Origin of the sequence: Rhodococcus sp. OK302 (assembly GCF_002245895.1) — a bacterium.
Taxonomy (GTDB): Bacteria; Actinomycetota; Actinomycetes; order Mycobacteriales; family Mycobacteriaceae; genus Rhodococcus_F.
Genome location: NZ_NPJZ01000001.1, coordinates 855,001 through 912,003, shown reverse-complemented (window position 1 = coordinate 912,003; position 57,003 = coordinate 855,001). Strand labels below are relative to the sequence as shown.

General features: G+C 61.6%; 50 protein-coding genes and 2 pseudogenes (2 of these 52 cut by a window edge). 33 read left to right on the top strand and 19 right to left on the bottom strand.

The features are described 5' to 3' along the window. Window positions 1-748, bottom strand: partial view of a DUF2786 domain-containing protein gene (locus BDB13_RS04170; protein WP_094270532.1) — the 5' portion only. Its footprint begins 26 nt before the window's first position; the window shows 748 of its 774 coding nt (coding positions 1-748); its start codon is at window positions 746-748; its stop codon lies beyond the left edge, outside the window. A gap of 112 nt (window positions 749-860) precedes the next feature. Here BDB13_RS04170 and BDB13_RS04165 point away from each other — a divergent pair, with 112 nt between their 5' ends. From BDB13_RS04165 to BDB13_RS04140, 6 genes and pseudogenes are all read left to right on the top strand, one after another. Beyond that, window positions 861-1,934: an ABC transporter ATP-binding protein gene (locus tag BDB13_RS04165; RefSeq protein WP_094270531.1), complete on the top strand. Its 1,074-nt coding sequence runs from the start codon at window positions 861-863 to the stop codon at window positions 1,932-1,934. A 191-nt stretch (window positions 1,935-2,125) separates the two neighbouring features. Then, window positions 2,126-3,415 carry an ABC transporter substrate-binding protein gene (locus BDB13_RS04160; protein WP_094274663.1) on the top strand — a complete coding sequence of 430 codons (1,290 nt, stop codon included), beginning with the start codon at window positions 2,126-2,128 and terminating at the stop codon, window positions 3,413-3,415. Window positions 3,416-3,435: 20 nt separating this feature from the next. Then, window positions 3,436-4,635, top strand: a complete 1,200-nt coding sequence (locus tag BDB13_RS04155; RefSeq protein WP_176459525.1) for a carbohydrate ABC transporter permease — start codon at window positions 3,436-3,438, stop codon at window positions 4,633-4,635. After that, the gene (locus BDB13_RS04150; protein WP_094270530.1) at window positions 4,632-5,468 is read left to right on the top strand and encodes a carbohydrate ABC transporter permease; all 837 of its coding nucleotides are present in this window, start codon (window positions 4,632-4,634) and stop codon (window positions 5,466-5,468) included. The genes BDB13_RS04155 and BDB13_RS04150 overlap by 4 nt, the downstream gene beginning before the upstream one ends. Before the next feature lie 25 nt (window positions 5,469-5,493). Continuing rightward, window positions 5,494-5,715: a hypothetical protein gene (locus tag BDB13_RS04145; RefSeq protein WP_094270529.1), complete on the top strand. Its 222-nt coding sequence runs from the start codon at window positions 5,494-5,496 to the stop codon at window positions 5,713-5,715. A gap of 100 nt (window positions 5,716-5,815) precedes the next feature. After that, a pseudogene (locus tag BDB13_RS04140) lies at window positions 5,816-7,986 on the top strand (transglycosylase domain-containing protein). An 8-nt stretch (window positions 7,987-7,994) separates the two neighbouring features. Here the strand turns inward: BDB13_RS04140 and BDB13_RS04135 are convergent. The 3 genes from BDB13_RS04135 to BDB13_RS04125 form a co-directional block, all read right to left on the bottom strand. Then, the gene (locus tag BDB13_RS04135; protein WP_094270528.1) at window positions 7,995-9,278 is read right to left on the bottom strand and encodes a T3SS (YopN, CesT) and YbjN peptide-binding chaperone 1; all 1,284 of its coding nucleotides are present in this window, start codon (window positions 9,276-9,278) and stop codon (window positions 7,995-7,997) included. Window positions 9,279-9,378: 100 nt separating this feature from the next. Beyond that, the gene (locus tag BDB13_RS04130; protein ID WP_094270527.1) at window positions 9,379-10,107 is read right to left on the bottom strand and encodes an MBL fold metallo-hydrolase; all 729 of its coding nucleotides are present in this window, start codon (window positions 10,105-10,107) and stop codon (window positions 9,379-9,381) included. Window positions 10,108-10,109: 2 nt separating this feature from the next. After that, on the bottom strand, window positions 10,110-10,949 hold the full coding sequence (locus tag BDB13_RS04125; RefSeq protein WP_094270526.1) for a YncE family protein: 840 nt from the start codon (window positions 10,947-10,949) through the stop codon (window positions 10,110-10,112). Between the two features lie 268 nt (window positions 10,950-11,217). Here BDB13_RS04125 and BDB13_RS04120 point away from each other — a divergent pair, with 268 nt between their 5' ends. Together BDB13_RS04120 and BDB13_RS04115 are read left to right on the top strand one after the other, a co-directional pair. After that, the gene (locus tag BDB13_RS04120) at window positions 11,218-11,691 is read left to right on the top strand and encodes an NfeD family protein (protein ID WP_094270525.1); all 474 of its coding nucleotides are present in this window, start codon (window positions 11,218-11,220) and stop codon (window positions 11,689-11,691) included. After that, entirely contained in the window at window positions 11,688-12,542 is an 855-nt protein-coding gene (locus tag BDB13_RS04115) for a slipin family protein (RefSeq protein ID WP_254922704.1), read from the top strand. The genes BDB13_RS04120 and BDB13_RS04115 overlap by 4 nt, the downstream gene beginning before the upstream one ends. Here the strand turns inward: BDB13_RS04115 and BDB13_RS04110 are convergent. Further along, window positions 12,535-13,215 (bottom strand): pyridoxamine 5'-phosphate oxidase family protein, encoded by a 681-nt coding sequence (locus tag BDB13_RS04110; RefSeq protein WP_094274661.1) that lies wholly within the window; start codon window positions 13,213-13,215, stop codon window positions 12,535-12,537. The genes BDB13_RS04115 and BDB13_RS04110 overlap by 8 nt on opposite strands. Window positions 13,216-13,298: 83 nt before the next feature. Between BDB13_RS04110 and pdxR the strand changes: the two genes are divergently transcribed. Both pdxR and BDB13_RS04100 read left to right on the top strand, forming a co-directional pair. Continuing rightward, the gene (gene pdxR, locus BDB13_RS04105) at window positions 13,299-14,684 is read left to right on the top strand and encodes a MocR-like pyridoxine biosynthesis transcription factor PdxR (protein ID WP_094270524.1); all 1,386 of its coding nucleotides are present in this window, start codon (window positions 13,299-13,301) and stop codon (window positions 14,682-14,684) included. A gap of 58 nt (window positions 14,685-14,742) precedes the next feature. Continuing rightward, window positions 14,743-16,857, top strand: coding sequence for an oxidoreductase (locus tag BDB13_RS04100; RefSeq protein ID WP_094270523.1), 2,115 nt, complete (start codon window positions 14,743-14,745; stop codon window positions 16,855-16,857). 57 nt (window positions 16,858-16,914) lie between these two features. On the opposite strand, the gene BDB13_RS04095 is transcribed toward BDB13_RS04100, so the two are convergent. Continuing rightward, the gene (locus tag BDB13_RS04095) at window positions 16,915-18,399 is read right to left on the bottom strand and encodes a glycoside hydrolase family 5 protein (RefSeq protein ID WP_094274660.1); all 1,485 of its coding nucleotides are present in this window, start codon (window positions 18,397-18,399) and stop codon (window positions 16,915-16,917) included. Window positions 18,400-18,511: 112 nt separating this feature from the next. Then, complete coding sequence (locus BDB13_RS04090; protein ID WP_169635075.1) at window positions 18,512-19,210, bottom strand: TIGR00266 family protein; 699 nt, start codon at window positions 19,208-19,210, stop codon at window positions 18,512-18,514. A 205-nt stretch (window positions 19,211-19,415) separates the two neighbouring features. Between BDB13_RS04090 and BDB13_RS04085 the strand changes: the two genes are divergently transcribed. The 3 genes from BDB13_RS04085 (at window position 19,416) to BDB13_RS04075 (ending at window position 22,573) form a co-directional block, all read left to right on the top strand. Further along, window positions 19,416-20,924 carry a protein adenylyltransferase SelO gene (locus BDB13_RS04085; RefSeq protein WP_094270521.1) on the top strand — a complete coding sequence of 503 codons (1,509 nt, stop codon included), beginning with the start codon at window positions 19,416-19,418 and terminating at the stop codon, window positions 20,922-20,924. Window positions 20,925-21,054: 130 nt separating this feature from the next. Next, entirely contained in the window at window positions 21,055-21,330 is a 276-nt protein-coding gene (locus BDB13_RS04080; protein ID WP_094270520.1) for a hypothetical protein, read from the top strand. Window positions 21,331-21,454: 124 nt separating this feature from the next. After that, a complete protein-coding gene (locus BDB13_RS04075) occupies window positions 21,455-22,573 on the top strand; it encodes a phosphatidylinositol-specific phospholipase C (RefSeq protein ID WP_094270519.1) in 1,119 nt (372 codons plus the stop codon). Between the two features lie 10 nt (window positions 22,574-22,583). Here BDB13_RS04075 and BDB13_RS04070 read toward each other — a convergent pair whose 3' ends face one another. After that, window positions 22,584-23,597, bottom strand: coding sequence for an isopenicillin N synthase family dioxygenase (locus BDB13_RS04070; RefSeq protein ID WP_094270518.1), 1,014 nt, complete (start codon window positions 23,595-23,597; stop codon window positions 22,584-22,586). 103 nt (window positions 23,598-23,700) lie between these two features. Between BDB13_RS04070 and BDB13_RS04065 the strand changes: the two genes are divergently transcribed. The 3 genes from BDB13_RS04065 (at window position 23,701) to BDB13_RS04055 (ending at window position 27,002) form a co-directional block, all read left to right on the top strand. Then, entirely contained in the window at window positions 23,701-24,327 is a 627-nt protein-coding gene (locus BDB13_RS04065) for a TetR/AcrR family transcriptional regulator (protein ID WP_094270517.1), read from the top strand. Between the two features lie 168 nt (window positions 24,328-24,495). After that, entirely contained in the window at window positions 24,496-25,338 is an 843-nt protein-coding gene (locus BDB13_RS04060) for a TauD/TfdA dioxygenase family protein (RefSeq protein ID WP_141210609.1), read from the top strand. A 44-nt stretch (window positions 25,339-25,382) separates the two neighbouring features. Further along, window positions 25,383-27,002, top strand: a complete 1,620-nt coding sequence (locus tag BDB13_RS04055) for an ABC transporter substrate-binding protein (protein ID WP_094274659.1) — start codon at window positions 25,383-25,385, stop codon at window positions 27,000-27,002. Window positions 27,003-27,091: 89 nt separating this feature from the next. On the opposite strand, the gene BDB13_RS04050 is transcribed toward BDB13_RS04055, so the two are convergent. Both BDB13_RS04050 and BDB13_RS04045 read right to left on the bottom strand, forming a co-directional pair. After that, window positions 27,092-28,195: an inositol-3-phosphate synthase gene (locus BDB13_RS04050; RefSeq protein WP_094270515.1), complete on the bottom strand. Its 1,104-nt coding sequence runs from the start codon at window positions 28,193-28,195 to the stop codon at window positions 27,092-27,094. Then, window positions 28,188-28,751: a PadR family transcriptional regulator gene (locus tag BDB13_RS04045; protein WP_094270514.1), complete on the bottom strand. Its 564-nt coding sequence runs from the start codon at window positions 28,749-28,751 to the stop codon at window positions 28,188-28,190. The genes BDB13_RS04050 and BDB13_RS04045 overlap by 8 nt, the downstream gene beginning before the upstream one ends. A gap of 293 nt (window positions 28,752-29,044) precedes the next feature. On the opposite strand from BDB13_RS04045, the gene BDB13_RS04040 reads away from it, so the two are divergent. The 3 genes from BDB13_RS04040 (at window position 29,045) to BDB13_RS04030 (ending at window position 33,875) form a co-directional block, all read left to right on the top strand. Next, window positions 29,045-29,485: a DUF5318 family protein gene (locus BDB13_RS04040; RefSeq protein ID WP_094270513.1), complete on the top strand. Its 441-nt coding sequence runs from the start codon at window positions 29,045-29,047 to the stop codon at window positions 29,483-29,485. A gap of 610 nt (window positions 29,486-30,095) precedes the next feature. Next, window positions 30,096-32,243: a transglycosylase domain-containing protein gene (locus BDB13_RS04035; RefSeq protein ID WP_094274658.1), complete on the top strand. Its 2,148-nt coding sequence runs from the start codon at window positions 30,096-30,098 to the stop codon at window positions 32,241-32,243. Window positions 32,244-32,264: 21 nt separating this feature from the next. Continuing rightward, window positions 32,265-33,875 carry a glycosyltransferase family 87 protein gene (locus tag BDB13_RS04030; protein ID WP_094270512.1) on the top strand — a complete coding sequence of 537 codons (1,611 nt, stop codon included), beginning with the start codon at window positions 32,265-32,267 and terminating at the stop codon, window positions 33,873-33,875. Between the two features lies 1 nt (window position 33,876). Here BDB13_RS04030 and BDB13_RS04025 read toward each other — a convergent pair whose 3' ends face one another. Continuing rightward, window positions 33,877-34,176, bottom strand: a complete 300-nt coding sequence (locus BDB13_RS04025; RefSeq protein ID WP_254922703.1) for a LuxR C-terminal-related transcriptional regulator — start codon at window positions 34,174-34,176, stop codon at window positions 33,877-33,879. A 198-nt stretch (window positions 34,177-34,374) separates the two neighbouring features. On the opposite strand from BDB13_RS04025, the gene BDB13_RS04020 reads away from it, so the two are divergent. Next, window positions 34,375-38,217 carry an nSTAND1 domain-containing NTPase gene (locus BDB13_RS04020; protein WP_094270511.1) on the top strand — a complete coding sequence of 1,281 codons (3,843 nt, stop codon included), beginning with the start codon at window positions 34,375-34,377 and terminating at the stop codon, window positions 38,215-38,217. A gap of 6 nt (window positions 38,218-38,223) precedes the next feature. Here the strand turns inward: BDB13_RS04020 and BDB13_RS04015 are convergent, their stop codons facing one another. Genes BDB13_RS04015 through BDB13_RS04005 form a run of 3 tightly spaced genes read right to left on the bottom strand, consistent with a single transcriptional unit; the run spans window position 38,224 to window position 40,940 of the window. Beyond that, window positions 38,224-38,973, bottom strand: coding sequence for a DUF4190 domain-containing protein (locus BDB13_RS04015; RefSeq protein WP_094270510.1), 750 nt, complete (start codon window positions 38,971-38,973; stop codon window positions 38,224-38,226). A 48-nt stretch (window positions 38,974-39,021) separates the two neighbouring features. Continuing rightward, complete coding sequence (locus BDB13_RS04010) at window positions 39,022-39,606, bottom strand: GNAT family N-acetyltransferase (RefSeq protein ID WP_094270509.1); 585 nt, start codon at window positions 39,604-39,606, stop codon at window positions 39,022-39,024. Continuing rightward, window positions 39,603-40,940, bottom strand: coding sequence for a glycosyltransferase family 87 protein (locus tag BDB13_RS04005; RefSeq protein WP_094270508.1), 1,338 nt, complete (start codon window positions 40,938-40,940; stop codon window positions 39,603-39,605). The genes BDB13_RS04010 and BDB13_RS04005 overlap by 4 nt, the downstream gene beginning before the upstream one ends. A gap of 137 nt (window positions 40,941-41,077) precedes the next feature. Between BDB13_RS04005 and rpsF the strand changes: the two genes are divergently transcribed. From rpsF to BDB13_RS33490, 8 genes and pseudogenes are all read left to right on the top strand, one after another. Then, entirely contained in the window at window positions 41,078-41,365 is a 288-nt protein-coding gene (gene rpsF / locus BDB13_RS04000) for a 30S ribosomal protein S6 (protein WP_003941237.1), read from the top strand. A 65-nt stretch (window positions 41,366-41,430) separates the two neighbouring features. Beyond that, entirely contained in the window at window positions 41,431-41,964 is a 534-nt protein-coding gene (locus BDB13_RS03995; RefSeq protein ID WP_094270507.1) for a single-stranded DNA-binding protein, read from the top strand. Between the two features lie 39 nt (window positions 41,965-42,003). After that, window positions 42,004-42,246: a 30S ribosomal protein S18 gene (gene rpsR / locus BDB13_RS03990; RefSeq protein WP_003941245.1), complete on the top strand. Its 243-nt coding sequence runs from the start codon at window positions 42,004-42,006 to the stop codon at window positions 42,244-42,246. Between the two features lie 18 nt (window positions 42,247-42,264). Further along, window positions 42,265-42,717: a 50S ribosomal protein L9 gene (gene rplI / locus BDB13_RS03985; protein ID WP_094270506.1), complete on the top strand. Its 453-nt coding sequence runs from the start codon at window positions 42,265-42,267 to the stop codon at window positions 42,715-42,717. Window positions 42,718-43,250: 533 nt separating this feature from the next. After that, window positions 43,251-44,642: a replicative DNA helicase gene (gene dnaB, locus BDB13_RS03980; RefSeq protein WP_094270505.1), complete on the top strand. Its 1,392-nt coding sequence runs from the start codon at window positions 43,251-43,253 to the stop codon at window positions 44,640-44,642. Between the two features lie 455 nt (window positions 44,643-45,097). After that, the gene (locus BDB13_RS03975; protein WP_094270504.1) at window positions 45,098-46,144 is read left to right on the top strand and encodes a hypothetical protein; all 1,047 of its coding nucleotides are present in this window, start codon (window positions 45,098-45,100) and stop codon (window positions 46,142-46,144) included. Window positions 46,145-46,170: 26 nt separating this feature from the next. Next, a complete protein-coding gene (locus BDB13_RS03970) occupies window positions 46,171-47,619 on the top strand; it encodes a hypothetical protein (protein WP_254922702.1) in 1,449 nt (482 codons plus the stop codon). Between the two features lie 202 nt (window positions 47,620-47,821). After that, a pseudogene (locus tag BDB13_RS33490) lies at window positions 47,822-48,100 on the top strand (winged helix-turn-helix transcriptional regulator); the annotation flags it as partial. Here the strand turns inward: BDB13_RS33490 and BDB13_RS32795 are convergent. Next, window positions 48,050-48,172, bottom strand: coding sequence for a hypothetical protein (locus BDB13_RS32795; RefSeq protein ID WP_254922701.1), 123 nt, complete (start codon window positions 48,170-48,172; stop codon window positions 48,050-48,052). The pseudogene BDB13_RS33490 and the gene BDB13_RS32795 sit on opposite strands and share 51 nt — an antisense overlap. Here BDB13_RS32795 and BDB13_RS03960 point away from each other — a divergent pair, their 5' ends adjacent. Then, on the top strand, window positions 48,173-48,724 hold the full coding sequence (locus BDB13_RS03960) for a TetR/AcrR family transcriptional regulator (protein ID WP_094270503.1): 552 nt from the start codon (window positions 48,173-48,175) through the stop codon (window positions 48,722-48,724). A 103-nt stretch (window positions 48,725-48,827) separates the two neighbouring features. Here the strand turns inward: BDB13_RS03960 and BDB13_RS03955 are convergent, their stop codons facing one another. Then, the gene (locus BDB13_RS03955; RefSeq protein WP_094270502.1) at window positions 48,828-50,732 is read right to left on the bottom strand and encodes a CocE/NonD family hydrolase; all 1,905 of its coding nucleotides are present in this window, start codon (window positions 50,730-50,732) and stop codon (window positions 48,828-48,830) included. Window positions 50,733-51,065: 333 nt separating this feature from the next. On the opposite strand from BDB13_RS03955, the gene BDB13_RS03950 reads away from it, so the two are divergent. After that, on the top strand, window positions 51,066-51,536 hold the full coding sequence (locus BDB13_RS03950) for a hypothetical protein (RefSeq protein ID WP_094270501.1): 471 nt from the start codon (window positions 51,066-51,068) through the stop codon (window positions 51,534-51,536). A gap of 25 nt (window positions 51,537-51,561) precedes the next feature. On the opposite strand, the gene BDB13_RS03945 is transcribed toward BDB13_RS03950, so the two are convergent. Continuing rightward, the gene (locus tag BDB13_RS03945) at window positions 51,562-52,560 is read right to left on the bottom strand and encodes a hypothetical protein (RefSeq protein WP_094270500.1); all 999 of its coding nucleotides are present in this window, start codon (window positions 52,558-52,560) and stop codon (window positions 51,562-51,564) included. 239 nt (window positions 52,561-52,799) lie between these two features. Between BDB13_RS03945 and BDB13_RS03940 the strand changes: the two genes are divergently transcribed. Continuing rightward, window positions 52,800-53,471, top strand: coding sequence for a DNA alkylation repair protein (locus tag BDB13_RS03940; RefSeq protein WP_094270499.1), 672 nt, complete (start codon window positions 52,800-52,802; stop codon window positions 53,469-53,471). A gap of 37 nt (window positions 53,472-53,508) precedes the next feature. On the opposite strand, the gene BDB13_RS03935 is transcribed toward BDB13_RS03940, so the two are convergent. Further along, window positions 53,509-54,261 carry an IclR family transcriptional regulator gene (locus tag BDB13_RS03935; RefSeq protein WP_176459522.1) on the bottom strand — a complete coding sequence of 251 codons (753 nt, stop codon included), beginning with the start codon at window positions 54,259-54,261 and terminating at the stop codon, window positions 53,509-53,511. A 197-nt stretch (window positions 54,262-54,458) separates the two neighbouring features. Between BDB13_RS03935 and BDB13_RS03930 the strand changes: the two genes are divergently transcribed. Together BDB13_RS03930 and BDB13_RS03925 are read left to right on the top strand one after the other, a co-directional pair. Next, window positions 54,459-55,226 (top strand): CoA transferase subunit A, encoded by a 768-nt coding sequence (locus BDB13_RS03930; protein ID WP_176459521.1) that lies wholly within the window; start codon window positions 54,459-54,461, stop codon window positions 55,224-55,226. Beyond that, a complete protein-coding gene (locus BDB13_RS03925; protein WP_094270497.1) occupies window positions 55,223-55,888 on the top strand; it encodes a 3-oxoacid CoA-transferase subunit B in 666 nt (221 codons plus the stop codon). The genes BDB13_RS03930 and BDB13_RS03925 overlap by 4 nt, the downstream gene beginning before the upstream one ends. 56 nt (window positions 55,889-55,944) lie before the next feature. On the opposite strand, the gene BDB13_RS03920 is transcribed toward BDB13_RS03925, so the two are convergent. Then, a protein-coding gene (locus BDB13_RS03920) for a winged helix DNA-binding domain-containing protein (protein WP_094270496.1) crosses the window boundary here: on the bottom strand, window positions 55,945-57,003 show its 3' portion. It continues 84 nt past the right edge of the window; 1,059 of the gene's 1,143 nt are visible here — the last part of the coding sequence; its start codon lies beyond the right edge, outside the window — the gene reads right to left on this strand; it ends in the stop codon at window positions 55,945-55,947.

Genomic DNA, 57,003 nt, shown 5'->3' with positions numbered 1-57,003 from the left:
CGCCGATTTCCGGCAGATTTCCCAGTCGAGCGGACCGGGCGGCGCGATCTCCGGCTTTGCGCGCATGCGACGAATGCCCGGCGTCGGCGCGTCCGCCGCCCTTCCAGGTTCCGCGTGCTTTGGAGTTGGAGGAGTAGTAGTCCTTGAGTTCAATTTCCTTGTTACGTAACACCAAAGCAGTTTCCGAAGACGACTCGGCGACTACTTTTTTCTCCGTCTCCTGTTTGGTTTCCGTCAACCGTGCACCGATCCGCGACGCATACGCCATCTGGAAGTTGAGGCGAGCGGTTACTCCGGCGACAGGCTTACGCGTCCGCGTCGACGTCTCGCCTCGATATGCGCCCGAGCGAATGTAGGCGTCGGAATCACGCACCATTTGGAACAGCAGGCTCGAGTACAGGGCCTCACACACGTCGATGTCGCCGGCAAATCCGTACGCGAAGATCACCGCACCGGTCTGCGCGATATCGCACTGCACGTCATTGGCGGCGGCGATGGAGATGAACAACTGCGCGTAGGTGCGCAGTCCGCGTTTGCCGGGTTCGCCGATGGTGATGAGCCGTTGAGTGGGCGTCGCACGTTTCTCCGACGACGCGGTGTGCGCCCGAGCAACCGCTAAGTCGATGGCGGAACTGGTGGCCAACCGTTGCGCGGCTGCCATGAAGGCTTCACCCTCGTGGGGATTGTCGGTGGATTCTGCTTGGCGAAGCAGTGCACCGATGCGGGTCAACATCTTCTCCGAACTCACCGCCGCAGAGTACGCCCGCAGACCGACACGGCAGCTTATGCTGCTGGGGCACACGCTCACCCTCAACTCGGATCGTCCGGCACGTTCCTGCCGGTAGAAGGGATTACCAGTCATGGCTTCAGTGACATTCGAGGGCACAACCTGCCTGTTCCCGGGCTCCAATACGCCCGCGGTGGACAACTTGGACCTCGAAATCGAGAACGGCGAATTCCTCGTTCTCGTCGGCCCGTCGGGCTGTGGAAAGTCGACGACGCTGCGCATGCTCGCCGGTCTCGAGGACGTCCACAGCGGGCGCATCCTCATCGGTGACCGCGATGTGACGGGCCAGGAACCCAAAGAACGTGACATCGCGATGGTGTTCCAGAACTACGCGCTCTACCCGCACATGTCGGTGGCCGAGAACATGGGATTTGCACTCAAGTTGGCGGGCACGAACAAGACGGAGATCCGCGCTCGCGTCGAAGAAGTCGCGAAGATGCTCGATCTCGAGCCGTACTTGGATCGTAAGCCGAAGGCACTTTCCGGTGGTCAGCGTCAGCGAGTTGCCATGGGCCGCGCGATTGTTCGTCAGCCGCAGGTCTTCCTGATGGACGAGCCGCTATCCAACCTCGACGCCAAACTGCGCGTCCAGACGCGTACGCAGATCGCTCAGCTGCAGCGACGCCTCGAGACCACGATGGTCTACGTGACTCACGACCAGGTCGAGGCCATGACCATGGGTGACCGCGTCGCTGTCCTCGAAAAGGGAATCCTGCAGCAGTGTGCGTCGCCGCGCGAGCTGTACAACAGGCCGAAGAACGTGTTTGTCGCCGGCTTCATGGGTTCGCCCGCAATGAACCTGTTCACCCTCCCGCTCGTCGACGGTGGTGTGGCGTTCGGTGACGTGATTGTCCCGGTTTCCCGTGAAACATTGAACGGAACACCGGAGACCGAGGTCGTACTCGGAATTCGTCCGGAGCACCTCGATGTCGCTGCCGAGGGCCTGCCGATGGAGGTCGACGTCGTCGAAGAGCTCGGTTCCGACGCCTACGTGTACGGCCGCACCACCATCGGGGGCGTGTCGCAGCAGATCGTTTCGCGGGGCGACTGGCGTAATCCGCCCGAGAAGGGTGATCGAGTCAATCTGCGTGTCGATCCCGAAAAGGTTCATATTTTCGCAGCCAGCGACGGTCGACGCCTGGGTTAGACAATCCGGACAACCCGGGTCGAGGAACCTCGCATACGACACATGAACGATTCAGCTTCGTCGTAATACCCACAAGTAGGGGTGTCTCGTGCCACAGTAGGGGCCGACGCCGGGAGCCGGTACTCATGGCGCATGCCGTGAGCCGCCTCTCGGTGACCGTCTATTTGTCGTATACAACGGGGAGCGAATCCATGGTTCTGAACTCGAAGGCGATACGCCGAGCTGCAATTGCAGCGTCGGCAGTGTCGATGCTGGTACTGGCAGGCTGCTCGTCCGACAACGGAAGCAGTGACACCAGCACCACCACAGCTGCCGCAGGAGGGTCGACCTCGAGCGAAGGCCGCGGCCCGATCACGATCGTCGAAGGTCAGGATGCCCTGAACGAGGCGCTCGAAAACATCATCACCGACTGGAATGCCGCGCATCCGGATGAGAAGGTCACCCTGAAGCCGCTGGCCAAGGAAGCCAACGCGCAGGTCGACGACATCACGCAGCGTATGCAGGCCAAGAGCGCCGAGTACGACCTCATCGGCGTCGACGTCGTCAACACCGCGCAGTTCGCTGCAAACGGTTGGCTGAAGCCGCTCGAAGGTGACCTGAAGATCGACGAGTCCGGCCTCCTGCCGTCGACCGTCGCCTCGGGTACCTACAACGGCAAGCTCTACGCCGCGCCCAAGAACACCAACGCCGCGTTCCTGTACTACCGCAAGGACCTCGTCGAGAAGGCTCCGACCACACTGGCCGAGCTCAAGGAAAACTGCCCGAAGGCCGTCGAAGCTGGTATCGACTGCTACATCGGCCAGTTCAAGAACTACGAAGGCCTGACGGTCAACACCACCGAGATCACCAACGCATTCGGTGGACCGTGGGTCGGACCGGACGGAATCACCCCGGCCATCGACGACAAGACGAAGGAAGGCGTGCAGTTCATCGTCGATTCGTTTGCCGACAAGACCATCCCGCAGTCGGCCCTGACCTACTCCGAGGGTGAGTCGCAGAGCTCCTTCGGCGACGGCAAGGCGCTCTTCATGCGTAGCTGGTCAGGCTTCTCGATGGACGGTGAAAAGACCTCCGTCGCCGGCAAGTACGGCTACACCGTCCTGCCCGGCGTCGACGGACCGGGTGCTTCGACGCTCGGCGGCTACAACGTCGGCATCAGCGCGTTCTCGGATGCACCACTGACGGCTCGTGACTTCCTCGAGTTCATGCAGACCAAGAAGTCGCAGACGTACTTCACCGCGGTCGGCGGCGCACCCGTCCTCGCGGCTGTTTACGACGACCCGGCAGTGCTCGCACAGTTCCCGTACTTCGCGACGCTGAAGGAAGCACTGGCCACGGCTCAGCCGCGTCCCGTCACGCCGTACTACACACAGGTGTCCAAGTCGATTTCCGACAACACCTACGCTGCTATCCGCGGCGAGAAGACCGTCGAGCAGGCTTTGGCGGACACCAAGGCCGGCATCGAAACCGCCGGTAACTGATCTACCAGGAGCAATAGGCAATGGCAGAACCGCAGGATCCTTCCGCGGCTGTGCCTGCCAACCCCGCGGTCGGGGCCGGGTCAACCGGCTCCGACCGTTCGGGCGTTGGTGGGAGGCATCGCGCACCGGATTTTTCTCTGGATAAAACTCCGACTCTGGAAAAAACCCTGGAGCCACAGGCGCCGGGGTCGGCCCTGACCGAGGTTCTGCCTGACCTTGTCGACACGCCGCCGCCGGGTCCACCCGCGGTCCCAGGACAGTTGACAGACAAGCCTAAGAAGCGTCGCAAGATTCCCGTGTGGGCGTTTGTCGCTCCGTCGTTGATCGTGCTCGCGATCATCATCGTGTACCCGCTCGGGCGCGCGATCTGGATGTCGATGCACAGTGACGCCAAGAAGCTCGATCCCGCGACGGGGATGTTCGTCAGCGGTTCGTTCACGTGGTTCGACAATTACAAGAACTGGATCACCGAGTCCTGCAACACGGCCGCGGGTTCCATTCCGTGCCCGCCCGGCACACTCGGCTCGCAGTTCTGGCAGTCGATCGGCAATACCTTCGGATTCACCGTCGTCACTGTCCTTCTCGAGACAGTTATCGGTCTTTCGATGGCGTTGATCATGGCCAAGACGTTCCGTGGCCGCGGTCTGCTGCGCGCATCCGTCCTGATTCCGTGGGCCATCCCCACCGCAGTCACCGCGAAATTGTGGTTCTTCATCTTCGCCAACGACGGCATCGCCAACAAGATTCTCGGCACCAACATTCTGTGGACGGCCGATCCCTGGCCGGCGCGATTCGCGATCGTCGTTGCCGACGTCTGGAAGACAGCGCCGTTCATGGCCCTGCTCATCCTCGCGGGCTTGCAGATGATTCCCGCCGACGTCTACGAAGCCGCCAAGGTCGACGGTGCCACGGCGTGGCAGCGCTTCCGCATGATCACCCTTCCGCTGGTCAAACCCGCACTGATGGTGGCCGTGCTCTTCCGCGTCATGGACGCACTGCGTATGTACGATCTGCCCGCCATCATGATGGGCTCCAATCCCGCAACGTCCACCATCTCGGTTCTGGTGGTCGATCAGATGCGCGTCGGCGCCAATTCCGCGTCGGCACTCTCGACCATCACATTCCTCATCATCTTCGCTGTGGCCTTCATACTGGTCCGATTCCTCGGAGCCAACGCGGTCAGCACGCAGGAAAAGCAGCGAAAGGGGGAGCCGGTATGAACAAGTCACTGCGCGGCAAGATCGGCACCTACATCGGCGTCGTACTGATCATCGTGTGGGGACTCGCGCCCTGCTACTGGATGGTCGTGACAGCTTTTCGTGACCCGTCGGAAACCTTTTCGACGTCACTCTGGCCCAACAATTTCACGTGGTCCAACTTCACCGCAGCGCTTGATCCCGACGCCAAAGTGAACTTCACGCGGGCACTGATGAACAGCCTCGTCATCGCCGGCGCGACCACCCTGATCGCCTTGGTCATCGGTGTCTTCACGGCGTACGCGCTCTCACGGTTCCAGTTCCGTGGCAAATACTTCGTCACCGGAATCATCCTCGGTGCATCGATGTTTCCCGTCGTCGCACTCGTGACGCCGCTGTTCCAGTTGTTTACCGACATCGGCTGGATCGGCACCTACAAAGCGCTGATCATCCCGAATATTTCGTTCGTTCTACCGCTGACGGTCTACACGTTGACGTCGTTCTTCTCTGAGCTTCCCTGGGAACTCGAAGAAGCCGCACGCATCGACGGCGCTACCCGTGGCCAGGCTTTCCGGCTGATCATGCTTCCGCTCGCGGCGCCGGCCCTGTTCACGACCGCGATCCTTGCGTTCATCGCGACGGTCAATGAGTATCTGCTCTCGCTCCAACTCTCGAGTGACAAAACTGCTCCCGTCACCGTGGCAATGGCCAAGTTCTCCGGAACCGACCCCTTTGTCACGCCGTACACCTCGATCATGGCTGGTGGCACGCTCGTGATGGTCCCGTTGGTGATCATGGTGCTGATCTTCCAGCGGCGCATCATCGCCGGTCTGACCGCCGGCGGCGTCAAGTCGTGATGCGGGCTTCGCGCGCCCAGCGCCGATGAGGCGGGCTTCGCGCGCCCAGCGTATGGAGCTGATCGCCGGCTTCATTTCCGTCTTCACGCTCATGGCTTTGATCGGCGCGGTAGTCGCCATCGCCAAGGGCGATTCCGGAGTCATGCAGTCGCTGGTGCTGCTGGGTTGCGTGATTGCGCTCGGATTCGCGTTCCGTGGATATCGGAAAGCAGTCCGAGCAGAGCGTCCGAAGGAGACCGACCGGTAGTGTGACGTTTCGGTATCGCAGTTGCCGGGAGTTATCTGATCGAGACAACGCCCTGGTGAAATGGTGCCGGTAGGTCAGGTCCACGACCGGGAGTGTGTGAGTGAGTCCATCGAACAGATCGAACGCGGCAGGTGGCGGCGCGGCGTCTTCGCGTCGCCCCCGCAATGCGGCCACTCCGGCCAAGAAGAAGCGTTCCAAGTGGCGGTTCGTCCGGCGGACGATTTACGTACTCGTACTGCTGATGGTCATTGTGCCGGCGTCGGTTTTTGCTGTTGCCTACTCCCGCACCGAGGTTCCGCGGCCGTCTGACATGCAGACCAACCAGGTGTCCACCATTTACATGGCCGACGGCACCACGGTGCTCGGCAAGGTGGTGCCCCCGAGGGCAACCGCACCGAGGTTGCGTTGTCAGCCATTCCGATTCACGTTCGTGACGCAGTTCTTTCTGCCGAGGACCGCAATTTCTACACCAACCCGGGCTTCTCGGTTTCAGGGTTTGCGCGCGCGGCCCGAGACAACATCATGGGCAAGGAGAGCGCCGGCGGCGGATCCACCATCACCCAGCAGTACGTGAAGAACGTGTTGGTCGGTGATGCACGAAGCATCGACCGAAAGCTGCGTGAGCTGGTTATCTCAGCCAAGATGGCGCGCGAGTGGTCAAAGGACGACATCCTCGCGGCGTACCTGAACACCATCTACTTCGGTCGCGGCGCCTACGGCATCGCGGCCGCGTCGACGGCGTACTTCGACAAACCCGTCAGCGACCTGACCGTCAGCGAAGGCGCAGTTCTGGCATCCGTGATCCAGAGTCCGTCATTCCTCGACCCCGAATCCAATCTCCCGGCGCTCGAAGCGCGATGGAACTACGTGCTGGGCGGCATGGTCGAACTGGGGACGCTCACCAAAGCGGATCGTGAGGCGATGCCGTTTCCCGTCGTCGCGTCAGCTCACCGTCCGACAGATCTGAACCAGGCCCCCGGCCCCGAGGGACACGTCAAGACGCAGGTCCTCAAGGAACTCTCCGAGGCCGGCATCAGCGATGAGACGCTGAACACGGCGGGTCTGCAGATCACCACCACCATCGACCCCCAGGCTCAGCAGGCCGCGCTCAATGCCGTGAGTAAGAACATGAACGGCGAGCCGGAGGAACTTCGTACCGCAGCCGTGTCCATCGATCCACGAACGGGTGGAGTATCCGCCTACTACGGCGGCGAGGACGGCGCTGGTTTCGATTACGCGCAGGCGCCACTCCAGACGGGTTCGGCGTTCAAGGTCTTCGGGCTGGTTGCGGCCTTGAAGGAGGGCATCCCGCTGTCTGCCCGCTTCGACAGCTCACCCTTGACCATCAACGGTGTCACCATCGGCAACGTCGGCGGAGAATCGTGCGGTACGTGCACCATCGCTGAAGCCTTGAAGCGTTCCTTGAACACCAGCTTCTACCGGCTGATGCTCTCGATGGAGGACGGTCCGCAGAAGATCGCCGACGCTGCCCATCTGTCCGGAATCCCGGAGCGCATCCCCGGCCTCGACTACCCGACGCTCACGCAGGCCGGTGACCCGCCGGAAAACGGAATCGTGCTCGGTCAGTATCAGTCCCGTGTCATCGACATGGCGTCCGCGTACGCGACTCTCGCCAACTCGGGGATCTACCAGCAGCCGCACTTCATCCAGAAGGTGGTGACAGCCGACGGTGAGGTTCTCCTCGACCGCCCGGAATCCCCCGGTGAGCGTCGCCTGGACGCAGCTGTCGCAGAAAATGTCACGCAGGCGATGCTGCCGATCGCGTCGTACTCCAACGGTCACGCACTGGCCGGTAGCCGTCCCGTCGCAGCCAAGACGGGAACCGCTCAGCTCGGTGACACCGGCGAGAACAAGGACGCCTGGATGGTCGGCTACACGCCCTCGCTGTCCACTGCGGTGTGGATGGGTACCTCCGACGCGCAGTCCATCACCAATTCCTATGGTGGTCTGATCTATGGATCCGGGCTGCCGGCCGATATCTGGAAGAGCACGATGGACGGCGCCTTGAAGGGCTCGGACGTCGAGTCCTTCCCGTGGCCGGACCCGATCGGTGGACAGGCCGGTGTCCCGTCCAACTCGGGCGCCACCTCACCCAACAGCGGGGGTGGCGGGACCAATAATGCGGATCCCTCCAACACGATCACGATTCCCGGACTACCGCCGGTACAGATCCCGCAGATCCCGCAGGCTCCGCAGCGGCCCCGTTCGATCGAGATTCTTCCGGGCATCGTCATTCCGCTGCCCGGCTGACAGCCGCTCTAGATCGGTTCGTCGAAAAGGCCCAGTTGCTTTGCGCTGCCGTCGTTTTCCGGAAGCACAACAGTGCGGAGTGCGCGACGTAGGTGTTGGATCGTCTGGGTCCAGGCAAGTTTTTCGCCGGTGCACAGTTCGACGTCGTCGCCTCCGCGGCCGATTGCATCGGTCAGGGCCTGGTGCCACGACGCTTCCTGCTCCTGGCTGATGCGCAGGTATTCGAGGATGGTGTCGCGGTCGCGTCCGCAGATTTCTGCGACTTCGTCGGGGGTGAGAGAGCCGGTGACGTCAGCACTGAGTTCGAGGATGGACATGAGTGCCGGTGGAAACTCATGGCACTCGTGTGAGTCGAAGTCGCTGAACGGGTCTTCTGAACCGGGCAAGCTCGGGTCGGTGTTGTCCTCGACACGAATCGGTTGCCCGCCCAATTCTTCGGCGAGCTGGTCCGATACTTCGCACAGATCCGTGAGGGAGCGCAGTGCCCGCAGAAGATGCTCGGATACGAACGGTGCGCCGTCGACCCGAACAACACCGAGAACGCTCTGCTCCACCAGGATCAGCTTGAGCGTGGGCCATTGGCGGTTCAGTTGCGCCAGAACAAGAGCCGCCTGATCGAGGTCGGCAATGGAATGAACCACGCGGGAGAAGACCTCGACGTAGCCGTCGTCGCCGAGAACTCGGACGTAGGTGACCTGCTCGCCTCCTACCAGCGGGATATCGCCGTCGTCGTCACGCTCGGGTGCATGCCCCAGGAGTTGTTCGAGGGCCGCGTCGACCAGAATGTTCAACGAATTTCCTGCGTCGATCTGCTGCGGGCCAACGGTGAATGCGGGGATATCCTCTCGGCCGCTGCTGCGCGCGAGGAGAAAACTCGGGTGAGCGATGTTCCAGACTTCGTCGAGAATTCGAAGCGCTTTGGACACCAGGACCTCGGGCTTGCTGCGATCGGAGTCAATGTAGAACGACATCGAACCGTTGCCGGAATCGTCATGCTCGCCCGGATCGGGACGATGAAAACCCAGCGCGACCAACTTGTCGTGATCCTTGGGATCAAGCGTTCGTAGTGGGTGCAGGAATTGATTGGTCGGCACCTCGCAACGAACTCGCGTCTTGTTCCCCGCGACGAACTGGATGCATGCGGGCGCGTCGGCCACGTTTTCCCGGGAGTCGTACTGCGATTCGATTACCAGAGAGTCGTTGTCGACCATCGTCGTAATGTAGGCGGACAAGCGCTTGCCGAACGCAGTCCACGCAGTAGCGATTTCGAGATCGAATGTGTTTTCGGGCATCGAGCCTCCAACCTTTCGAGGGCCGAGACGACGCTGCTCAACCTCTCGAGGTCAACCTTAGTGGTGAGGTGGGACAGGTTGCCGAACTGCCGCTGTCGGCTCAACTGCGATAACTTTCGGTTTGGGCCACAAATCGGGAGTCATAGGCACTCGCCAGTTCGTGCAATGTCTGGACGCAATTCCCGGAAAATGCCGGCCCGTGCATCGGGGCGAGGATCTTCGGTTCGAGTTCGGCGAGTGCGCGGATAGTGGGACCGAGCGCGGGCGTCAGGCACGTGGCGTGCGCCAAATCCTCGGCGTCGAGTGCGGGAGCGATGATCTCCTCCTCCGTCGACGCGGGATGATGGCCGAATGCCGTGAACAGGTCGCCGCAGAACAACGTCGACGTCGTTTCCTCGAACATCAGACCTGCATCCCACCCGTGGGGAACGTGCGGTGTGTCGATATGTCGGACCTGTCGACCTCCGGTTTCGAGGACATCGCCGTCCTGCAACGGAACCGGAAGTCGGTCGGCAAGGTCGTTGACCTGGACGAAGCATCCCATCGCGCCATGAGCAACCTGTGCGTTCGGTGCGGCAGCCAGCCAGGAATTCATCGATCCGCACTCGTCAGCTTCGACGTGTCCGAATGTGATCCATTTCAGCTTGTCGAGGCTGATCAGGCGCGAGATCGCATCGGAGACGGATGGGAACAATGCCCGCTGTCCCGCGTGGAAGAGGAGTGGTTCCTCGCCGTCGACGAGAAACTGGTTCATCACCAGATTTGCTTCCTCGACGAAGGTCGACAGTCGGTAGATGTCCGGTGCGATCTCGCTGATCGTGGTGCTCATCTCTACGCTCCGATCGAAGGTTGCACTCCCCGTCGTTCCAGCGTGCTCGTCTGCAGCGGCTCCGACAAGTGGGCCACGGTGTGGGTCTCCGTGTCGAGCGCCACGGTAGCGGTATCGGTGACTGCGTAAACATGATTTTCGTCGGACGCAAGGAAGACGGACTTCACCCCGTCGACGAGCGGGATGGCATCGATGATCATGTGAATTGCAGTGTCGATCACGGTAACTGAACCGGAGGGGGCTTTCGAAGCGGTATCGGTACCGACGTAGGCGAGTCCGCTGCTGCGAGCGATGGTGATGCTCTGCGGCGCCTGCTCGAGCGTGATAGTGGCTGCAATTGCATGGTTTCCGGTTCTGATCACCAGAATTTCGTTGAACACGTTGTCGAGGGCGTAGAGGTATCGACCATCCGGTGTGACAGCGACGTCTTTGCCGGGATAGTTCGCCGATGCTATGACGGTTGTGAGGGCATACGTCGCGGTGTTCATCGCGTAGATGTGGCCGTGGCTTTCGCCGATGTACAGGTACTTTCCGTCGGGTGTCACCGACACGCCTGTCGTGATTCCGCCGACGCGAACTGATGTCATTACGGAGTTGGTGGCCGTGTCGATCACTTCGACGGTTCCGCTGAAGAGAGTTGTCACATAAACACGCTTGCCGTCCGGAGAAACGGCGACTCCGTACGGTTCCCGGTTATCGCTCAGTTCAATACTGCTGATGGAGTCCGCGTAGAAGGCTGTGTGATTGCGGTCTACGTCGTCGACGTTCGATGTAGCAGCGGGGTCGACGGTCCTCTCATAGGGAAAGGCCTTGGTCGGCGCAACTGCGTAGGTGGAGAGCATCGAGCGAAATCCTTTTGCCGAATTCGAGTGCCGAGAGTTAGCTGTGAAGGTAGCAGTATTTGTGCCAAATTTAACTAATATGCATTTTTCCCATCAGGTAGACGGCAGTGACCGATCGGCTATCAGCCCATCACGGGCCTTCGGAGAACTTCCGTTGGTTGGTGGCAGTTCCCACCGAACGTGATTACCGTTGATGTCGAGGGCCCGATCGCGAGATGGCTACGCGAAGCGACCGTGCCCTCGCGAGCGTGATCGTGGGAGACGAGTGATGACGACGTTGGGCGTGGTGGCCCTGTTGTTGGGTGTCTTGTTGATCGTGGTCGAGGCGCATGCCCCGACCGCGGGGGTGCTCGGCGGCGTGGGTGCCCTCATCTTCGCGGCGGGCGTCTGGTTGCTTTTTACGTCCGGCGATACCGGTCAGCTGATCGCGGTCCCGGTGACGGCGGGGGTCGCGGTGGCAGGCTTGGGTGTGGCGGCAGTGGCGAGCCGGAAAGTGTTGACGGCCCGACACGCACCCGTACGCACCGGAATGCAATCCCTGATCGGTTCTGATGCAACGGTTCGTAGCTGGTCCGGCTCGCAGGGGCAGGTCGAGATGGCCGGTGAATTGTGGAGGGCCCGAATGGAGTTCGGGTACGAGGAAGGCCCTGCGCCGACTACGGGCGAATCCGTCGTAGTCGAGCGGATCCGGGGCTTGACGTTGTCGGTACGCCGTCGTGAACCGTGGGAGTTGCCGCTATGACCACCATTCTTATTGCCTTGTCCATCATCGTCTTGTTCGTCGTAGTGCTGGTGGGCATGTCGGTTCGCGTCTTGCGAGAATACGAGCGCGCCGTGGTGTTCCGCCTCGGACGGTTGATCACATCGAAAGGGCCGGGTCTGGTGGTGCTGATTCCGGCTGTCGACCGGATGGAGCGGGTAAGCCTGCGGACTGTGACGCTGAAAATCCCTGTCCAGGAGGTAATTACCCGCGACAACGTGCCGGCAAAAGTCACGGCCGTCACCTACTTCCGGGTGGTTGACGCGGACCGTGCAATCGTCGAGGTCGAAGATTTCCTCGCCGCTACGTCGCAGATCGCGCAGACGACGTTGCGCTCCATCCTGGGTAAGGCGGAACTCGACGCCCTTCTCTCCGAGCGTGAACGGCTCAACGAAGACCTGCAAAAGGTGATCGATCAGCAGACCGAACCGTGGGGCGTCAAGGTCACCACGGTGGAGATCAAGGACGTCGAAATTCCGGCAAACATGCAGCGCGCCATCGCAAGACAGGCCGAGGCTGAACGTGAGCGGCGAGCCAAGATCATCAACGCCGAAGCCGAATTCCAGGCGTCGACGAAGCTTGCTGACGCGGCTGAGGTGATCAGTCGTAATCCGACCACCCTGCAGTTGCGTTATCTGCAGACGCTGCACGAGATCGGTAACGAGAACAGTTCCACCATCGTGTTCCCGCTACCTCTCGACCTGGTTCGTCCGTTTCTCGAGACCCGAAACGGTGCAGCGGTGCCGCGAACTCCGGCCATGATCGTTCCGCCACACCGAGACGGTCGCGTGAACGGCTCTCGCGCGCTACCGCGTCGCCACTCACTCAGGTGAGTAACGTGACGTGTTCCGGTAGTGGGATATCGCTGTCGAGGTCTTCCGAGGGTAGCGGTTCGCCGAACCGAGTAGATACCGGAATCACTCCCGCCCATACTTTTTCGACGCCGATGTCAGTGGCATCGTCGCCGGGGCCGCCGGTGCGGGCCTTCACGGATGCTTCGTGCAGCGGCAGCGCAAGCACCAGTGTTGCGGCGAGTTCCTTGCGTGTCGGTGCGCGTAGGTGGCCGGATCGATCGGGAACTACTTGGTCGACAATAAGATTGAGCGCATCGAGTCGTTCTTCCGGGTCTGTCACGACTCGGGGCCGGCCGAGAATCACGGCGCTGCGGTAGTTCATCGAATGGTGAAATCCGGACCGTGCCAGGACAAGCCCGTCGAGAAGGGTGATGGTGACGCAGATTTCGCCGTCCGATGAGAGGCTGTGTGAGGCCACTGAACCGTGCAGATAAAGGGTGCCGCCCTGGTCCGGGCCGTTCGGATCGAAGCCGTAGGCGGTTGGCAACACCAGGGGCGCACCGTCCGTAATCACACCCAGATGGCACAGCTTGGCAGAACGCAGGACGTCGAAGAGCGCATTCCGCTCCGCGACACCGTGATGACGTCCCCGCTTGTGCGTCGTGCGAGAGGTTGGGGACAACTGTTCGGCGAGGGCAACGGAATCTGTCATGTCAACAATCCTGATTGCCAAGTGGCTCGAAGTCATGGTCCAATTTGTGGGTAAATTGATAGGCCACTTTCGGAAGGACTGCAATGTTTCTGCCCTCGGCGGTTGCCGTCGTGCTGGACCGGACGGACCGCCGCTCGCTTCCGATACAGATTGCCGATCACCTCAGGGCAGATATTCGTAGCGGGCAAGCGGCTGTGGGTCTGCGGCTACCCAGCTCGCGAAAGTTGGCCGCCGAACTGCACGTTGCGCGTGGCGTCGTGGAACGTGCTTATGAGCAGTTGATCGCGGAGGGATGGCTGGCGACAGCGCAAGGATCGGGAACCTTTGTGGCCGAGGCGCCGTCGCCCGTCGTCACGCCGATTGTGAAAGCCGCAAAGACTACCGAGCCCGCCCTTTCCCGGGTGGAACTGCGTCCGGGAGTGCCGTGGACTCCTCCGCGTGCAACGGCCGCGTGGCGCCGAGCCTGGCGGGACGTCGGAGTGCTGCCACCGCCTTTCAAGGATCCGGATCCGGCCGGAGACTTCGAATTGCGCTCTGCTCTTTCGCAATTGCTGGCGCGAGCGCGCGGAATGTCAGTCGAGCCGGAGAGGATCGTGATCACGTCCGGCGCCACTCACGGGCTCGGTCTTGCCTTGTCGGCACTGCGATCTCCCGACGCCGTACTGGCACTGGAAGATCCGGGCTACCGCAGTGCTGCGTCGGCAGCAGTGGCTAGTGGCTGGTCGCTTTTCGACGTGCCAGTGGATGCTCACGGACTTCGCGTCGACATCCTCGAGCAATCATCGCAGAATGTAAGAGGCGTGTATGTGACTCCCTCGCACCAGTATCCGACGGGTGGCTTGCTGCCGGTGAGTAGACGCAACCAGCTGATCGACTTCGCGCGGGCTCGTGACGTGCTTCTGTTCGAAGACGATTACGATTCCGAATTCCGTTATGATGTAGCACCTTTGCCCGCGCTGGCTCAGCTTGCTCCCGACCGGGTGGTGTACCTCGGGACTGTCGCCAAGACTCTCGGATCGGGAATTCGACTGGGCTGGTTGGTTGCTCCGGCAGAACTGGTCGAGAGAATCACGGCGCATCGAAAAAGTATCGGCGACTTCCCTTCGGTTCCGCTGCAGCGGGCACTGCTCTCGCTACTGAGGGACGGAGAGTGGGATCGGGCAGTTCGCACTGCGCGTCGTCGATATCGGGAGCGAGATCGGTCCGTCGAAAATGCATTGTCCAGGTTCGGAGAATTACGTGGCCTGGGCGCCGGCATGCACACGACGCTCATGCTGGACGCGAGTGTGGCCGAGGCTGTCGCTTCCGAGGCACTTCGGCGTGGAGTGGAGGTACCGACCGTCGGGGAGTCTGCTCGTACCCACACGCAGCCAGGCGGCCTGGTGATCGGGTACGGCAGAGTCGACGCTGCGGATCTGGAATATGCACTGGAGGTAATTGGGGATTGTCTCGAGGATCACCCCCGGTGAAATCCCGTTGATCGGGAACCGCGCAATGCGACGTTGCAATGAGATTTAGCGTCTACTCGTGATCCGCAACCAGACGTTCTCGCACCTGCTCGCTCCCGGGACCATTGGTCCCATCACCATCCCCAACCGCGTTGTTCTGCCCGCAATGGACATGAACCTCTGCGAAGACGGTGAGATCGAGAAGGGCGACATCGATCATTTCTTGGCCCGCGCGGCCGGCGGAACCGGGCTGATCATCACCGGTTGCTGCGCTGTTGCATATCCGATGGGCTGCACCAGCCGCAAGGAACCGGGGCTCTCGGAAGACCGGTTCATCCCCGGAATCAAGGCTCTCGCCGACGCCGTTCACGCCACTGGCAGCAAGCTGTGTGTGCAGATGACGCACCACGGCAAGGTGGCGCGCATCGACACCCTCGACGGCCGACCGCAGCTGGTGCCGTCCATGCCGAAACCGCCGAGTGACATGAGCGCGATGGCCGATTGCACACCCGAAGAACTGGGCAAGATGGGTGCCATCAACGAGGGCAAGAAGGCGACTTACCATGAGGCCACCAAGGAAGATCTTGATTGGCTGGTCCGCATGTTCGCCGAGGCTGCCGGCCGGGTGAAGGCCGCGGGCGGCGACGCCGTCGAGATTCACTGTGCCCACAACTACGTCCTCGGGGCTTTCCTGAGTCGGTACACGAACCAACGCAGCGACGAGTACGGCGGTTCCATGGAGAATCGGGCTCGCCTGTCTTGTGAAGTTATTCGCGCGGTCAAGGAGGAGGTCGGCGATTCGCTTGCCGTCATCGTGCGTCTGGCCGGTCAAGAGTATGGCGAAACCGACGGGCTAACCGTCGACGAGGCAGTTGCGGCCGCAAAGATGTTCGAGGAGGCCGGCGCTGACGCCATCCACGTCACCGGTACCGCACTGAATGCTTTTGCCAACTTCACCGACGGACCCCTGCCTGACAAGGTCGGCTTTTACACCGACAATGCAACGCGAATCAAGCAGGCGATATCGATTCCCGTGATCACCGTCGGACGTATGCTCCCCGAGGTCGGCGAGAAGATGATCGGGGAAGGGCGCACGGACTTCGCGGCGATGGGTCGCCAGCTGCTCGCTGATCCGGACTTGGTGAACAAGCTCAAGGCCGGAACGCCGGAGCGCGTCCGTCCCTGCATCAATTGTTATGTGTGCGTTCAGGAAAACTTCTGGGACGAGACTCCGCTGTGTGCGGTGAACCCCGCCTTGGGTAATGAAACATTGCTTCCGCTCGTGCGCACCGCTACTCCGAAGCACGTTGTTGTTGTCGGCGCGGGTCCCGGCGGACTCGAGGTTGCTCGCGTGGCCAGCGAGCGTGGACACCGAGTTACGGTGCTGGACAAGTCCGATCGTCTTGGCGGCACACTCTGGTTCTCCAGCCTTACGACGCCGGACAACGGTCGTTTGCTGAAGTGGCTGAAGGTCGAGGTCGAGCGTTTGGGTGTCGATATTCGGTTGAACACCGAGGCCACCGTCGCTTCGATCAAGGCGCTCGACGCCGACGTGGTTGTGGTGGCCACGGGCGCAGTTCGTGATCGGCCCAGTGTTCCGGGTGGCGACTTGCCGCACGTGCACACCGGTGATACGTTGCGCGCCTTGATGACCGGTGCCGGTGATACTTCGCAGGTGCCGCCATTCCTTCGGATCATGGCCAAGCTGGGTAAGCTCTCCGGCATCACCAAGAGCCCTGCCGCAATCCGAACCGTGACACGCAAGTTCCTGCCGATGGGCAAGAACGTCGTTGTCATCGGTGGTTCTCTTGTCGGGCTGGAACTTTCGGAGTTCCTGGCTGAGCGTGGCCGTAACGTGACGTTGCTCGAGGAAGGCCAGCAGTTGGGTGTGCCGATGGCTATGCCGCGTCGCTGGACTGCTGTGCGCCACGCCAAGGAAGTGGGTGTGACCATCCACCGCAATGCGACCGTGCAGCGAATCACCAAGGAACACGTCGAGTTCCGTGTCGGCGATGAGACTCTTACGGCACCGGCCGACATGGTCGTCGTCGCATCGGGTGTTTCGGCGCAGGCGCCGCTCGCCGACGCGCTGGTGGGTGTGGTTTCCGATGTGCATGTTGTCGGTGACGCCGTCGAGGTCGATTACATCGAGGGTGCAATCCACACTGCGTGGAAGGTCGCCGCAGCACTGTAAGTGCTGGATTCGGCCGACCCGAGCGTGCTCGGGTCGGCCGATGTCGAGTTCATAGGTTCAGTGGGCGGTCACCGAGTAGGCGCCGTCGGTGCGGGCGGTCAGACGCCAGCCTCCGGCCACCTGTGTCAGGACCGGGTCCGAGACGCTGGTGGTGGCCAGCACAGGACGGTCGGGTCCGGGGTACCAGGCCTCCAGGCGTCCGGATCCGGTCCCCGTGAAGCCGGATGCGGTGATCTCTGTCAGTATTCCGGGGGTCGCGCGCGGGTAGGCCCGAGACAGCGGCTTGGCGAAGCCCTCGACCAGCCCCAACTGCTCGCCGGACGGGCAGTCGATGCGGTTGAGGTTGCCCATCGGCTTGCCGGTGTTGCCGTCCCGGACGGCATGCGGGTCACCGCACGCTTGCGACCACGACCACCAGGCTCCACCCATCTTGTGGGCGTCCATCGCATCCATGAATCGCTCGACCTGGTTTGCGTCTTCCTCGGGTTCACCGAACCAAGCCCACTCGCCGGTCCAGAGCGGCGCGTCGTAGACCGCAGCTGCACGCTCGGCGATGTCGAAGCCCTGCTCGAGGGACGGAAGGTCGCTGCTGACGGTGATCGACCCGGCGTAGAGGTGTGGCGAGAACACCACCAGCGGGTCGGCCAGGTAGTGGCGCGGCGGCAGGGCGTCGACGCCGAACGCAGACCACACGGCACTCGGCTCGAAGAACACCAGGTGTGGGAAGCCGCCCTGCTCGGCGCCTCGGATCGCGTTGATGCTCCGCTGGTAGAAGCGGCCGATCTGATCGGCGGCGGTGAACGGATCACGCAGGCCCGGGTTGGGCTCGTTCATCAGGTCGTAGCCGGCGACCGCGGGCTCGTCCTTGAACTCGCCGGCCAGCCTCGCCCAGGTGTTGACGAGGTGTCCCTGGACGCCCTGGACGTCGTCGTAGAAGTTCTGGAACGCGGCGGCGACTGCCGGTGCGGTCTCCCGGACGCCTGCGATGTTGCAGGTGGTCCAGCCGTTCGTGAGGGTGGCCCAGGCGGGGGCACCGTCCCAGCCGACGCCCGCGCGCATCGGCTCGGGGCAACTCTGGTCCGCGGGGGTGCCGACGGACTTGCCCCAGGCATCCTGGTGCATGTCCAGCACGGAGTAGATGCCGTAGTCCTTGGCGTCCTGGACGGCCTCGCGGATGCGGGCCACGTACGCCTGGTCGAAGGCACCCGGGGTGGGCTCGAGGGCGGACCACGCGATGGTGAGCCGCACGACGTTGAAACCGAGTGTGGCCATCCGGGCGAAGTCGGTGCGGTCGAGTGGCGCGGTGGCCGGGATGGAGGGGTCGTTCTGCGCATAGTCGTTGATCTGGTTGATGTTTGCGCCGCGGAGCAGGACGGTCCGGCCGGTCACGTCGGTGATCGCCCGATCCTTGACGGTCAGCCGCGGCAGCGTCCAGCCGTCGGCGGTCACCGCCGGCTCGGTGTTCGGGGCAGGCGCTGCGGTTGCGGTCGGCGCGACCTGCAGGGCCAGCACCACCAACGGGATCAACAGGAGTTTGCGCAAGACCAGACCTCTCATTTGAACGTTTGTCCAGAATGCAGTATCGGGCTGGATCTGTGTGACGTTCGGCGGATTTGCTACGCGGGAACTGTCACCTGGTTGAAGTCGGTCGCGCTCAGCTGCTGCTACTACTAGTGCTGCTACTGCTGCTCGATGGCATCCGGGTGCGAAGCCAGTCGACCAGGTCTGTTGCGCTGCGGGTCTGCATCCAGACTCGGCCGGGTCCGGTGAATTCGGTGACGATGCCTTCGCCGCCGAGGATCATCGACTTCCAGCCGCCGGCCTTGCGGATGCGGTATTGGACGGACTCGTCGAACGCGACGACGTGACCGGAATCGAGTGTCATGGTTTCTTCCGTGGCGAGTGTCACCGGACGGATGGCGCCGTAGCTGGAGAGCAGGATCTCGCCTCTTCCGCTGCACCGCAGCAGAACAAGTCCGGCTCCGCTGAAGAATCCTTTGCTGCCGCCCCATTTGGAGTCGACGTCGACGGTTGCATCGGATGCGAGCCAGCAGCCGGACTGGACGAGCAGTGGTGTCCCTTCGTCGATGGTGGTTTCGACTATGTCCCCCGGCAGTGCGCCGGCGACGCCAACGACACCACCACGATCGCTGCTGAAGTCGTTGACAAAGAAGCTCGACCCACCCAGGGAGCGGCGGAGACCTTTCATGAAGCCACCTCGGGTCGAGGTGGTGATGGCGATGTCGCCCCGCATCATCGCCATTGCTCCTGCTTCGACGCGGACTGATCCGCCGGCGGGAACACTGATCTCGGCTAGCGCGAATGCGGGCCCGCAACTGATTTCTGTTTTCACGGTTTCCTCTCGATGGAAATTTTTTCTCAGGGTCGATGATGAGCGTCATGTTCGGCTGAAACGATGTGGGGTACCGGTTCTCGAACGAATCATTGCTTGCGGCGATTAGTCCGGTTCGGGTATTCGGGCGTTCGCTATCTGATCGTTGTATTGCGCTGTCGGTCGTGAGCGACGGGACAACTCGCGTGGTCGCTACCCTCGTGTGATGGCTGCAATCCAAGATTCCACCGTAGGCACCGACCCGGCAGTGGCCGGCCTCGAGAGCACCTTCGCTGACGAGCTGGGCGCTTTGACGGTGCCGTGGCAAGGCGCTCAGGCGCCGGATCCCGAGTTGCTTGTTGTGAACGAGCAACTCGCGGCGTCGTTGCGGTTGGACGTCGAGGCACTGCAAAGTGAGGACGGGATAGGCGTCCTGTCGGGGTCGACGGCGCCGGTCGGGGCGAAACCAGTGGCGATGGCGTATGCGGGTCATCAGTTCGGTGGGTACGCACCAATCCTCGGCGATGGTCGGGCGTTGCTGCTCGGAGAACTGGTGAACAGTGATGGTCGGCGAGTGGATCTGCATCTCAAGGGCTCGGGGCGCACGCCGTTCTCTCGCGGCGGTGACGGCTTTGCCGTTGTCGGCCCGATGCTGCGCGAATACCTGGTCAGCGAGGCGATGTATGCCCTCGGCTGTCCCACGACGAGGGCACTGGCGGTGGTCGCGACGGGCCAGGATGTACGCCGCAGCGGCGCCGAACCCGGTGCTGTGCTCGCACGGATCGCGTCCAGTCATCTCCGGGTGGGCACCTTTGAATACGCGGTCCGGCAGGGCGAGGTCTTGCAGCAGCTCGCCGACTACGCGATCGCCCGCCACTACCCGGAGCTGATCGAACTGCCGACAACGGGTGAAAGCAACCGCTACCTGAGGTTCTTCGAGGCGGTGGTCGAGGCGCAGGCGTCACTGGTGGCGAAGTGGATGCTCATCGGTTTTGTCCACGGGGTGATGAACACCGACAACACGACCATTTCGGGGGAGACCATCGATTACGGTCCGTGTGCCTTTCTCGACGCGTTCGATCCGTCGGCTGTGTTCAGTTCGATTGATCGCGGCGGCCGCTATGCGTTCGGCAATCAGCCCGCTGTCCTGCAGTGGAATCTGGCACGCCTCGCGGAAACACTGTTGATGCTGATCGATTCCACACCCGATGATGCGATTGCCGCGGCGTCAGCAGTTCTCGACAGCTTCGACGAGCGGTACGAGCGCCACTATGCGGCCGGTATGGCGGCAAAACTCGGTCTGGCCGGCAAGATCGTCGATCACGCGCTGGTCGAAGATCTGCTGACGTTGATGGCGGAACACGGTGCCGACTGGACGGGAACCTTCCGTGCTCTCGCGGAAGGGCTGCGCGGAAATTCGGGGCCCCTCGACGGCCTCGTGCCACGGGAGCGCATCGGTCCCTGGTTGGAACGGTGGCACGGCGCCCTCACGGAACAGGGGCGCGGGGCAGCGGAGACCGCGGACGCAATGGACTGCGTCAACCCGCTGTACATCCCCCGCAATCATCAGCTCGATGCTGCGTTGCGCGCCGCGACCGACGGCGATCTCGTTCCTTTCGAGAAGCTATTGGAGGTTGTCACGCATCCGTTCGCGCGACGCGACGAGTGGTCCGACTACGCCACGGCTGCCCCGCAGTCATTCAGTGAGACCTTCCAAACCTTCTGTGGCACTTAATTTCTGAACGAGCGACGGTCGCGTCGATGAGTGCCGTCAGTCGATCTCGGCGACGTATGGGACGTATAGTGCTGGGCTGCAACAATTTACGGACCTTTCTGCTACGTCGGAGCATTGATCGTCGTCGAAGTTGGGGAAGGGCTACCTGATCGAACGCATCATCAGCAAGCTACCGTCGGCCCGGTACAACGATCTCGCGGAGTGGCGGTACACCGAACTTTCGGCAGCACTCGGATGCGTCGACTGGTTCACTGCGCGCGTCACGACGTCCAGTGAGCTCGACGCCGCACTCGAGAAGGCCCGCAGCACCAACGCCGGCGTGTATATCGAGGTCGTCACCGGCATGTGGGACGCTCCGCCGCTGGCCGAACAGTTCAGTTCGCATCCCGCCAGTGAACGGGGATGACTACCAGCCTCGAACTTCCGAAACTGCTATTCGCTCAATTCTGCGAAACTCGTCAAATTCTCCTGGTATAACAATCTGAACAATCGTCCACTCTCGATCCGGATGAACAGTGACGAGATCAGAGATGAGCCGTTCATTGATTCGATACGAGCAGTCCGGTAGCTCCGTCCGGCGTACATTCCCCGGATTCCAGAACGTCGCTGTGCCCGAACCTCCGACCATCTCCCGCCGGGCCGCATTGCGCGGATTGGCATTCCTGCCCGCAATCGGGCTGGTGATGAAACCTGGATCAGCTGGTGCACAATCACTTTCAGGGTCAGGAGATTCGCTCTCACCCGGAGCCTTGTCTGCCGGGAGTACCGCCGGCGGTGATCTGGCAGACTCGCTCGCTCCGGACTGGATGAGCCGGTTGGCCGATTCGACGACACTGAGCACGCTCTCGATCCCCGGCACTCACGATTCGATGGCGTGCGGTGCCAGTATTTTTGCCGCCACCCAGGACAGCGATCTACCCACGCAACTCGCGGCCGGGATTCGAGCAATCGATATCCGGTGCAGGCACTTTCGGGACGCATTCGCAATCCATCACGACGTCGAATATCTGCACGCGAATTTCGCCGACGTCGTGCGCCACGTCAGCGCCTTCCTCCGAGAAAATTCAGGCGAGACGATTCTGATGCGGGTGAAGGAGGAGTTCACCGCCGCGGAGAACACTCGCTCGTTCGAATCGACACTGAACTGGTACATCCGCGAGAATCCCGAGACGCGTGACCTGCTGGCCGAACACCTCTGGACGGCACCGGGCGGCGATGTGGAGGGCCTACCAATCCTCGGCGCGGCCCGCGGCAAAATCGTCGTGCTGCAAGACTTCTCAGCGACAACCGCTTTCGGGCCGCGCTGGGGCGACCCTCGGGTGGCGATGCAGGACGACTTCGAACTCGAGAACCTTGCCGGTATTGCCGTCAAGTGGGAGAAGGTGCGCACCTATTTCGAGCGGAGTCGCGTCGAATCGGCGGACACCTTCTTTGTCAACCACCTCAGCGCAAATGGCTCCGGTCCGGCCGCGTGGGCGCAAGGAACGGTACCGGTGACAGTCGCACGAGGCGCACCGGGCGTGGACGGAATTCTTCGGCGCACCCAGAAGTATCTGGGAGAGAGCAGAACTGGACGCACCGGAACCGTCATGGCAGATTTCCCGACGGCAGCTATAGTCCGCGCAATCATCGCCCGGAACTTCGACTGAATGGAGACCCTTAGCCCTGGGCCGCAACGATTTTCGGCCACCACCGGGCCGCCACGTCGGGATGCGCCCGCAAGCGACTCTTGAGTGCGTTGGCACCGTAGGAATCGTGGATGGGATTGTTCGCGTCCACGGTGACTCCGGTGGCGCGCGTTGCGAGTTCCGGTGGGAGATCGAATTCCGGGATCTGAGCTGCGTAGTTCGGGTTGAAGAAGAACGGCACCGAGATTCGCTCACCGCCGCCTTCCGGTGAAATAACCCGGTGCACCGTGGCTTTCAGGTATCCACCGGTTGCTACCTCGAGTAGTTCGCCGATATTGACCACCAGCGCGCCGTCGATCGGCGGCGCATCGATCCACTCGCCGTCGTGCTCTACCTGTAGTCCGCCTTTGCCGGGTTCGATGTACAGCAGGGTCAACACTCCGGCGTCCTTGTGTCCGCCGACGCCCTGAGTTCCCGCACCGGGCGGCCTGCCCGGGTAGCGCACAACCTTGATCAGGATGGACGGGTCTTCGGCGAACGCCTCGTCGAAGATGTGCGGATCCTGGCCCAAGGAAACTGCCCACTCCCGCAGCAGTTTCAGTGCTACGGATGTGAGTGCGTCATTCCATTCGGTGATGACTTCGCGGAGTTCGGGAAGCGCGTCGGGCCATAGGTTGGGGCCTTGCAGAATCTCCCACGCCGGCGAATTGTCGGTGAGTTGGGCAGCGGGTTGATCGGTACCGATGTCGATCTGTTCGCGCCAGTCCTGTTTACCTTCGGTGAGTTCTCCGCCGAGGCGGGTGTATCCACGAAAGTGCGGGCTGTGGACGTTCTCGATGGCCAGTTTCTCGGCAGTCGGTAGAGCGAAGAATTCACGGGCGACGCTCAGTAGGCGTCGTTGCAGGTCATCGGAGATTCGGTGGCCCACCAGGTAGAAGAAGCCCATCTCGTGCGTCGCATCGCGGAGCTGCTTGCGGAACAGTTCGGCGGTGTCCGGATTCTCGGACAGTGCGAGGTCGAGCACGGGGAGCGATGACATCGACATGGGAGCCTCGATTCACGTGTAAGCGTTCATCCGAAGTCTATCGGTGTAACCCACGTCTCAAATTTCATTGACTTTTAATGCCCTGCATCATATGGTCCATTACATGAGCAAGCCGAGTCCAGCGCGAGACGCAATCACCGATGTAGCAGATCGGATGTTTGCCGAACGAGGTGTCGACGAGGTTTCTCTGCGTGAGATCGTGATCGAATCCGGACAGAAGAACGTGTCCGCCGTGCAGTACTACTTCGGCGGCCGCGACGGATTGTTCCTTGCAGTCTTCCGTCGTCGTCTGGCCAAGCTGAACGAAGCGCGCAGTGCGTATCTCGAAGTCGTCGACAGTGAAGGGCGCGGCGAAGACATCCGTTCGCTCATCGAAGTGTCGATCGTCCCGCTGGCCAACTATCTCCGAAGTGCCACGGACGGTTCGCATTACGCACGATTCTCGGCACGTATGACACCGCGGGTCGACTTCACGAGCCGTGATTTTGCGGATATCAGTGACGTCAGTCGCGAGATCATCGTCAGGCTCCGCCGGGCGCTGGTGCACCTCCCGGAAGATGCGGCTGCGACTCGGGTGGATCTGATCATGAACATGATGGTCTCGGCTTTCGCGGCCTACGAGCAACGTCAGGAAGAGGGGTTGCTTGCCGGCGCCGCTTCTTTCGACGACATGGTGACGCATCTGATCGAAATGGCCGTCGGCGCTCTGACTGCTCCGCATAATCCCTGACACCAACTTTCATCATCGAAGATTCGTAGTATCGAAACTTCCACCGGAACAACATCATTGGTGCTGTCTCTGTCGAGACCGCCAGTCTCTTCGGCGTACCCGAAGCGCTACGCCGGTCCGTTTGTCGTCTCTGCCACTGGGCAGATCTATCCCCTTCAGGAGATCGTCATGGAATACGAAACCATCTCAGTTGCACCTGTTACGCGGAGCCTCGGTGCCGTGATCAGTGGCATCGACCTAGCCCAGCCGCTTTCGGGACAGCAATTCGAGGATATTTCGCGAGCAATTCGCGAACATCTGGTGGTGTTCTTCCGCGACCAGGACCTCACAGATCAACAGCATCTCGATTTTGCGTCCAACTTCGGTATTCCGAACGTCTACCCCACTACGCGGGCACGTGGTCTCGATCGTCCGATGGAATTCATCGAGGACGGCCCCAACAGTTCGCCCAAGGCGGACCTCTGGCACACCGATGTCGCGATTCTCGAGACGCCACCCGATTTCGGTGTTCTCTCGATGCGTCACACCCCCGATGCGGGTGGAGATACCATGTGGCTCAACCTGTATGACGTTTACAACAATCTCTCCGAACCGATGAAGCGCCTGGTCCTCGAACTCGAGCAGTTTGTGCATCCGGGTGAACTGATGGAACAGATCACCATCGAGAAGTTCGGACAGGAAGTGTGGGACAAGGTTTCGGCAGAATTCTCCGGCGTCTACCACCCGCTCGTTCGCAAGCATCCGGAAACCGGTCGCCCAGCCCTGTTCATGTGCGGGTCGAATGTTCGGAACCTCGTCGGTATGACGCCCCGGGAAAGTGACACGATTCTGGATCTGCTTCGCCGCGGACTCGAGGAGCCCAGCCTCCAATTGCGTTGGCGCTGGCAGAATAACGACATTGCTCTGTGGGACGAGCGCTGCACAAACCATCGGGCGCTCAGTGACCATGCCGGTTTGGTTCGCAAGGTTCGCCGCTGCACGGTCGGCGCGGGTCGGCCTGCACCGATGTGAGTTCGACGTCCGCAATTCTGCAAGTCCACGGTGAGGGAACAGATATGACTCGAACAAAATTGGTGCGGTTCGGAAAGTTGGTCGTAGCTACGCTCGCAAGCGGAATGCTACTTGCAGGGTGTGCGGGGGAAGCGAATCAAGAGGTCGAAAATGTAAGTGGTTCAAAGGAATCCGATAGTTCGCAAGCTTCCGGGATTCTCGGAAGCCAAGGAGATGGCGGCGCGCCCCTCTCCGGTGGCACACTGACGTATGCGTCGTACGCTCCGGTGGTCAGTCTGGACCCGGCCAAGACGCAGATCACCGGCGCCACCGGCGGTACCGAATTGGCGGCGATCTACGACCTCTTGATGCGGTACAACGCAGAAACCGGGAAGTACGATCCACAGCTGGCGAAGGGCCTGGACGAGAGTGGAGACAACCTCACGTGGACATTGTCTCTACGCGAGAACGTCAAGTTCAGTGACGGCACCCCGCTCGACAGTGCCGCGGTGGTAGCGAGTATCAATCGCTACAACGCGAAACGCGGTGCAAACAACGAGATCTGGACGTCGAGCGTGAAGAGCGTCGAGGCGGCAGGTCCGTCGACGGTGGTATTCACGCTGAATCGGCCGTGGGCTGAGTTCCCGGCGATGCTGAGCTTCGGTCACGGCGTCATCGTTGCGCCGAGTTCGTATGCAGCGGAACCATTCACGCCGGTCGGAGCGGGCGCGTTCACGGTGGAACGCTTCTCGCCGCCGGATGAGTTGGTTCTGGCATCGAAAGCCGATTATTGGGGCGGCGCACCGAAATTGGATCAGGTGAAGTTCGTATCCATTCAAGGTGAACAGGCCAAGATCGATTCCCTCGCCACCGGCGGCGTTCAGATGGCGTATCTGCGCAACTCCGAGACGGTCGAGGCAGCCAAGGGCAAATTCCCGGGGTACGCCGAGTTCATCAGTCTGTCGATGGTCGGCCAGATCAACAATCGCGCCGGACATCCGGGAGCAGACGTACGGGTGCGTCAGGCGATGAATTACGCGATCGATCCGGCTGTTCTCGATCAGCGCGCTCGCGGCGGAAAGGGAATGCCGGGTAGCGAGATCTTCCAGTCGTGGTCGTTGTGGCACAACGGCATCGAGCCAGTCGGTCTGGATCCCGTGAAGGCCCGTGAACTGCTCGACGCGGCAAAGAAGGACGGCTACGACGGGCACGTCACCTATCTTGGTACGCAGGATCCCAACGGTCAGGCTGCAGCTCTGGCGGTGCAGGCGATGCTGCAGTCGGTGGGATTCACCGTCACCGTCGAGTACGCGGCGAGTACCGCCGACATGGTGAAGCGCCTCTACGCTGATCACAATTACGACTTGGCGCTCGGCGGCAACGGGCTGCTCGACGCGGCACCGTTCCTGCGGCTCTACTCGGCGCTGCACAGCACCTCGGTGAATAACACTGTCGGCGTTGCCAGCCCGGAGGTAGATGCCATGCTGGATGCGATTCAGGCAGCCGGCAATGGCGAGGACAAGAAGGCTGCGTTGGCTGATCTGCAGACCCTGTTCAACGAGCAGGTGCCGATCATGGTCTGGGGAGCCGGCGCCAACTTCGTGCCGTGGAGTGAGAACGTCTACGGACTCATGCCCAGCCTGGACAGCATCATTCTGCTGGACGAGGCCTGGATCAAGAAGTAGTCCTGCTGTGCGCACAGCAAAAGTGGCCCGCACCAATCGGTGCGGGCCACTTTTGTGTCGAGACTTAAGCTCGTCGGCGCGGCGTCTGGCTACGCCTCATCGGCTCCGATGATGAACGCTTCGAGCTCGATGCGAGCCTTGTCGTCAGCCATCTGGACCGGCGGGGACTTCATCAGGTAGGCGGAAGCCGGGTAAACCGGTCCACCGATGCCGCGGTCCTGGGCGATCTTGGCTGCGCGGACGGCGTCGATGATGATGCCGGCGGAGTTGGGCGAATCCCAGACCTCGAGCTTGTACTCGAGGTTCAGAGGAGCGTCGCCGAAGGCGCGGCCTTCGAGGCGGACGTATGCCCACTTGCGGTCGTCGAGCCACTCCACGTAGTCCGAGGGACCGATGTGGACGTTGCGGTCGTGAACCTTGCCGGCGAGCGAACCGGTGAGGTTCGAGGTGACGGCCTGGGTCTTGGAGACCTTCTTGGATTCCAGACGCTCACGCTCGAGCATGTTCTTGAAGTCCATGTTGCCGCCGACGTTGAGCTGGTACGTGCGGTCCAGTACGACGCCACGGTCTTCGAACAGCTTCGCCATCACGCGGTGGGTGATGGTTGCGCCGACCTGGCTCTTGATGTCGTCGCCGACGATCGGGACGCCGGCGTCCTTGAACTTGGCAGCCCACTCCGGGTCGGAGGCGATGAAGACGGGCAGTGCGTTGACAAAGGCGACGCCTGCGTCGATGCAGCACTGAGCGTAGAACTTGTCAGCGGCTTCGGAACCGACAGGCAGGTAGGACACGAGGACGTCGACCTTGGCGTCCTTGAGTGCCTGAACCACGTCGACAGGCTCGGCGTCGGACAGTTCGATGGTCTCGGAGTAGTACTTTCCGATGCCGTCGAGTGTCGGGCCGCGCAGGACGGGGATGTCGAGCGGCGGGACGTCAGCGATCTTGATGGTGTTGTTCTCGCTGGCGAGGATTGCCTCGGAGAGGTCGAAGCCGACCTTCTTGGCGTCCACGTCGAAAGCGGCAACAAACTGCACGTCGCGGACGTGGTACTTGCCGAACTTGACGTGCATGAGGCCGGGAACGGTGGCCGTCTCGTCCGCATCCTTGTAGTACTCGACGCCCTGAACCAGGGACGAGGCACAGTTACCCACGCCCACAATTGCTACGCGCACCGCGGTGCTGTTCTCACCCATGGTCGGGCTCTCCTTCTTTCTGGGAAATTCCTGTTGTCGATTGCTCAGCTGCGATCAGTTCGTTGAGCCAACGCACTTCGCGTTCACTCGACTCGAGTCCGAGCTGGTGGAGCTGGCGGGTATATCGGTCCAGCGATCCGCTGGCCCGGCCGACGGCGTCGCGAAGCCCTTCGCGGCGCTCTTCGACCTGGCGTCGTCTGCCTTCGAGGATCCGCATCCGCGCTTCTGCGGGGGTGCGGCTGAAGAAGGCGAGGTGAACGCCGAAGCCGTCGTCGGTGTAGTTCTGCGGTCCCGTGTCGGCGACCAATTCAGTGAACCGCTGCCGGCCTTCCGGAGTGAGCTTGTAGACGCGACGCGCCCGACGCTTGAGCGTGCCGGTGGCGTTGTCGACGTCTTCCGAGATCAATCCGTCGGCCTGCATGCGCCGAAGTGCCGGGTACAGCGATCCGTACGAAAACGCACGGAATGCGCCGAGCAGACCGGTGAGCCGCTTGCGCAGCTCGTATCCGTGCATCGGTGACTCGAGGAGTAGCCCGAGAATTGCGAGTTCGAGCAACTGACACCTCCCGAGTCTGTGGACCTAACCGCTTGATGCGATGTCTAACTATATCGCGCCGATATATAAAACCACACACTTGGCTGCTATGTGTACCAAGTTGTCACGGATAGATCCGTGTCAAATGTGTGATTTCGGGGGGTTTTCCGTACGTTTGGCCGCGATCGCGATTGCGGAGAACTCACAGGTGGACTTCATCTCCGCTGGTAGCGCCCAATCGTCGAGTGAAAATGTGTTCATCGTGACCCTCCCGAACAGTCCGCTGCCTCTCGGACGCACGTACTCTGGTCAGGGTGCGGATACAGCGGCAAGTTGTGGACTACGCGCTCGCGCGTCGGTCCGTGCTGGCTGAGGTGTCTGCGGGTAGGACCGGTGTCAAGCAGGTGTGCGACGCCGATCCGTACCTACTCAGAGCCGCGAAGTTCCACGGCCGGGGCAGTGATGTTCTCTGTCCCATCTGCCGTAAGGAACAGTTGACGCTCGTGTCCTGGGTGTTCGGCGAGAAGCTCGGCCAAGTTTCGGGATCAGCCCGTACGACGGACGAGCTCGCTCGGCTTGCGGAGACAGCAGAGGAGTTCACGGTGCACGACGTAGAAGTGTGCCGTTCCTGCAGTTGGAACCACTTGGTGCAGTCCTATGTGCTCGGCGCAGTCCCTGCGCCGCCGCGACCGCGGCGAGCACGTCCACCGAGCAGACGAGAGCAGTCTGTAAGCCGGCGCACCGCCAGCGAGTAACGCCACACCCGACGAAGGGCCCGATCTAAGTCTCATGTGATCGGTCCATGACCACTGGAGATTTGATTTCGTGAGTTCCCCCACCAACAACCCCGACGATCGCCCCGTGGGGCCAGGTCGCCCGCAGCAAGGCCGGCAACCAGGCCCGCCGCCGCAGGGTCGTCCGCAGCAAGGTCCTCAGCAGGGCCGTCCGATGGGTCCGCCGCAGGGACGTCCGATGGGTCCCCCTCCGCAGGGCCGTCCGATGGGTCCGCCGCAGCAAGGTTCGCAACAGGGACGCCCGCAACAAGGCCGTCCGCAGCAAGGTCCTCAGCAGGGCCGCCCAATGGGTCCGCCGCAGGGCCGCCCGATGGGCCCGCCGCCGCAGGGCCGCCCGCAGCAAGGCGCACAGCAAGGTCGCCCGCCGCAGAATCGCCCGGCTCCGGGTGGCGAACCGACACAGCGCGTTGCTGCCGCAGCGACCCCTCGCCTCGACAAGACTGCCGAAACCACCCGCACGAATGCCGGCGGGCGTCCACCGGCCGGCCCCCCGCCGACGAAGCCGCCGACAGGCGGTTCCGGTGGTGGCGACGGCACTGGTGGTCGACCCCCGAAGGGACAGAAGGACGCTGTGAAGAAGAAGTCGAAGTGGCGCACGGTTCGCCGCTCGGCGTATGTGTTGGTGGCGCTCGGCATGGTGTTGCCGGTGCTCGCTTTCATGGCGGCGTACATCGTGCAGGACGTGCCCAAGCCGGGTGACCTCAAGACCAATCAGGTTGCGACGATCTTTGCGTCGGACGGAAGCACGGTAATCAGTACCGTCGTTCCGCCGGAGGGTAACCGTACCGAGGTGCAGCTCGATCAGATTCCGGTTCATGTGCGCAATGCCGTGCTTGCTGCCGAGGATCGGGACTTCTACACGAACCCCGGATTCTCCGTTTCCGGTTTTGCGCGTGCGGCCCGTGACAACGTTCTTGGCCGTGACAGCGCCGGTGGTGGTTCGACGATCACGCAGCAGTACGTCAAGAAGGCGCTGGTCGGTTCCGAGCGGTCGATGACGCGAAAGATGAAGGAACTTGTCATCGCGTCGAAGATGGCGAACGAGTGGTCCAAGGACGACATTCTTGCGGCGTATTTGAACACCATTTACTTCGGACGCGGTGCGTACGGCATCGGGGCAGCGTCGAATGCGTACTTCGGCAAGCCGGTCGATCAGCTGTCGACCGAGGAGGGCGCTGTGCTGGCGTCGTCGATCCAGTTGCCGTCACTTCTTGATCCGGAGACCAATCCGACTGGCGCGGAATCGCGTTGGAACTATGTGCTCGACGGCATGGTGACCGCCGGAACGTTGGATCAGGCATCGCGCGCGCCGATGAAGTATCCCGCTTACATTCCACTTGCTCAGGTAGACAACGGAAGCCAAGGCACCACGGGGCCGGAGGGTCTGATCAAGAATCAGGTTCTCCGTGAGCTGACGGATGCCGGCATCGACGAGCAGTCGCTCAATACCGAAGGCCTCCAGGTCACTACGACCATCGATCCGCAAGCGCAAGCTGCGGCCATGGACGCGGTGCGCTCCAACATGAAGGGTGAGCCGGACGATCTGCGGACCGCCGTTGTGTCGGTCGATCCGCGTAACGGTGGCGTCAAGGCCTACTACGGCGGTGAGGACGGAATCGGTTACGACTTCGCCAATGCCGGCTTGCAGACGGGTTCGTCGTTCAAGGTATTCGGTTTGGCAGCAGCCCTCGATCAGGGCATTCCGCTGTCGCAGATGTATGACAGCTCGCCGCTGACGATCAACGGCATCTCGATCGGCAACGTCGAAGGCGAAAGCTGTGGAACCTGCACCATCGCCGAGGCTCTCAAGCGTTCACTGAACACCAGCTTCTACCGTCAGATGCTCAGCCTCGACGGCAACGGCCCGCAGGAAATCGCGGACATCGCGCACAAGGCCGGTATCCCGGAGAACATTCCGGGCGTCGGCCCGTCGCTCACCGAGTCGGACGGTACCGGCCCCAACAACGGAATCGTTTTGGGCCAGTACCAGTCTCGGGTGCTGGATATGGCGTCGTCGTATGCGACTCTCGCAGCGTCCGGTACGTTCCACGCTCCGCACTTCGTGGAGAAGGTCGTCGCGGCTGACGGAACAGTTCTCCTGGACCGTGGCACGCCGGAGGGTGAGCAGCGGATCGATCCGGCTGTCGCGGACAACGTGACGTCGGCGATGCAGCCCATCGCGGGTTACTCGAACGGTCACAACTTGGCCGGTGGGCGTCTGTCGGCGTCGAAGACGGGTACGGCGCAGCTCGGTGACACGGGTGCGAACAAGGACGCCTGGATGGTCGGGTACACGCCTTCACTGTCGACGGCAGTGTGGGTCGGTACGACGGACGGTCAGGCCATCACCAATTCGAACGGCGGAATGATCTACGGTTCCGGTCTGCCTTCCGATATCTGGAAGGACACGATGGACGGCGCGCTCGACGGCACGGACAACGAGAAGTTCCCGAAGCCGGGCAAGATCAACGGTCAGGCTGGTGGTGTTCCCGAGTACACGGCTCCGGCTCCGCCGAAGACGACTGCTCCGCCGACCACTACGGCGGCTCCGACAACAACAACGCAGCCGCCGGTGGTCGTGACGACCACAAATATCGAGATTCTTCCGGGTATCACGATTCCGGTTCCCGGAGTGGCGCGTCCCACGACAACAACCGCGGCGCCGGGCGCGGTGACAACAACGGAAGAGACTCCGGCAGGTGTGAGCCCCGGACAGTAGTCGAGGCGGTAGCCTCGCGGAGTGGCCGCCAATGTAGATGACGCCGATCCGACAACTCCGGCAGAACTTCGGACTTCCGAATCCCCTGCCCGGTTGGCGGAAGATGCGCGGTCAGCTGACTGGCGTGATGTTCCGAGTCGGAACGATCCGATGGTGTCTGCACTGTCGGGAACCGTCGGTGGTCCGGTCGGTCGGCATGCGCTGATCGGCCGGACCCGTTTTTTTACGCCGATGCGGGTAATCCTGCTGTTGGCCGTGGTCTTTTTGGCGATGGGTTGGTCGACGAAGGCCGCGTGTATTCAGCAGGCGCCGTTCGGTGATCAGGGCCAGATGGGTCTGGACTGGGGTGGCTCGCGTCAGTATGTCGCGTTGTGTTACTCGGACACGGTGCCGTTGTACGGCGCGGAGCGACTCGATCAGGGTGCGTTCCCGTACAAGAAATCGTGGGAAGAGACTCGCGGAGACGGTTCGATTCAGACGCGGTACATGGAGTATCCGGTGTTGTCGGGGCTCTATCAGTACGGCTCGATGAAGGTCGCGAAGGCGTGGGATTCGATCACGTGGCTGCCGGGCGCAATTCAGGTGGCGCTCTACTTCAACGTGGTCGCTTTCGGTTTGGCTTTGGCGTGGTTGGTGACGGTGTGGGCGAGCACGCTCCTGGCGGGCCGACGTGTCTGGGACGGCGCGATGGTTGCATGTTCGCCGTTGGTGATCGTGCATGTTTTCACGAACTTCGATCCTTTGGCGACGGCGTTCGCGATGGGTGGTTTGTTGGCGTGGGCGCGTAAGCGGCCTGTTCTGGCGGGCATCTTGTTGGGGTTGGGTGGCGCGGCCAAGCTGTATCCGCTGTTGTTGCTCGGACCGTTGTTGGTCTTGTGTCTGCGTACCGGCAAAACTCGTGAGTGGCTGGTGACGGCGCTCAGTGCCGTCGCGGCGTGGCTTGCGGTAAATCTGCCGATCGCGGCTTTGTTCCCCAACGGGTGGTACGAGTTCTTCCGCCTCAATTCCGAGCGCGGGGCCGATCCCGATTCGATTTACAACGTCATCATGTCGTTTACGCCGTGGACGGGTCTGGACGGTCCGCTTGCGCAGGGTGAGTCACCGTCGAACCTCAACGCAGTCTCGTTCGTTCTGTTTGCCGTGGTGTGTGTCGGCGTCGGGTATGTCGCGCTCACGGCGCAACGACGCCCTCGAGTCGCGCAATTGTGTTTCCTGTTGGTCGCGGGATTCTTGCTGACCAACAAGGTGTGGAGTCCGCAGTACTCACTGTGGCTGGTGCCGCTGGCGGTTCTGGCCTTGCCGCATCGCCGGTTGCTTCTTGCGTGGATGACTATCGACGCGTTGGTGTGGGTTCCGCGGATGATGTATTACCTCGGTGTCTCCAACAAGGGACTGCCCGAGCAGTGGTTCACCGGAACTGTTGTGATCCGAGATATTGCCGTCCTGGTTCTGTGCGCGGTGGTGCTGCGCCAGATTTACCGTCCGGACGAGGACTTGGTGCGGTACGGGTTCATCGACGATCCGGCCGGCGGTGTCCTCGATCAGGCACCCGACAAGCAGCCGTCGTGGTTCCCACGTTGGTTGCGTCCGGCGCAGCCGAAGGTGAAAGAGGCCGAGCTTCAGCCGGTGTAATTCACCATTCTTCGAGCGTCGTGTGACCGTCCTGTACCGCCCGGGCAAACAGTGCCGCCTTGGTCGGAGCGGGTCGGCCGACACCGATGTACTTGGCACGGATTCGGGCGATATGCGTGTTGATCGTGCCGACGCCGAGACCGAGTAGTACGGCTACTTCCCCTTTGGAATCCGATCGAAGCCAGGCGAGCAAAACTTCGATTTCTCGGGCGCTCAGGCGCGGTGTGCGGTTGATCGGGCGTCGGTCGACGACGCGGATCAGGTAACCGTCAGGGGTTCGTGTGGAGTGGATAAATTCCATGACGAATGAAGCCTTTCGGTTGCTGTTCGGTCTGGAAGTGCCGGAACCGGCAAATATTTGCGCGATGGCTGCGAGCAGCCGAAATGCGGTCTGTCCAGTATGTCCGCCGATCTGGCGAAGGTTGGTGTCCGCGACGCGGTCGATACATAGTCCATACAACGGACAATTCTCTGACCTGCTCGGATAAAGTTCCTCGCTATGGAATCGCAGCCGGAACCCGGCACAGGCAAACGGGTCGACCCGGAAGAAATCGAGTCGCGAGGGCAGTTTGCTGAGGCGCTCACCGCGCTGAGAAAGGCTGCTGGGCTCACGGTTCGCGAAGCCGTCGACCGCAGCGGTGGACTCCACGGAACTGTCAGCGGTTGGTTCTCCGGACAGCACCTGCCGACGCCGGCGAGTACACCGATGTTCACGAAACTTCTCGAGGCCTGCGGGATCGATTCCGAGGAGCAGCGGCAGCGCTGGCTCAGCGCAGTCCAACGAGTACGGCAGTTGACGGCGCGTCGACGCGGCGATACCACCGTTCCGTACCGAGGACTCGAATCCTTCCGGCAGGAGGACACGGATTGGTTCTTCGGCCGCGAGGAACTCACTTCGGTGTTGGCCGAGCGGGTGGCGTCGGCGATCCGGGGTGAGACTCGACGTCAGTTCATGGTCATCGGGGCCTCCGGTTCCGGTAAGTCGTCGTTGCTTCGGGCGGGCCTGGCTCCCAAGGTCGACGGCGACGATCCGCGGTTCGACGGATGGAAGGTCGAGATCGCGGCGCCGGGTTCGGGAACGATCCCGACTGTCGACGACGAACGCAGGGTTCTGATCGTCGATCAGTTCGAGGAACTGTGGACGCAGTGCGATCGCGATTGGCGTGAAGACTTCTTGCAGGTGCTTTCGGAGGCCGGTGAGAACACTGTTGTCGTGATCGGGTTGCGCGCCGATTTCTACGGGCTGGCCGCGGAGGAGCCGCTGTTGCTTCCGTTGCTCGACGATTCCCCGATGGTGGTCGGCCCCCTCACCGAGCAGCAGTTGCATGAGGTGATCGTCAAGCCGGCGCTGAAATCGGGAATGACCGTTCAGCCTGAACTGGTTCAAGTTCTGGTCAGTGAGCTGACCCCGCGGGGCTCGCATACGGCGAGCGATCCCGGTTCACTCCCCCTCCTGTCCCACGCCTTGTTGGGCACGTGGCAACGGTCCACGCGCAAAACGTTGACCGTGTCCGACTACTACGCCACCGACGGAATTGCGGGAGCAGTTCAGCAGAGCGCCGAGGAAGTTTACGGTCAACTGACCGAGCGGCAGCAGAAGTTGGCGCGCAGAATCTTCTTACGATTGGTCAACGTCGACGAGGTCACGCAGACGCGTCGACGCGCTCCTCGTGCCGAACTTTTTCTCGGTGACGATGTCGACGACGTCAATACCGTCATCGACCACTTTGCGTTGCGACGCCTCCTCACAGTCGACGAGGAGACCGTGGAGGTTTCGCACGAGGTCTTGCTGTCGGCCTGGAGTCGGTTGCGTACGTGGATCGATTCGGATCGTGCCGGACTGGCCGTGCACCGCAGATTCACCTACGCGGCGCAGGTGTGGGAAGAGAGTGGACGTGATCCGAGTTCGTTGCTCGGGCCCGCCCGGCTCCAACTGACCGAAGAGTGGCTGAGTTCGGGTGATCTCGGTCCGGCGCTGGAGCCGAGCGAGACACGGGCCGCCGATCTCAATGTCACCGAGCGAGATTTCCTGGCCGCGAGCATCGCGCATCGTGATCAGCAGGACAGTGCTGATCGGCGACGGACAATCGTGCTACGACGGCTTGTCTCGGCGCTGGCTGCCGCGTCGGTGATCGCCTTGGTGCTGGCGGTGGTCGCTACTGTCGCCGGTATCGGCGCCAATCATCAACGTGCCGAGGCGAACACGGCCCGCGACGAGGCGATGTCTCGTCAGGTCGCAACCGAAGCTGTTCGCATGCGCGACAAGGATCCGTCGTTGGCAGCGCAGCTTGCGCTGGCCGCGTTCGATGTCAATGAGACCACCGAGGCGCGCTCGGCGATGCTCGATGCGTCCGGTGTGCATTCCGCGACGCGAATCGTGGGTCCACCCGGCTCGATGAAGGCGCGAATCAATCACGCGGGAACCGTTGTGGCCGTGGCAAGTTCCGACGGCATGGTTCGGCTGTATCCCGTAGTCGACGGAGCTGTGTCGGCAACGCCGCAGTCGGAATTTCTCGGGGTGTCCGAGGGGACGGCACTGTTCGCCGTGTCCTTCAGTCCGGACGGGCGACTGTTGGCTACGGGCGGCGCCGGCGGCGGCGCATTGTGGGATGTATCGGATCCGGAAAACCCGGTGCGCGGAACGTTGTTCGTCGACGCAGACCACGTTGTGCAGGACTTGGAGTTCAGCCCGGATGGTACAAAGCTGATAGCCGGAACCTCGACGCCGGACGTGCTGCGCTGGAAGATCGACAGTTCCACCGACGCTGTTGCCTTGCCGCCCCTGCCGCATCCGGCGACGGGAATTGTGACGGCTACGTTCAGCCCCGACGGCCGGTTGATGGTTGCAGGTGGGCGACAGGGAACCCTGCGGGTGTGGGACGTCGAAAAGTGGGAAGATCCCGCGGTGCCACCGATTTTCGCGACCGAACCCGACGGAACCACCGTCCATTTTCTCGGTGTTGCGTTCAGTCCGGACGGGCGGGAACTTGCTGCGGGTACCACTGGCCGTGAAGTTGCACGCTGGGATATGAGCGATCCGGCGCACCCGGTTCCGGTGGCAGCTTTGCCCGGGTTCTCCAGCTACGTCAACGAACTCAACTACAGCAAGGACGGAACCAGGCTTGCTGCCGGTAGTTCCGACAACACCGTTCGAGTGTGGGATCCGCATACCGGCGCTCTGATCGAGGTGCTGCCGGATACCGGCGCCATCACTACTGTCGACTACAGCGAGGACGGGCGGACGCTCGTTACCGGTGGACTCAACGGTGTCACGCGGGTGTGGGCGATGCCCGGTCCGGTGTGGTCGGGAGCGCGAGACACCATCTACACCAGTCCTTTTGCTGCCGACGGTTCGCGCCTTCTTGCGGGTGTCGGCGCCAAGGGCGGTGCGATATTGGCATGGAACACCGAGGATCTGGAACATCCGGTACTGATGCCCGAGCTGGCACCGATTGGCGAGGAACGATTCACCGGGGCGTCGGCGTTATCGGCAGACGGTGACCTGGCGGTCGCCGGCACCGGTTCCGGAGCGGCGTACTTGTGGGATCTCAGTGATCCCGCGGCACCGAGGTTGACTGCTGCCCCGCAGGAGTACGTCAAGGGCATCGTCGGAGTTGTTGCCCTGGATCCTTCGGGAACGTTGTTGGCAGTGTCTTCTCAAGACGACAACGGATTTGCGTTGGTAGACGTCTCCGATCCGGCTGCGCCGAAACTGCTTTCGTTGACCGATGCCGGTTCCTACCCGCAGATGATGGCGTTCCGGCCGGGCGACGACATTCTGGCAATTGCCGACGCCAAGAACGAAGTAGACCTGTGGGACATCTCCGACCGGAATGCGCCGAAGATCGCGTCTACGGTCGGTGGGTTCGAAAGTTACGCCCAGGCAGTTATTTTCAGTGCGGACGGCAAGGTCATGGCAGCAGGTAGCGCAGACCACAGCCTGCAATTGTGGAATGTGGAGAACCCGTCGGAGCCGAGAGCGTTGTCGCGCATTACGGGACCGGAGGGGGCGATCTACTCCGTAGCTGTCAACCCGGCGGGCACTTTGCTGTCGGCCGGGGTCAGCGGTGGATCACTGTGGTTGTGGGACATCACGAATCCCGAAGACCCTCAGCGGTTTGCTCAGCTGACGGCCTATCCCGTGCGTGTCAACGACGCGCAGTTCGCGGGTAGTGCCAACATGATTGCCGGCAGTGGCCCCGACAAGACAATTCGCTTGTGGGGCACCGATCCGGATGCAGTTTCCGCAGGGATCTGTAGCAGCGCCGGAACCCTCATCACCGAGAAGGAGTGGGAGCGCTACCTTCCCGGTGTACCGTACCGGGATCTGTGTGGGTCCTGACGGAACTCAGTTCAGCCACACTTCGACGGCCGATTCGCTGGCCACTTCGGATCCGCCGTCCAGGATCACCAATCCGCTGGGACTGAGTTGGTAGACGACATCGCCATTGCTGGCGGCGAAACCTTGACGGGTGCGAATCGGATCGTCGAGCTCGATTACTGCTCCGTCGCTGACCCTTTCGCCCTTGTAGTAGTAGCGACCGACGCCGGTTTCACAAACCACGATTCGTGAACCGGTAGTGATCGCAACAGCCACAGCAGGGTTGTTCGAGTTGCAACTCGGTCCGTTGGAGATGAATCCTTGGCGGTCCGAGCCGGTGACGGTGGGTAGCGGGCCGGCAGCCGTCGTAATGGCAGGGGTTGTGTGCGGCACGGTCGTCGTGGGACGGGGAGTAGTTGTGTGTGGGGTTGTCGTTCGAGGCGCGGTAGTAGCGGTGTAGCTGTACGTGCTCGAGTTGTTCGCGGCTTCGTTCACAGCACTGGCAAACAGGCCCCAGAAGGCGATCCACAGAATGAAGAAGAGGATGCCGAGTCCGGTGAAGATGTATCCGAGAATCAGGCCGGCCAGCGCCAAACCGTCGCCTTGTTCGCCGGTCTTCTTGATCTGACTGCGCGCGATGTGTCCGAAGACGATTCCCAGTGGAGCCAACAGGAACGCGAATACCAGCGCGAGGATCGCGAGAGTATTGGTCGGTCGTGGTTGCCAATTCTGGGGGTACTGCTGCTGCGGGTATCCGTATCCGCCCTGTTCGCTCATGCCCTGATCTTGCGACACGAAGCCTGGCAAAGCGGGCAACCGGGGAGATTAGGTGCGGACGCGTCGTTCCAATTGCGGTGCGATTGCCGGCCAATCCTCGTCCGTCATCGCAAACAAAGCGGTGGTACGCCAGCTTCCGTCCAGGCGCTGGCGGTGCTTGCGCAGGAGGCCTTCGAATTGCGCGCCTAGCTTCGTGATTGCCGCGCGCGACTGTTTGTTGAACTCGTCCGTGTGCCATTCGACGCGTACGGCACCGAGATCGTCGAATGCCCGGCGCATCAGAAGCAGCTTCGATTCGGGGTTGATCCCGGTTCCCTGAGCGGCCTTCGACAGCCACGTGGAACCGATTGCGAGACTGCGATGAGCGGGGTCGATCTGGTAGAACGACGTGGTACCCACTACTGCACCCGTCTTGACCGCTACCTGCGCAAAAGCCACGCGGTCCGGGTTTTCCGACGCCACATCGATGTACGCGAGTGCGTCGGCGCGAGTGTCGATCGGTGCAGCTGTCCACTGGAAGATGCTCGGATCGTCCGACGCGATCACCAGGGCGTCGGCGTGTTCGTGGCCCAACGGTTCGAGGCGAACGTGCTCGCCCGTCAACGTCGGTGCTTCGAACCAGGATTCGGTCATCGTGCGTGCTCCAAGGTTGGTTGATCGGTGTCGGCTCCTGTCCCGGCCAACGGATAGCGCAGCGGCACCCGCAGGAACAGGAAGAAGAACACGATAAGCAATACGACGTGGCCCCACACACTGGCTTGTACGACGGCCTCGTATTTACTCGGATCGAAGTTCATGTCCAGTTGGTAGAAGTAGCGGAAGATGCCGATTCCCAGCGCCGCATCCGCCAACAGATATGCCGCAATCCAGAACCAGCGGATCTTGAACAACACCAGGAACGGCAGCAGCCACAGCGTGTACTGGGGTGAATTCACCTTGTGCAGCAAGATGAATCCGCACAGCATCGCCGCACTCACGGCGATCCACGGGAAATAGCCGTCGCGCAGATAGCGTCGCCAACCCAGGTACATCGCCAACGCGAACGACGCCAGGACCATGAGCGGAGACGCGATGTTCACCAGAGCGTCGTAGTCCGCATTGAGTTCACGAACGCCGAAGCCGTAGAACGGTCGCAACCCCCAGAACCACACCGAGTTGGTGGTGATGTCGGCGCTGCGTTTCTCCTGGAAACTGAACGACGCCCGCCACCCGTCGTAAGAGATGAGAGCGAACGGGAGGTTGACGAGGACGACCGTCATCACTGCCGCGCCCGCCGTCATCAAGGCACCGCGGACGTCGTATTTCTTGCCTTCGGTTCCCCTCAGCAAGACGTAGGCGACAAGAGGCAGGACAAAGATCCCCGGATACAGCTTCAAACAGAAGCCGACGGCCAGGATGATCGACGCCAGAATCGCGCGTGTTCGAAAAGGGATGCGCTCGAAGGTCATCAGGAAAATCGCGCCGACGGTCGTCGCCACCACCGGCAGGTCCCAGTTATGGAACGAGTACAGCACCAACGGCGGTGTGGCCGACCAGATCAGGGCGTACCCACCGCTCATCCGCCCCAGCATCCAGGCCGTCAGAAGGCCGAATGGCGCCAGGATCAACGCCGAATGGAGGAGGAATTCGGCGTCGTTGTGGGAGCCGATTCCGCCCAGCCACATCAGGATTCCGCTCAGCACCGGATATTCGACGGTTCCGCCGTAGAGGAAACCTTCGGGCGTGATGCCGCCGGTGATGAAGGGAAAGAGGTGTTGGTCGATGCCGCGTCCGAGCCACAGCAGCTGGATGTCGGAGTAACAAACATCGACGTTCTTGTTGATGTCGAAGCTCAGGCTCCGACCGTCCGGCGCGAAGGGCGCGCCGGCGCATCGTGCCTTGTTGAAGTAGCCCAGGGTCATGGCCAGTCCGCAGAGACCGACGACGAGCGTCAGGATCGACGCCGATGTTTTTCGGTCCGTTCGCATAGGCCAACCCTAGGTGGTGCGATTTCCCTGGTCAGCGGCACCTCGTGTAACCTACGAGGGTTGCTGACGCAACGACCCTCCTGCCACGGATAGTCCGTGGCCGTTTTCACTTAGTCCACAGGAGGTGATGAGGTCTTATGCGTCATTACGAATTGATGGTCATCCTTGACCCCAGCCTGGACGAGCGCACTGTCGCTCCTTCACTGGATACGTTCCTCAATGTTGTGCGCCAGCACGGCGGCACGATCGACAAGGTCGATGTCTGGGGTAAGCGTCGTCTCGCCTACGAGATCCTGAAGCATGCTGAAGGTATCTACGCGGTGATCGACATCAACGCCACTCCCGCCACCGTCGCTGAGCTCGATCGTCAGCTCGGTCTGAACGAGTCGGTTCTGCGCACGAAGGTTCTGCGCCACAACAAGTAATTTCTGTCGGTAGCGGGCTCTAACCTCGCACCCAACAGACTTACATCAAATGCAGGAGGAACCACATGGCTGGCGACACCATCATCACCGTCATCGGAAACCTGACGGCTGATCCTGAGCTTCGTTTCACCCCGGCGGGTGCTGCGGTTGCAAACTTCACGGTTGCATCCACACCCCGCACCTTCGACCGTAATTCCAATGAATGGAAAGACGGCGATGCGCTGTTCATGCGTTGCAACATCTGGCGCGAAGCAGCCGAGAACGTCGCGGAGAGCTTGACCCGTGGTTCACGAGTAATCGTGAGCGGTCGGCTCAAGCAGCGTTCGTACGAAACTCGTGAGGGCGAAAAGCGAACAGTCGTCGAGCTCGAAGTTGACGAGATCGGTCCTTCCCTGAAGTACGCCACGGCAAAGGTCAACAAGGCCAACCGTGGTGGCGGCAGTGGTGGGGGCGCGGGCGGCAACTTCGGAGGTTCCTCCGGCGGATCGGGCGGCGGACGTCCGGCTGCTGCACCTTCGGGTGGAGACGATCCTTGGGGCAGTGCGCCTCAGGCTTCGGGCTCCTTCGGCGGCGGCGGCAACGACGAACCGCCTTTCTGATCCGTACCTGATCAGGGACATCCAGAAAAGAGCAAAGACATGCCGAAGCCGCCCTTGCGCGACAAGGTTATGAAGAAGAAGGTCTGCACCTTCTGTAAAGAGAAGAACACGCAGATCAACTACAAGGACACGACGTTGCTGCGTAAGTACGTCAGCGACCGCGGAAAGATCCGTGCTCGTCGTGTCACCGGCAATTGCGTCCAGCATCAGCGCGACGTTGCCATTGCCGTCAAGAACTCACGTGAGGTAGCACTGCTGCCTTACGCCACCGTGGCTCGCTAAGGAAAGGGAGGGAAGAACATGAAGCTCATCCTCACCGCTGACGTGGACAACCTCGGTGCGCCTGGCGACACCGTCGAGGTCAAGGACGGCTACGGCCGTAACTACTTGCTCCCCCGCCGGTTGGCAATTATCGCTACCCGTGGCGCCGAGAAGCAGGTCGAAGGCATCCGTCGTGCACAGGAACTGCGCGCAGTGCGCGGCCTGGATCACGCCAAGGAGCTCAAGGCTGCAATTGAAGCACTCGATGTTTCGCTGACGGTCAAGACCGCCAGCGGCTCGGGCAAGCTCTTCGGTTCGGTTACCGCTGCTGACGTCGCTGCTGCGATCAAGGCTGCCGGTGGACCGGTCCTGGACAAGCGCACCCTCGTGTTGCCGAAGGCTCACATCAAGAACACGGGCAAGCATGCCGTGGTCGTGAACCTGCACCCCGATGTGGTTGCCAAGTTCAACCTGAACGTCGTTGGCGCATAGTCAACTGGTTCTTCGGTCGAGCCCTGCACATTTCGGTGTGCAGGGCTCGACCTTTTGTGCCGCGTCTTGGTGGCGGACAGCTCGACATCGGGTTGGGGATAACCGTCACAGTGTGACGTTCAGCTTCGGTGATCGGTGATGATTCGGGCTCCGCAACACGCCCGACACGCCGACGCGCCGACTGTGGAGAAACTTTTTTCACTAACAGGTGTGCGAATTTGCTCACATACATCTAGCTGGTGTTATGAGAGAAACTTACAAAGTTGTCCCCAGGTTATCCACAGATCGTGCACACAGTTTTTCAGGAGTTTCCACAATTACTCCACAGATTTATCCACAGGCCGGTTTGTTTGTGGGTTGACGAGTCCCTAACGTCGTCTCGACGTCTATCTACAGACCGGCCGGTCTCCGGCCACGGATGTCGGTCGGGGCGGGTACAAATAGCACGGATGTCGGTCGGGGCGGGTACAAATAGAGGGGACGCTGCGATTTTCTTGCAGCGTTGTCGAGTGTTTTACGGGAAGGTCTCTCTGATGGCTGTTGTAGATGATCGAGGACCTTCCGACTACCCCGGTCCCCCCGAATCCGAGCCGGATCAGGAATTCGGGCGCCAGCCACCTCAGGACATGGTGGCCGAGCAGTCCGTTCTCGGTGGCATGCTCCTCAGTAAGGACGCCATCGCTGACGTCCTCGAGGTGCTGAGGCCAGGCGACTTCTACCGGCCGGCCCATCAGTCTGTCTACGACGTGATCCTGGACCTTTACAGCCGTGGTGAGCCTGCCGACCCAGTGACCGTCTCCGCTGAGCTGGACCGTCGCGGCGAACTTCGCAAAATCGGTGGCGCTTCCTATCTGGTGACGCTCACTCAGACAGTGCCCACCGCAGCCAACGCTGCCTTCTACGCCGAGATCGTGGCCGAGAAATCGGTGCTACGACGCCTCGTCGACGCCGGTACCCGCATCGTTCAATACGGTTACGCCGGCACCGACGGCCAGGATGTTGCCGAGGTTGTCGACCGCGCGCAGGCCGAAATCTTCGAGGTCACCGAACGTCGCACCACCGAAGACTTCGTGCCCCTCACCGAACTCCTGCAGCCCACGATGGATGAGATCGACTCCATCGCCAGCCGAGGCGGCATCTCCCTCGGTGTGCCCACCGGGTTCAAGGATCTCGACGAAATCACCAACGGCCTGCACCCGGGTCAGATGATCATCGTGGCGGCCCGACCTGGTGTGGGCAAATCGACCCTTGGAATGGATTTTTTGCGTTCCTGCTCCATTACGCACGGTATGGCCAGCGTTATGTTCTCGCTGGAAATGAGCAAAACCGAGATCGTGATGCGTCTGCTTTCCGCAGAGGCCAAGATCAAGCTCGGTGACATGCGCTCCGGCAAGATGACCGACGACGACTGGACCAAGCTCGCGCGTCGTATGAGTGAGATCAGTGAAGCGCCGCTCTTCATCGATGACTCTCCCAACCTCACGATGATGGAAATTCGCGCAAAAGCGCGGCGGCTCAAGCAGAAACACGACATCCGCTTGATCGTGATCGACTACCTCCAGCTGATGAGCTCGGGTAAAAAGGTCGAGTCGCGCCAGCAGGAAGTCTCGGAATTCTCGCGTAGCCTCAAGCTTCTGGCCAAGGAGCTCGAAGTTCCCGTGGTCGCGATCTGTCAGCTGAACCGTGGTCCGGAACAGCGAACTGACAAGCGCCCCATGGTATCTGACCTTCGCGAATCGGGATCGTTGGAGCAGGATGCTGACATGGTCATCCTGTTGTATCGTCCCGATGCAACTGAGCGCGACGACCCTCGTGGCGGTGAAGCCGACCTCATTCTCGGTAAGCATCGTAACGGTCCGACCGCGACAATCACTGTGGCACACCAACTTCACCTGTCGAAGTTCGTCGATATGGCGCGCGGCTAGCTCGATCGATCGGTTCGGTCTCGTATCGTTCTCAAATGGCTCAACTCGTGAAGCGGGTTGGGCCATTTCATTTTGCCGACCGTAGCTGGTGGGGGCCGTTGAGGTGTCAGGTTGGATCCGTTCTCCATCGTGCGAGGAATTGACCTTCTGGGGCGTCGCATTCGCGGACAAGTAGATCGGGAACCTAGAGTCGCTGTCTCTGATGTCGAACTGGCCGAGAAGCTCACTCAGTATGGGGATCTCGTTCGTCGTGAAGGCCACCCCCGACCTGCCCAATCACGACGCCGCTGGCGTGGTCCATCGCCGACAAAAGCCGGCCGTCGGAGGATGGCCGTAGTTGGGGGGAATCATGGCGGAGCCAGTCACTTCGAAACCAACCGGTGCGTCCACTTTGTCGCGCGTGTCCGATACTCTCTTGTCGCCAGGATAAACAGCAACGGAGTTCGGAGATCTCGATGGTGGAACCGCTCAGGTTGGACAAGGCCAAGCAGGGCTTCGACAAGGCTGTCGGCGGCTTCAGCAAGTTCGCGCGCAGTAGCTCAAAGCAGCTGGTCGAGCAGACCAGCGATCTCAAGGACGCCGCTGTGGGCACCGTCGAGAAGCTGGTCGAGCAGACCGGCGATCTCAAGGACGCCGCTGTGGACACCGTCGAGAAGCTGACCGCGAAGAAGCCCGACCCCTACGAGGAGGCCATCGCCGAGTACAACGGCGCGTTCACCTTGATGAACGACAAGGGCCTCTCCCTCATACGCCAGCGCGAGCGCTCGACGGACCTGATCGAGCTCGTCGAGCTTCTGGTGAACAGCGTCGCTAACACCCCAAAAACATTCGAGACCGACTTCGACGAGATCGACGTTCACAAAGCCGATTTCCTGGCGGCGGAGGAGTTCGCCCGGAAGGACCTCGAGGCCGCGCGAAAGTCGGCTGCCGGCGCCGGTGCCGGGTTTGTCGCGGGTGCCGCGGTCGCGAGCATTGCCCCGACAGCTGCGTTGTGGGTCGCCACCACCTTTGGCACCGCATCTACCGGCACCGCAATCTCCGCACTCTCCGGGGCCGCTGCGACCAACGCCGCTATGGCCTGGCTCGGAGGAGGAGCCCTCGCAGCGGGAGGCGGAGGCACTGCGGCAGGCGGCGCATTGCTCGCCCTCGCAGGCCCCATCGGCTGGACGGTCGCAGGAGCCACCCTCCTCGCGTCAATCGCACTGTTCGCCAAGAACAAGTTCGATAACCGCGAGGCGAAGCAGGAGGCGCTGACCGCGGTGAAGCACAACACTGCGCTCATCAATGCCATGGACGCCCAGATTGATGACCTCCTCCAGCGCACTGCCTCCCTTCGCGAGCTGCTCCTGCAGAGTTACGGCGAAGCGCTGGGGTGCTTCGGAGCCGACTTCCTCGCGCTGTCTGCGCCGCAGCAGTCCCAGCTCGTCGCGCTGGTGAACAACACAAAGGCATGCGCCGCGCTGCTGAGCGAGCGCATCAAGCAGCGCACCCAAGCGCATTGAGCAGCGCGCCGATTACGAGTGACGCGGTGAAGCTTGGGAAGAGCAACCAGGAGCAGGCTGTCGCCGCCTGGGTGAACTACCTCAACCAGCTCCGGCTGGACAACCTGCTGAGCGCCCTCAACCGGCAGGACGTGAACCTCGAGGACGCGCTCGCCAGCCTCCACAACGCGACGAGGAAAATCGACCTAGAGGTGGTCGCCGCTAACCGCGGCGGAGTCAAGGGCATGCACGGCTTCATCGCCGAGGTCGCAGAGGTGGGCGTCGGCAACGCTCGGAGCCAGATCCTCGGTAAGGGCGTTATCTACGAGTGGAAGAATAACAACGGCCCGGTGGACCTGGTGCGCGGCGGCGTGGAGATTCAGCAGAAGTTCGTCGCGGCCGGCGGCCGCTTCGGCCTCGGTGCGATCGCCGAACACCTCGAGAAGTATCCCGACTTCGTCGAGAGCGGCGGAAAATACCAGATCCCCCGCGACCACTTCGAGGTGATCCAGAAGCTGCACGCCATGCCACACGAGGAAGCTGGCAAGCTCCTGACGCTCGGCGGCGACGGCCCGTCGCTCAAGGACTGGGCGCGGATCCAAGCCTTCTTCGAGAAGGGCACCGTCGGCATCGAGTCGCTCGAACCCTCGCACCTGGAATACCACGAGGTGCAGAGGGGCGCCTACGGCGCGACGCTGAAGGCGGAGGAGGGTTCCCTCCGCTCTACCGACCAGTCCCTGCGGGACGAGGCGTACCAGAAAAGCAAGCCGACCCTGCAGGAGGGCGCGAAGGCCACGATTGTGGCCGCCGCCATCGAGGGCGGGACCGCCTTGGTGCTGGCCGTGGTCGAGAAGCGCCGTGCGGGCACGCAGCTCAAGGATTTCACCGGCGAAGACTGGATTGATATCGCGGGCGACACCGGCTTCGGCGTCGCCAAGGGCGGTGTCCGCGGGCTCAGCCTCTACTGGCTCACGAACTTCACCGCTACGCCCGCAGCCGTCGCCAGCTCAATCGTCACCGCGGCCTTCGGCGTCGCGGAGCAAGCGAACAAGTTCCGACGTGGCGAGATCGATGAGCTGGAGTTCATCGAGAACGCGGAGCTCGTCTGCCTGGAGACCGCCGTGAGCGCCCTGTCCTCCTGCGTCGGGCAGGCTCTCATCCCGGTGCCGGTCCTCGGCGCCGTGATCGGCAACACCGTCGGCATCATCATGTACAAGGCTGTCTCGTCCTCCCTCTCCAAGCGGGAGGCGTTGCTGATCGAGCACTACCTCGGCGAACAGCGGGCGCTCGACGAGCAGCTCGCCGCTGAGTACCGGGAGCTTATCGAGAAGCTCGATGCGAGCATGGCCGACTACCTCGGGGTGCTCGAACGGGCCTTCTCGCCGGACGTGGAGGTCGCCCTCCTCGGATCGGTCGAGCTTGCGCTTGAGCTCGGGGTGGCTTCGGAAGAGGTCTTGGATTCCGACGAAAAGGTCCTCGCCTACTTTCTTGACTAGCGAGGCAGAGACCTTGCACTGGACCGGGCGTTGCGTGATGGCACCAGCGGCGTCAGGCATCAACGTGTGATCGTGCAGGCGAAGCACTGGCTCTCGAAATCTGTTGGGATGGAGGGGATTACCTCCAACGGCGGCGCTTAGTGGCACTGGCATATGCGTGCGACGCGCTCTGCCACGCCCGACGACCGGCCTCAATATGGTACTGAACGAAGGCCCGTACCGGTTCAGCGCCCTACGCCGACGCGTCGACGGAGTCAGAGAGAGCAGACCCTGCAAACACTTGAGCGGGACGGCCTCGTGCACCGTGAAGCACTCGAAACCATCCCGCCCAAAGTGGAATACAGCCTGACCGAACTCGGCGCCGACGTCGCCGCCCAAAATCGCAGCACTGATCGAACTGCCCGAATTGCAGGTGTCCAAAATCGTTGCGTCACAAGCGTCGTACGCTGCTCGGAATCAGCTCACCTTGTCCGAGAGCTGAGCGATGAACTCGTCGAATACGTAAGGAACGCTCAGCGCCGTCGGAGCGGAAGTAGCCATCGCGCAGTCCCATTTGCCTATAGTCCGTACGTCGTTCAGGTGCTTGGACCAGCAACAGTGGATATCAGTCACCATCGACCGGGTCGCCACCCTGGCCGGAACCACCCGCACCGCGCTGTATCGCCGATTCTCAGGGCGGGTCGCGCTGCTCGCCGACGCCATAGTCACGCATTTCGGCATCGACCCGGCGCCCGACACCGGCAGCTTGCGAGGCGACCTGATCGAGCTACAGCGCCGACAGGTCGAGTTCTTCCGCACCCCGATCGTCGCTGCAGGCCTCGCAGGTCTACTCGGCGACCTCAGTAGCGACCCTCAACGGAGCGCGCAGTTCCACGAGGCATTTATGGCACCCCGGCGCCGATCGACCGAAATGATGTTCCAACGGGCCGTCGATCGCGGCGAAATGCCGCCGATCGTTCATCCCGCCCTCGTTTTTGACATCTTGACTGGGCCCCTGTTGCTTCACGTGATGCTGCCGGCCGCCGGGCCACTCGACGACACCCTCATCGCCTCCACTGTCGACGCAGCCCTGCACGTACTCACCTCAGGTATTCGCGACATGTAATCCGCTACTTGTAGTTGTGGTCTGCGCTTACCCGCCGCAGCGTACGTGTGGCCCTTGGTAAACACACGCATGTTTCCGGTGTGGATCGGCCCGTGAAAGCCTTTCATTGAGGGAAGGTCTCGGTTCCGGCTGCGGGGTTGGTGATGATCGGCAGAATCACCGCGGATGGGTGTTGCCCGTCGTGGTAGATCTTTTGACTTGCGCGCACTGTTGCGTCTGAACTTCCCAGGGGGAGGCCGGTATTCGGGTTGGCCGCGAATTGGGGATAGTCTGCGCTGCTGATTTCAACGCGGATCGAATCGCCGGGGGAGAGTTCGTAGCTGGTGGGCCAGACGTTGATCGAGTATTCGTTGATCTGGTCTGGGGCAAGGGGTTCGGGTTGATCGAGGGTGTCGCGCAGCTGCGCTCGGATGATGCCGTTATTGAGGTTGATTTTTTCGCCGGTGGGTTTGACGACGTCGATCTTCGCCGCGAAGTCGGTGTCGGGCGCCGATGATTGGGCGTAGAGGTCGACGGTAATCGGCCCGGTCATTTCCGTGGGCTGGGTGAATGCAGGTGAGTCGTAGAGCAGGATGTCGGATCGTTGTTCGTTCGGTGTCTGGTCGAACGGATCCTGTGGTCCGGAAGCGGCGGCGCAGCAGGAATGTCCGCCGATACTCGGGGTGGGGTTTTCCGGATCGTAGAGGTACGGATCAGGTGCTTGCGGTTGTGTGGGTGCGGTGGTGGTGAGGGTTCCTTGGCGGGTGGGGAATGTTCCGTTCCCCGAGAGATAGTAGGTGGCGAACTGTGTGTTCGGCAGCGGCCAGGTGGGGGCTGTTTTCCAGGTGTTGGAACCCATGACGAAGTAGTCCACTCGCGGCGAGTTGCCGATGCTGCTGGTTTCACCTTTGAGGTAATGGTCGAACCAGGTGATCATCAGATCGTTGATCGGGCTGTTCCCGCCGGGACCCGCTGCTTTCAGTAGAGCTGAGCCGGTGGAGTCTGGCCTTCCCCATGAGAGATGATCCCAAGGGCCGATCACGATCCGCTGGTTCTGGCGAGTATCGGGCAATGCTCCTTGCGAGGTCATGCCGGTGAAGTTTTCCAACCCTCCTTGCAGGAACGCGTCGTACCAGCCTTCGATATCGAGGACTGGTACATCGACGTTGGAGTACTTGTCTCGGATGGAGATGTTTTTCCAGTAGTCGTCTCGGGTCGGATGGTTGATCCAGTCGAAAAACCAGGGTGCGACTGCGGGGTTGTCGGGCTGCATCGGTGGGAATGTTTGGTAGTGACGGTCCGCTAGCCATCGACTGATGTCCGCGCCGGCAGCGGTCAATTCGTCGACGGTGGCTTGATCGCCACGGTTCTCCGCGGCGGTTGTCGCGATCGTTCCCATGGCCCACGGCTCGACGAACCCGAGCCGGAATTCGCCGCCCTCGTAGGTCCATCCGTCGTAGTAGTCGGATGCGGTGTTCGCCGGAATGATGGTGGTCAGGTGCGGTGGGCGTTGGGTCGCCGCGAGCCATTGTGTGGCTCCGACGTACGAGGATCCGTACATCCCGACCTTGCCGGTCGAACCCGGTAGCGCCGCTGCCCACTCGACGGAGTCGTAGCCGTCGTTCATATCGGGAGCGAATTCACTGAAAACTCCACTGGAGGCACCTTGTCCACGCACGTCTTGGATCACGACGAGGTAGCAGTGCGATGCGAACCATTCGGGGGATTGATAGCGCTCTGGGGCGATCTGAGCCGAGGACTTCCCGTATTGGGTGCGCATGAGGATGACAGGCACGGGATCTGTGGTCTGCGGGCGGTAGACGTCCGATCGCAGGACCACGCCGTCCCGCATCGTTGCCGGTACATCCGTTTCCTTCGACACGTGACATGGCCCGGCGCCGCCGGCCGGGGGCCATGAGGTCTCGGATATCGTCGCCGAAGATGACTCCGGTTCGCTCGCACATCCGGCCAGCGCGACGACGGCGAGCGGGGCAACGGCGCACACTCGAACGATCGGACTGGGCTTCATGAGGTGGATCCTCTCTGATGCACTCAACTTCGACGTTACTCAACGCTGGCGTTGTCTTGCCGGTTGCCTAATCATTGGGTGCTACAAACCTGACCGAAACGCTTTGTCGCTCAATACTTCCTGTCGTAATCTTACGAAGAAACCAGCGCCGCGTCGGCCGATCAAACGCCGTATCGCACTTTGGGCTGGGCGTTTGGTGTGCTGGACTTCTGTACTTCCGACCACACCGGGTCGAGCAGCCCCTTTCGCGGCGCTCACTCGAGTGATGTGCTGGATATGTCATCCCCGGCCTTCAGAGCCGGATTGGACCATCCAAGTATCGAGGAAGGCGCCATGACCACGATCCATCTTCACCAGACGACCACCGCGTCACCCGAACAGGTCCTTGCCGGCCTGACGGATTTCGGGCCCGGTCGCGAGGAAATCTTCGGCAACAGCGCAGACAGCTACCTCAAGGTGCACCACGAAGGCCCCCATGATGCAGACGTCACGGAAGGCTCGAGCGGTATCTGGGAACGCCTGCATTACGACTGGACCGATCCCCATCGCGTCCGGATGACGACCACCGACTCCAACTTGTGGGGTGGCGAGTCGGGCCACACCTACACGCTCACGCAGCAGCCGTCGGGTATGACCGACGTCGATGCCGTCGTGGTTCGCGATGGCAAGAACCTCAAGGGGCGGATGCTCGCGGCGGTGCTCAGCCTCTTCGGTACTCGCGTCCTGGGAAAGCAGTTCAAGAAGTCCGTCGAGGCTATCGAAGCCCGCAACGGCGGCGTGAGTGGAAAGAATCCGCCGGCGTGAGAAGGCTGGACTGAAGCCTTTGAGATCAGTTGTCCCCGTTGTGGGTAAGGCTGCGTGCCGCGTTCCAGGCTGCGCCGAGTGAGAAATGGTTCGACGCACCGAAGTGTTGCATAGCTTCGGCGACTCGGCGGCGTCCTGTTCGGGGGGTCAATCCCAGAGCGACTGACGCGGCTTCCATCGTCGTACCTGAATTCATCAGGTGCAGTATGGGATCCCAGGGGTTCTCCCATTTATGGTCCTTGTGTCCGGTGACCGGTATCGATTCTTCCCAGATGCGGTTGTAGATCCAGGTCATGGTGTCGGCGAGTGTGGGTGAGTGGATGGCCATCATGCCGGTAGGCCAGGCCTGGCCCCAGGAGAAGGGGATTCCGACGCTCTTGTGGTCGAGTATCCAGAAGAAGCTCGGTGGGTTCGGGTGCATTCGAACTTGTGAGCCGGCTTTGATTTCAATCGCGATTTGGTTGCGCCCCAACTCGGACGCGGCATCGGTAGTGCTGACGATGAGGCGGATGTCGTGGTTGGGCTGGGCGTTTTTCTCCCAGTACGATTCGGGGGCGTTCTCGTCGCGGAGGATCGTGTACAGCGGTGTGGTGTCGGGCATGCATGTGTAGGAGGTGCGGGGCCGCGCGCGTGAGGCCTGCAGTCCGTACATGTCCTGGGGTGCACACGGTCCGCGTGTCACGTCGATGGGTAGACCTTGGATGTCTGAGTCGCCGTGCTGCCAGGCCTGGATCAGTTGTGGCAGCGTATCGAGTAGGTTTTGCGTCTTGGCGATCTTCTCGTCGAGGTCCTGCGTCATGCTGGTCAGCATGCGGTGGGTCGCGTCGGCGACGGTAGCGTCGGGACGCCGGTAGGTGATGATTCCGTCTGTGAGAGAGAGGAATCCGAGTTCTTCGAGGCGAGCTACTTCCTGTTCCACCGTATCGACGGAACTGCCTGTGACGTCGGCAAGTTCGGCGACGGTGTCGATCCGGCCGCGTAGCGCGATGTCGAGGAATTCTGCCAGTTCGGTGGGCAACTTCATGTGAGGACTCCTTCGTCGGGGTATTCTTCAGGCGCAGCCTGTGAGCGACATTTGGCCGTATCCGTCCATTTTTGCATAATGGCCACAAATTGCACCATATCCGAATTGTCGCCAAAATATGGTTGTTAAGCGTCTTCGGGTGGCTCCGCAGCATCGGTCGCGTCGTGCGTCCGCTGATTGTGTGGTTGATCGTGCTTTCCTTGTAGGCGACTCTCGCACGTTATGGACAGGAGGCCGGGATGACTGAGGCGACAGTGTCCGAGGTGATGGCCGAGTTGGCTGCGCTCGAAGATCCGAAGGTGCGCAAGGTAAATGAGAAGCACGGTGACGATCACGGTGTCAATCTCACCAAACTGCGTGGGCTCGCTAAGCGACTGAAAACGCAGCAGGAACTCCCGCGCCAACTCTGGGCGACGGATGACACCGCAGCGAGACTGCTGGCGATCCTGATCTGCCGGCCAAAGTCGTTCACGCAGGACCAGTTGGACGCCATGTTGCGCGAGGCGCGCCCTCCCAAGGTGCATGACTGGCTCGTGAACTACATAGTGAAGAAGAGCCCGCACTCGGAGGAATTGCGCGTGGTCTGGTCGGCTGATCCGGACCCAGTGGTTGCGTCTGCCGGGTGGGCGCTGACCACCGAACGCGTGGCGAAGAAGCCTGAGGGCCTTGATCTTTCAGGACTTCTCGACGTGATCGAGGCGGAGATGAAAGATGCGCCGGATCGCCTGCAGTGGGCGATGAATCACTGCCTAGCTCAGATCGGGATCGAGCACTCCGAGTATCGTGCCCGTGCAATCGATATCGGTGAACGTCTGAGGGTGCTCGAGGATTACCCGACGCCTCCGAACTGCACTTCTCCGTTTGCGCCCATCTGGATCGCCGAGATGGTGCGTCGACAGAACGATAAGTAGGAACGACGCGGGGCACTGTTGGGCTGCCTTTGGCCTGCTATCCGACTGTCCCGGTTCTCAGGTGCGTCGACAGCTTATGGGCATGTTCCAGAAGTAGGGTTCCCATTTCGGTGATCCGTTCGGGGCGAAAGCGTGTCTCGACGCCCGTCAAACTGAGGGCCCAAGCGGGGCGTCCGCCCCGGTCGAATACGGCCGCGCCGACGCCCCAGCTTGCTTCGACGATGAGTGCGGGATTTACCGAATAGCCGGTGGTCCGGGTCAAGGCGATTCGACGGCGGATTGCATCCTCGCTGTGGCCTTCTCCGAACGAGGCTGCAAGGTCCTTCCGGTTGAAATAGTCATTGACGTCGCCCGCCGGCATGTGACTCAGGATCGCCAGGCCCGCCGACGCGACACCGAGTGGAAATCGCTTTCCTTCATGGAGCACATGGGATCTCAGAGGAAAGCTACCTTCTTGGGACAGCACGCACACGGTCTCGTCGCCGCGTCGTGCCGAGAGAAACGCGCTTTCTCCGGTGGCGCTGGCCAACTCGTCAAGAACGCTGCGAGCGTTGTCGATGATGTCGTACCGGTGTCCTGCAGCTGCGCCCAACAAGTACAACTCGGGGCCCAATGACCAACGTCCGTTCTTCGTATCGCGGTCCACCAATCCCTCGGCAGCCAATGAGGCCAATAGACGATGCGTCGTCGGACGAGCAAGATCGGCCATCTTGCTCAGTTCGGTAGTTGACGCCCCCGCAGGTTCCGACGCGGCGACTGCCCGCAGAACGGCGGCCACGCGAGCGACCATGTGGGGAGGCTTCTCTCTAGATGTCACAAGCCCATCCTAGCGTTCACTCACTGAACGTATTTCTTGATATTGCTCAACCATCGACCAATCTTGACCCGGTACGAGCGTGAGTATTGATCTGTTTACCTGGTCATAGTTCAATCGGGTGAACCTGAAATAGTGCGTTCACTCAATGGACGCAAGATTGGAAGCAGAAGATGGCAACGAAGATGTACGAGTCCGCTGCTGATGCGGTCGCCGACATCGTCGACGGCGCCACGTTGGCCGTCGGCGGATTCGGATTGTGCGGTATCCCTGACTCGCTGATCAATGCGATCGCGGCAACGACTGTCACAAACCTCGAAGTGTTCTCCAACAACTGTGGCGTTGACGATCACGGGCTCGGAATCTTGCTGTCCGCTGGTCGAATTCGACGTGTAACCGCGTCGTATGTCGGCGAGAACAAGGAATTTGCGCGCCAGTATCTGGCCGGTGAGCTCGAAGTGGAACTGACACCGCAAGGCACCTTGGCAGAACGCCTTCGCGCCGGCGGTACCGGAATTCCGGCGTTCTTTACTCCCGCTGGAGTGGGCAGTCCGATCTCCGAAGGTGGAATGCCCTGGCGGTACGACGCCGACGGTTCTATCGCTATTTCGTCCCCGCCCAAGGAAACTCGTGTCTTCGGAACCAAGCGATATGTTCTCGAAGAAGCGATCAACACCGATTACGCGCTCGTGCACGCTCTATTGGGTGACACCGAGGGGAACCTCGTTTTCGACAAGACTGCGATGAACTTCAATCCGCTCGCCGCGATGGCCGGTCGGGTAACCATTGCCCAGGTGGAGCGCCTCGTCGAACCGGGCGAGATCGATCCGGCGTCAGTGCATCTACCGGGTGTGTTTGTGCAACGTGTCGTGCACACCGGGCCTCAGAACAAGCGAATCGAAAAGCGAACCGTCAGCGCTTCGGAAGGAGTCACACGATGAACGCACCTGTGGCAGTTGCAGGTTGGACCCGTCAGGACATGGCTGCTCGGGCGGCAGCCGAGATGATCGATGGCGAATACGTCAACCTCGGGATCGGCCTTCCCACACTGATTCCTGGATACCTTGGTTCGGGTGTGCGAGTGGTCCTGCACTCGGAGAACGGAATCCTGGGCACCGGCCCGTACCCGACCGAAGACAATGTCGACGCTGATCTCATCAATGCCGGCAAAGAGACCGTCACAGTCAATCCCGGTGCGGCGTACTTCGATTCCGCTCTGTCCTTCGGCATGATCCGCGGCGGCCATATCGACACCGCAGTGCTTGGCGGCATGCAGGTCTCACGTACCGGTGACCTCGCAAACTGGATGGTTCCGGGGAAGATGGTCAAGGGTATGGGCGGTGCGATGGATCTCGTTCACGGTGCCCGCCGCGTGATCGTGGTTATGGAACACACTGACCGCGAAGGTAATCCGAAGATCGTCGACGCCTGCACATTGCCGTTGACCGGTCAGGGCGTTGTGGATCGGATTATCACCAACCTTGCAGTCATCGACGTAGCCGACGAAGGAACCCTGATATTGCGTGAACTCGCACCCGGTGTCACCGTTGCTGATGTTGTTGCCGCCACCGAGGCGGAACTGAAGGTAGAACTGTCACAGTAAGGAGTTCACGGCTGTCTGGAGGGGCTGACCAACTCCGATTTCATACTGGGTGAGTTCTATCCGGTGCCGATTTTGACGCCGCCCAGCCACTCGGACAGTCGTGCAGCCTCTGTCTCCAGAGCGTGTTTCGCTTGGGAGGAAACGGTTTCGAGTAACCGAACCTGTACGACGCCGTCCGCGTCTTGGATCCAGCTGCCGACGGCCCGGCCACTCACCCAGGCTGTTGTGCCGGCGTTTCCACGGTTGTCGAAGAGTTGGTTGCGGTGTGGGCCCAGGTAGAAGTCGCGGCCTTTCCAGCCCATGATCGTCGGGTCGAGCACCGGTAGAAGCGCCACCCAGGGGCCTGGATCGACTACCTCGTCGAGGTCGTCGGGTAGCACCCAACCGGTGGCGCCATCATCGAGCGAGACGGAGACGGCGTCGAGTTCGGCAAGCGCCGTGCGCACCACGGTCTTTGTGGATCCGAGCCACCACACGATGTCGTCTTCTGTGCCGGGGCCGAAGGTGTGTAACCAGCGGCGAGTGATTTCTCGATATCCGTCGCCGGCGCTGCCCAGGGGGGAAGCGTCGTCGAGCCAGTGCTGGGTGAGAGTCCATCGTGCACGGGTAGTGGGGAATCGGCCGACGTTTGTTCCGCGCACAATGTCGGCGGTCGCGCCGAGATATGTGAGAACCCTGGGTGCAGACCAGACCTCACCCGATGTTCCGGAGACCTTCACATCGATCATCGGCACTGCCTGGCGGACGTCGAGAGCTGAAAGACCTTCGGGGGCGTCGGCGAGCAGTGCAAGAACTTCTGCCCGGGCGCGATCAAGCCAGTCATTGCCGTCAATGGCGAGGCCTGCATTCACAACATCTTTGGACATTCGCGCCCGCTCGGTATTCGCGACTCGGGCCGACGCGCTCGACCAGGCGGACGGCAGCAGGTCGCGAGGGAATGCGAAAAGCGTACGGCGCATTGCCAATTGCTTCACAACGATGCGCTCGTCGTACAGGGTTCGATCAATATCAGCGATATCGGCTGACCGGACACGCGCCCAGCAGGACAGGTAGACCGTCGCGGATTCGGTGGCGTGAAGAACCGTCATTGCCCGGGTCGCAGCTTCAGGTGAATC

What these genes read in the sequence shown, in the direction of transcription:
- BDB13_RS04165 (WP_094270531.1), top strand. Translation starts at nt 861, where the DNA reads ATGGCTTCAGTGACATTCGAGGGCACAACCTGCCTGTTCCCGGGCTCC.
- BDB13_RS04160 (WP_094274663.1), top strand. Translation starts at nt 2,126, where the DNA reads ATGGTTCTGAACTCGAAGGCGATACGCCGAGCTGCAATTGCAGCGTCG.
- BDB13_RS04155 (WP_176459525.1), top strand. Translation starts at nt 3,436, where the DNA reads ATGGCAGAACCGCAGGATCCTTCCGCGGCTGTGCCTGCCAACCCCGCG.
- BDB13_RS04150 (WP_094270530.1), top strand. Translation starts at nt 4,632, where the DNA reads ATGAACAAGTCACTGCGCGGCAAGATCGGCACCTACATCGGCGTCGTA.
- BDB13_RS04145 (WP_094270529.1), top strand. Translation starts at nt 5,494, where the DNA reads ATGAGGCGGGCTTCGCGCGCCCAGCGTATGGAGCTGATCGCCGGCTTC.
- BDB13_RS04135 (WP_094270528.1), bottom strand. Translation starts at nt 9,278, where the DNA reads ATGCCCGAAAACACATTCGATCTCGAAATCGCTACTGCGTGGACTGCG.
- BDB13_RS04130 (WP_094270527.1), bottom strand. Translation starts at nt 10,107, where the DNA reads ATGAGCACCACGATCAGCGAGATCGCACCGGACATCTACCGACTGTCG.
- BDB13_RS04125 (WP_094270526.1), bottom strand. Translation starts at nt 10,949, where the DNA reads ATGCTCTCCACCTACGCAGTTGCGCCGACCAAGGCCTTTCCCTATGAG.
- BDB13_RS04120 (WP_094270525.1), top strand. Translation starts at nt 11,218, where the DNA reads ATGACGACGTTGGGCGTGGTGGCCCTGTTGTTGGGTGTCTTGTTGATC.
- BDB13_RS04115 (WP_254922704.1), top strand. Translation starts at nt 11,688, where the DNA reads ATGACCACCATTCTTATTGCCTTGTCCATCATCGTCTTGTTCGTCGTA.
- BDB13_RS04110 (WP_094274661.1), bottom strand. Translation starts at nt 13,215, where the DNA reads ATGACAGATTCCGTTGCCCTCGCCGAACAGTTGTCCCCAACCTCTCGC.
- pdxR (WP_094270524.1), top strand. Translation starts at nt 13,299, where the DNA reads ATGTTTCTGCCCTCGGCGGTTGCCGTCGTGCTGGACCGGACGGACCGC.
- BDB13_RS04085 (WP_094270521.1), top strand. Translation starts at nt 19,416, where the DNA reads ATGGCTGCAATCCAAGATTCCACCGTAGGCACCGACCCGGCAGTGGCC.
- BDB13_RS04075 (WP_094270519.1), top strand. Translation starts at nt 21,455, where the DNA reads ATGAGCCGTTCATTGATTCGATACGAGCAGTCCGGTAGCTCCGTCCGG.
- BDB13_RS04070 (WP_094270518.1), bottom strand. Translation starts at nt 23,597, where the DNA reads ATGTCGATGTCATCGCTCCCCGTGCTCGACCTCGCACTGTCCGAGAAT.
- BDB13_RS04065 (WP_094270517.1), top strand. Translation starts at nt 23,701, where the DNA reads ATGAGCAAGCCGAGTCCAGCGCGAGACGCAATCACCGATGTAGCAGAT.
- BDB13_RS04060 (WP_141210609.1), top strand. Translation starts at nt 24,496, where the DNA reads ATGGAATACGAAACCATCTCAGTTGCACCTGTTACGCGGAGCCTCGGT.
- BDB13_RS04055 (WP_094274659.1), top strand. Translation starts at nt 25,383, where the DNA reads ATGACTCGAACAAAATTGGTGCGGTTCGGAAAGTTGGTCGTAGCTACG.
- BDB13_RS04050 (WP_094270515.1), bottom strand. Translation starts at nt 28,195, where the DNA reads ATGGGTGAGAACAGCACCGCGGTGCGCGTAGCAATTGTGGGCGTGGGT.
- BDB13_RS04025 (WP_254922703.1), bottom strand. Translation starts at nt 34,176, where the DNA reads ATGGAATTTATCCACTCCACACGAACCCCTGACGGTTACCTGATCCGC.
- BDB13_RS04020 (WP_094270511.1), top strand. Translation starts at nt 34,375, where the DNA reads ATGGAATCGCAGCCGGAACCCGGCACAGGCAAACGGGTCGACCCGGAA.
- BDB13_RS04015 (WP_094270510.1), bottom strand. Translation starts at nt 38,973, where the DNA reads ATGAGCGAACAGGGCGGATACGGATACCCGCAGCAGCAGTACCCCCAG.
- BDB13_RS04010 (WP_094270509.1), bottom strand. Translation starts at nt 39,606, where the DNA reads ATGACCGAATCCTGGTTCGAAGCACCGACGTTGACGGGCGAGCACGTT.
- BDB13_RS04005 (WP_094270508.1), bottom strand. Translation starts at nt 40,940, where the DNA reads ATGCGAACGGACCGAAAAACATCGGCGTCGATCCTGACGCTCGTCGTC.
- rpsF (WP_003941237.1), top strand. Translation starts at nt 41,078, where the DNA reads ATGCGTCATTACGAATTGATGGTCATCCTTGACCCCAGCCTGGACGAG.
- BDB13_RS03995 (WP_094270507.1), top strand. Translation starts at nt 41,431, where the DNA reads ATGGCTGGCGACACCATCATCACCGTCATCGGAAACCTGACGGCTGAT.
- rpsR (WP_003941245.1), top strand. Translation starts at nt 42,004, where the DNA reads ATGCCGAAGCCGCCCTTGCGCGACAAGGTTATGAAGAAGAAGGTCTGC.
- rplI (WP_094270506.1), top strand. Translation starts at nt 42,265, where the DNA reads ATGAAGCTCATCCTCACCGCTGACGTGGACAACCTCGGTGCGCCTGGC.
- dnaB (WP_094270505.1), top strand. Translation starts at nt 43,251, where the DNA reads ATGGCTGTTGTAGATGATCGAGGACCTTCCGACTACCCCGGTCCCCCC.
- BDB13_RS03975 (WP_094270504.1), top strand. Translation starts at nt 45,098, where the DNA reads ATGGTGGAACCGCTCAGGTTGGACAAGGCCAAGCAGGGCTTCGACAAG.
- BDB13_RS32795 (WP_254922701.1), bottom strand. Translation starts at nt 48,172, where the DNA reads ATGGGACTGCGCGATGGCTACTTCCGCTCCGACGGCGCTGAGCGTTCC.
- BDB13_RS03955 (WP_094270502.1), bottom strand. Translation starts at nt 50,732, where the DNA reads ATGAAGCCCAGTCCGATCGTTCGAGTGTGCGCCGTTGCCCCGCTCGCC.
- BDB13_RS03950 (WP_094270501.1), top strand. Translation starts at nt 51,066, where the DNA reads ATGACCACGATCCATCTTCACCAGACGACCACCGCGTCACCCGAACAG.
- BDB13_RS03945 (WP_094270500.1), bottom strand. Translation starts at nt 52,560, where the DNA reads ATGAAGTTGCCCACCGAACTGGCAGAATTCCTCGACATCGCGCTACGC.
- BDB13_RS03940 (WP_094270499.1), top strand. Translation starts at nt 52,800, where the DNA reads ATGACTGAGGCGACAGTGTCCGAGGTGATGGCCGAGTTGGCTGCGCTC.
- BDB13_RS03935 (WP_176459522.1), bottom strand. Translation starts at nt 54,261, where the DNA reads ATGGTCGCTCGCGTGGCCGCCGTTCTGCGGGCAGTCGCCGCGTCGGAA.
- BDB13_RS03930 (WP_176459521.1), top strand. Translation starts at nt 54,459, where the DNA reads ATGGCAACGAAGATGTACGAGTCCGCTGCTGATGCGGTCGCCGACATC.
- BDB13_RS03925 (WP_094270497.1), top strand. Translation starts at nt 55,223, where the DNA reads ATGAACGCACCTGTGGCAGTTGCAGGTTGGACCCGTCAGGACATGGCT.